Here is a 57,015-nt window from a genome sequence, read left to right on the forward strand (position 1 = left end):
AAGTACCCCACAACGTTCTGGCAATCACGCACGGACCTTGTGGGAAAATTCAAAATGCCGACCCCAATTGCAGTCACCGTATCGGATGCCGTCAAGGCAACCGGGATGTCGCGCACCTCGATCTACGAGGCGTTGAAGCGCGGCGATCTCTCTGCCAGGAAGGCCGGGCGGCGCACATTGATCTCCTTCGCCGATCTCGAAACCTATCTGGCCAGTCTCCCGAACTATCAGGCGGGAGCATAAGCCATGGTAACGCTCAAACGCCCAAACCGAATGCAGGTTGGACCCTCATGTTGCGGCTGGTTCCAGTCGCTCCCCTATAGCGCGGGGTTGATAGGATTGGATGCAGGCAGCCCGCTTATGGCATTCACTATCCACGCGGCGGGGTATGTCATGGCAATGCTTGATGGGGGGCTGTCATGAATCGGCAGCCCTTCCCCACCCATCGGCTTGCCGCATTGGCCCTTCTGAACAGCGACCACCGGTTCAGTCGCAAGGCCGGGCAATTCCTTGGTCAGCTTGCCGTTGATACCGCCCCTATGAGCGAGGCTCAGGCGGATTGGCTGGACAAGCTGCTTGACCGTTCAGGCCTGCCACCCATGGCAGCGGGAGGCGAATGATGGACGCCTACCCCAATGCACCCGGACACCGGGCGGTCGATACCTCAATCGCCGCTGCGGAAGCCCTGGCTCCCGCGCTCGGACGGCTCCAACGCATGGCAGAAGGCGCAATCCGTGAAGCGGGCGCACAAGGTCTCACTGCCGATGAACTAGCGGCCCGGCTCAATATGGACCGCTGGTCAATCCAGCCACGCACCAGCGAATTGAAGCGCAAGGGTGTGATCCGGGACAGCGGCATCCGCAGACCAAACCGCACCGGCAAAATGGCCATCGTCTGGATTGCCTCATAATGGCCGCTGCCATAGCCCGACCGAACGGCAAGGCCGGGCAAGGGCGTGCTTTTGAAACTTCACCGGTTTGCTGTTTCGGTGAAGTTCCAATCGCACCGCTTCAACGGCAAATGCGCGCAAGTCCGCCCATTTCAGCCGATGGCACGATGGTTGCTGTAAAGTACATTACCTCTGGTGTGGCAGCCCTTTCCGCTACCAGCCCCGGCAGAGGGGGTGCGCGCAACCGTGCCGACCGGGAAAGCCATGCCCTGACAGGCGCTCAGGTTGCCAACCTGAAAGCCGCTGAACGCTTCGCGGAAAAGATCGGGCGGCCCCTTACCCGTATGATCACCATTCATTGGGAAGCAGCCGGGGTGCCGCTGGGCGAAATGGCAAAGGCTACCGGTCGGTTCACCGATCTCATGACAAAGGCACTTGCTCGACATGGAAGCCCTACGGCATGGCTTTGGACACATGAAAATGTGCCCGGCAATGGCCATGCTAAAGGTGGTCACTGTCATTTGCTTGCCCACGTTCCCGCCCCCCTGGTGCCCGCTCTAACGGCGTTGCAGCGCGGCTGGCTTCGTCGGATCACCGGACGGCCCTATCAGGCGAGGGTAATCCACAGCAAACCCATTGGCGGGCGGCTTGGCCTGGAAACCGGTAATCCAGACCTCCACGCCATCAATCTGGAAACAGCGCTTTCCTATGTCCTGAAAGGGGCAAGCCGCATGGCCGCGTCACAATCCAGCCTGGAGCGGTTGCAGCCGGGCGGGCGCGTCATCGGCAAGCGGTGCGGCACGTCTCAGAACATCGGCGCTACAGCGCGTAAGACAAGGAATTGACCATGAAACAGGAAACCACTCCCACAACCACGGCTAAACGGAACGATGCGCTTAAGGTGTACGCCAAGGACGGCGATAACCTGCCGCGCGCTACCGCAACAGCGATCCTGGCCACATCATTTCGCCACGCCATCACAACTTCACACCTCCACAAGGCGCAATTTGGCAGCATGGAAGATGCGCCCGGTTATGGCGATTACGCAGACGGCATTCGGCAACTCGGCGCGCATGCTGTTACAGGGGATTTGGCGTTTGCCAGTGAATTGCTCGCTGTTCAGGCCTTGTCCTTGGACAATATGTTCACGGAAATGGCCCGGCGCATGGCACTCAACATGGGCACACATATGGCGGCAACCGAAGCCTACGCCCGCATTGCGCTGAAGGCTCAGGCACAATGCCGGGCTACCCTGGAAGCGCTGGCAAAACTTCACCAGTCACCCGAACAAACCGTGCGCCATGTGCATGTGAACGAAGGCGGCCAAGCCGTCATTGCCGACCAATTCCACCACCATGCGGGGGGATGCCAAAATGCAGAAGCCACCGAACAACCCCATGCAGCCGGAACCGGCGCGACTCAGGGCAGCCCCACGATGCTTAGCCATGACGCGCAATGGAACGGCTTGCCAAGCCCCTGCGATCAAGGGAGCGAAGCGGTGCCGGATGCACGGCGGCAGAGGTAGTGGTGCGCCTGAAGGCAACCGTAACGCCTGGAAGCATGGTACCCGATCTGCCGAAACATTGGCAGCCGCTCAATACCTAAACAGGATTGCGCGAACGGTAGGCCATTGAACCGGCCTGCACCGCTGCACTTGGGGAACCCGATAGCCCAGCGCGCCACCTATCGGGGAGCGTTTATGGGAATTTCAGCGCCCCACCGCCAATTGTTCAATAGATTCAAGGGTGAATGGCGGAGAGGGTGGGATTCGAACCCACGGTACCCTTGCAGGTACTTCGGTTTTCGAGACCGACGCGTTCGACCACTCCGCCACCTCTCCGCAGCCTTCGCCAGATCAGAAGCCAGGATGGTCGTCCCCGGCACCGGCGAAGTGGCGGGGAACCTACACAAAGCCTTTGCGGAGCGCAACACTCCTTTTTTAAGCCACCCGACATTATATAAGAGCGGCATGCGGTGAATCGGCGGCACCCTTGCAGGCCGGGCGGGGCCGGAACCCAAGGGAAAGAGTCGGTTCCCGGTTGACAGCCCGTCTCGGACAGGTATATTCCGCCGCCTCTGGGAACGGAGCCGGTTCGGCTGCCGTATTCCTTTTTGCGGCAGAATGGAAGGGGCCGTCCCATTGGCGGGGGTTCCCGGATCTTTAAGAAGTGGTGGTTAGAATGTTCGCAGTCATCCGCACCGGCGGTAAGCAGTACAAGGTCGCGGCCGGCGACGTCATTCGGGTCGAGAAGCTGGCCGGTGAGGCTGGCGCCTCCCTGAAGCTGGACGAAGTCCTGCTGGTCAGCAACGAGGGCACCACCACCGTCGGGTCCCCGCTGGTTGCCAATGCCTCTGTCACGGCCGATGTCGTGGCCCAGGACCGCAACGACAAGATCATCATCTTCAAGAAGAAGCGCCGCCAGAACTACCGCCGGAAGAACGGCCATCGTCAGGAAGTGACGGTGCTGCGCATCACCGGTATCCAGGCCTGAGCGCCTTTTTGAAGCTATCTGGTAAGGAGTAGGTTCCATGGCACATAAAAAGGCAGGCGGCTCGTCCCGCAACGGTCGTGATACCGCCGGTCGCCGTCTGGGCGTGAAGCGCTTCGGTGGCGAATCGGTTCTGGCCGGCAACATCCTGGTCCGTCAGCGCGGCACCAAGTTCCATGCCGGCCCGAATGTCGGCATCGGCAAGGACCACACGCTGTTCGCCCTGGTCGACGGCAATGTCGAGTTCAAGACCGGCCTGAAGGGCCGCACCTACGTGGCCGTCAACGGAAACGTTGCAGAGGCCCCGGCGGTCGCCGCCGAGTAAGGTCTGCCGCCGGTTTCGGCCGGTGTCCGGAATGTGACGGGTCGGGGGAGCGGGCAACCGTTCCCCCGATTTGTTTTGTTTGGGCTTTGATCCCCGCTGGGCGTGAAGGGCTGCGCGTCGCGTGGCCTGTCACCTTACCCGATCCACCCCGACAGCATGCCGCCCCCACGACAGCGGGGGCCCGGGGGCGATGGAACCGGCGGCAGGGCCTATGCCCCGCCTTTGTCCCCGCCTTCGCGGGGACAAAGGCTAGATGCCCCGGGCAGGATTGCCTGTACGGGGCCCTGTTCTCTCTTTGGCTTTCGCGGTGCCGCCATGAAGTTCCTCGACCAGTGCAAGATCTTCCTGAAAAGCGGTGACGGCGGGCCCGGGGCCGTGTCCTTCCGGCGGGAGAAGTTCATCGAATATGGCGGGCCCGACGGTGGCAATGGCGGGCGTGGCGGCGATGTCGTGATCGAGGCGGTGGACGGCCTGAACACACTGATCGACTATCGCTATCAGCAGCATTTCAAGGCCAAGCGCGGCGATCACGGCATGGGCCGGTCCCGGTCGGGCGGGCGCGGCGACGATGCCGTGCTGCGCGTGCCCGTCGGCACCCAGGTGCTGGACGAGGACCAGGAAACGGTGATCGCCGACATGACCGAGGTCGGCCAGCGCGTGGTGCTGCTGCGCGGCGGGGATGGCGGCTATGGCAACGAGCATTTCAAGACCTCCACCAACCGCGCCCCCCGCAATTTCGGCCCCGGCTGGCCGGGGGAGGAGCGCTGGGTCTGGCTGCGGCTGAAACTGATCGCCGATGCCGGGCTGCTGGGCCTGCCCAATGCCGGCAAGAGCACCTTCCTGGCCGCCGTGTCGCGCGCCCGGCCCAAGATCGCCGATTACCCGTTCACGACGCTGGTCCCCAACCTGGGCGTGGTGAAGGCGGGCGAGGAAGAGTTCGTCATCGCCGACATCCCCGGCCTGATCGAGGGCGCGCATGAAGGCCATGGCCTGGGCACCCGCTTCCTGGGCCATGTGGAGCGCACGCGCGTGCTGCTGCATCTGGTGGACGGGACGCAGGAGGATGTGCAACTGGCCTACCGCACCATCCGGCGTGAATTGCGCATGTATGGTGGCGGGCTGGCCGACAAGAAGGAGATCGTCGTCCTCAACAAGGTCGACGCCCTGACCGAGGAAGAGATCGAGTTCAAGCGCACCAAGCTGCGCCGGTCGGCGAAGAAGCCGGTGCTGGTCATGTCGGGTGCGGCCGGCCAGGGCGTGCAGGAGGTGCTGTATGCCCTGCTGAACATCATCAAGGAAGGCCGCGCGGCGGAGGATATCGCCGCCGAGGAGGCGGCCTACCGCGCGCGATATCGGCCGATCGAGGAGTGACCGGGACCTGTGGTGCCGTGCTCCGCCGTTGACACCCGCCCCAACATCCCTATCTTTGCCCGGTTGAGCGCAGGGCCCAGCCCTCCGCCACCCTCATCTTGCGGAAAGGCCCCGGCATCGGGGTGACGGCGTTGAAGAAGAAGCTGTTCATCAAGACCTATGGCTGCCAGATGAATGTCTATGACAGCGACCGCATGGTCGATGTCCTGGCGCCGCTGGGCTATGAGCCGACGGACAGGCCCGACGGCGCCGACATGGTGATCCTGAACACCTGTCACATCCGCGAGAAGGCGTCGGAGAAGGTCTATTCCGAACTGGGCCGCATCCGGCTGATGCAGAATGACAAGGCGGCCGAGGGTGGTCGCATGGTGGTGGCCGTCGCCGGCTGTGTGGCGCAGGCCGAGGGCGCCGAGATCATGATGCGCGCGCCCCATGTCGACATGGTTTTCGGGCCGCAGACCTATCACCAGTTGCCGGAGATGGTGGTGCGCGCGGTACGCGGGGCCGGCGGCGTGGTCAATACCGACTTTCCCGTGGAGAGCAAGTTCGACCTGCTGCCGGAGGAAGGCTTCCGACCCCAGGGCCCGGCCGCCTTCCTGTCGGTGCAGGAGGGTTGCGACAAGTTCTGCACCTTCTGCGTCGTGCCCTATACGCGCGGATCGGAATATAGCCGCGCCGTTTCGCAGGTGCTGGCCGAGGCCCGCCGCCTGGTTGGCCATGGCGTGCGCGAGATCACGCTGCTGGGCCAGAATGTCAACGCCTTCCACGGCGAGGGGCCGGATGGCAAGGTCTGGGGCCTGGGCCGCCTGATCCGCGCGCTGGCGGAAATCGACGGGCTGGCCCGCATCCGCTACACCACCAGCCACCCGCGCGACATGGATGACGACCTGATCGACGCGCATGGCACGGTGCCGCAACTGATGCCCTTCCTGCATCTGCCGGTGCAATCGGGGTCCGACCGCATCCTGGCCGCCATGAACCGCAAACATACGGGCGACGATTACCGCCGCCTGGTGGACCGGTTGCGCCAGCGCCAGCCCGATCTGGCGCTGTCGTCGGACTTCATCACGGGCTTTCCCGGTGAAACGGACCAGGATTTCGCCGACACGCTGCGGCTGATCACCGATGTCGGCTTCGCCCAGGCCTACAGCTTCAAATATTCCGCCCGCCCCGGCACCCCGGCCGCATCCCTGGAAGGCCGCCAGGTGGACGAGGCGGTGAAGGATCAGCGCCTGCAGGCCGTTCAGCAGTTGCTGAACGCGCAGCAGGTGGCCTTCAATCAGACCCTGGTCGGCCGGACCCTGACCGTGCTGTTCGACCGGGTGGGTAAGCACGAAGGTCAGTTGCTGGGCCGCAGCCCCTTCATGCAATCTGTCCATGCCGATGCACCCGCCCGCCTGATGGGTCAGATCGTCGAGGTGGCGATCGACGGTGCCTTCGCCAACAGCCTGTCCGGCCATGTCGTGACGGGCGAGACCCTTACCCCGGCCGGCCGCCCGGTCATGGAGGCACACGCTTGACCACCCTGGAACTGTCGTTCGACGACAACCGCCTGCTGCCCCTGCTGTTCGGTGAACATGGACGTTTCCTGACACGGCTGGAGCAGCAGACGGGCGTGCGGCTGGTATCGCGTGGCAATGTCCTGTCCATCTCTGGCGATGCCGCGTCGACCGACGCGGCCCGCGCCGCCGTTCTGGCCCTGTGGGACCGGGTGAAGGCCGGGATGCCCGTGGGACCGGGCGAGGTGGACGCCGCCGCCCGGCTGGCGATCAGCACCGACGTACAGACCGGGGGTGTCGCGCTGGCCCAGATGGCCGACCCGCGCGCCGGTCTTCGCACCAAGCGCCGCACCATCACCCCGCGCAGCGCCACCCAGGCCCGGTATCTGGAGGCCCTGGCGGAACATGAGCTTGTCTTCGGGCTGGGGCCGGCGGGCACGGGCAAGACCTATCTGGCCGTGGCCCAGGCCGTCAGCCTGCTGATGCAGGGCTCGATCGAGCGCATCATCCTGTCGCGCCCCGCCGTGGAGGCGGGGGAACGGCTGGGCTTCCTGCCCGGCGACATGAAGGAAAAGGTCGATCCCTACCTGCGCCCGCTCTATGACGCGCTGCATGACATGCTGCCGGGCGACCAGGTGACGAAGCGGATGGAAACCGGCGTGATCGAGGTGGCACCGCTGGCCTTCATGCGCGGCCGCACCCTGAGCCATGCCTTCGTCATCCTGGACGAGGCGCAGAATACCACGCCCATGCAGATGAAGATGTTCCTGACCCGCCTGGGCGAAGGCAGCCGCATGGTGGTGACAGGGGACATCACCCAGATCGACCTGCCCTCGGGCCAGAAATCCGGGCTGCGCGAGGCCCTGTCGATTCTGCGCGGGGTTGATGGCGTCGCCTTCGTGGAATTCACCGACCAGGATGTCGTGCGCCACCCGCTGGTCGGCCGCATCGTGCGCGCCTATGACGCGGCGGAACGTACCGGTGCGCCGGCGGCGGGGGCCTGATCCGCGATGACCGACCGCGTCGATCTTGCCATCAGTATCGAGGATGAGCGCTGGGAAGCCCTGGCGACCGGTGTGGAGGCGCTGTGCGCCCGCGCCGCGCGTGCCGCCCTGGACGCCGCGCACGCGCAGGACCCGGATTGGCTGCCCGCGGGGCCGCTGGAGATGTCGCTGGTCCTGGCCGATGACGCGACAGTCCAGGATCTGAACAGAAATTACCGTGGCAAGGACAAGCCCACCAACGTCCTGTCCTTCGCGCTGTATGCCGATGGCGGCGAAGATGGCACGGAAGGCGAATGGGACGAAACCATCGACGAAATCGATCATTCCGATGAAGCCGATAGCGAAGATGACACGGAATTCCTGTCGCCAGACGCCCCGGTTCCTGTAATATTGGGCGATGTGATCCTGGCGTTTGAAACGGTGGACCGCGAGGCGCGCGAACAGGGCAAGGCCTTGGCGGACCATCTGACCCACCTGGTGACCCATGGGGTGCTGCACCTGCTGGGTTACGACCATATCGAGGATTCCGAGGCCGCGTTGATGGAACGGCTGGAAACCCAGATCCTGTCGGGGCTCGGCATTGCCGACCCCTATGCCGGGCGTGATCCGTCGGACGGATACCACGCGCCCGACGACCCCGGCGATACCGCCGGGCATCCGGGGCGACCGCCCCCGGACCCGTCCCCATAACCCCTGAAAGATGATGGCCGACCTTAGCGACAGTCGATCGCCCCGCGAGGACGGGGCCGAAGAAAATGGAACCTTCACCCAGCAGCTTCGTGGCTGGCTGCGGTCAATCCTGGGGGTACGCGGGGGCGAGACGCTGCGCGACACCATCGAGGAACTGATCGAGGAGACGGGTTCCGCAGAAGCTTCCATGGCGGAGGGCGAGCGGACATTGCTCGCCAATATCCTGAAGCTCCGTCATCGCACCGTGGTGGATGCCATGGTGCCGCGGGCCGACATTATCGGCGTGCCGCTGGATATCCCGCTGACCGACCTGATCCTGCGCTTCGCGACCGAGGCGCACAGCCGCATGCCCGTCTACCGGGAAGAGCTGGATGACGTGATCGGCATGGTCCACATCAAGGACGCGCTGGCCTGCGTGGCCGGGACCCGTCCCTTCGACCTGGCCGCCATCACGCGCGAGGTCATGATCGTCACCCCCAACATGCCCGTTCTGGACCTGTTGCTGAAGATGCGGCAGAAGCGCCAGCATCTGGCCCTTGTCGTGGATGAGTTCGGCGGCATCGACGGGCTGGTCAGCATCGAGGACCTGGTGGAGGAGATCGTCGGCGACATCGAGGATGAGCATGACGACGCCAAGACCAACGCGCTGGTGCCCCGCCCGGACGGCACGCTGCTGGTCGATGCGCGCATCCCGGTGGAGGAGTTCGAGGCCCAGCTTGGACGCTATTTCCAGCCGGAGGAGCTGGAGGATGTCGACACGCTGGGCGGGCTTGTTTCCTCCATGGCCGGCCGGGTGCCGTCACAGGGCGAGACATTCCAGCATCCGAGCGGTCTGGCCTTCGAGATCGTCGATGCCGACCCCCGGCGCGTCAAGATGCTGCGTGTCCGCAATCTCGCCACGAACGGCACCGATGATGCCGATGAACCGCAGCGGGCGGTGGGCTGACCTTCCCACCCTTCCGGCCGGGCGCCGGTGCAGGGGACGTGGTCATCCACACCCCTGATCAGCCATCCGGCCGGGAAGCACGGGTTCCCCGGCCATATAACCGCCCAACCGCACAGCGTGGCCGTTCGCACCCCAAGCCAGGGCAATCCCTTCATGACCGACCATGCCGTTTCATCCCGCATCGACCGGCTGGCGGCGCGGTTCGTCATGGCACGCGGGCGGGCGCGGCTGGGCCTGGCCGCCCTGGCCGGGGCGCTGGCCACCCTGGCACTGCCACCGGCCCATCTGCTCCCCCTGCTCTGGCTGGCGGTGCCGGCCCTGATCTGGCTGCTGCGCGGATCGTCGCGCAAGCGGGACGATTTTGCCATCGGCTTCGCCTTCGCCGTCGGTCATCATGTGCCGGGTCTCTATTGGATCAGCGCCGCGCTGTTCACCGATATCGGGCGCTTCTGGTTCATGCTGCCCTTCGCCCTGCTGGGGCTGCCGGCCCTGCTGGGCCTGTTCCTGGGGGCGGGCATGGTGGCCCATGGGTGGGTCCGCCGCCGGCTGGGCCTGATCGGCTGGGCCGAGGCCGCTTGTCTGGCACTGGCCTGGACGGCCGTGGAATATCTGCGCGGACACCTGTTCACGGGCTTTCCCTGGAATCTGATCGGCTATGGCTGGGTGCCCGTGCTGCCGGTGCTGCAGACGGTGTCGGTGACCGGCATCTATGGGCTGTCGCTGGTCACCATGCTGGCCGCCGCCCTGCCCGCCGCCCTGTCGGGGCCGAAGCCGTCCTGGCGGCCGGCGCTGGCCGGTCTGCTGGCGCTGGCGCTGCTGGCCGGCTGGGGCGGCTGGCGCATGACCGGCCAGGGGCTGGGCACGGTGGAGAACGTCACGCTGCGCCTGGTCCAGCCGAACATCCCCCAGACCCTGAAATGGCGGGAGGAACAGAAGCTGGCCAACCTGCGCCACCTGATGGATCTTTCCCGCGCGCCGGGCCATGACCGGGTCACGCATGTGATCTGGCCGGAAACAGCCGTGCCCTATTGGATGTCATCAGACAATGATGATGCCGGTCAGCGCCCCTTGCTCGATTATCTTGCCGACGCGGCCCCGCCGGGCGGTGCACTGATCACGGGCGGCAACCGGCTGGACAGCGACGGTGACGGCAACCAGTCCTATTTCAACAGCCTGTTCGTCGTGACCGGCGATGGCCGCGTGACCGCCAGCTTCGACAAGTTCCATCTGGTGCCCTTCGGGGAGTACCTGCCCCTGCGCGGCCTGCTGCCCAAGGGCATGACGGCTGTTGCCGCGGGGGCCGATTTTTCCCCCGGCGATGGTCCGCGGTCGCTGACCCTGCCGGGGGCCCCGCCGGCCAGCCCGCTGATCTGCTACGAGGTGATCTTTCCCGGCGCGGTGATGCCGGGGGCGGGCGATGCTGCCCGGCCGCAATGGCTGCTGAACCTGACCAACGATGCCTGGTACGGCCACACGGCCGGACCGTACCAGCATTTCGCCATCACGTCCGTGCGGGCGGTGGAGGAAGGCATTCCCCTGGTCCGGGTGGCCAATACCGGCATTTCCGGGGTGGTTGACGCCTTTGGTCGTATACGCGGATCTATTCCCCTCGGCCAGGGGAGTATCCTCGATATCGCACTACCCGAAGGCGCGGATTCCGTGCCATTGTATGCTCATTACGGTGATGCGATCCTCGCTATTGTCTGGCTCGGAGTTTTGCTGACAACCATCCTGAGCCGGCGCCGGACGCTGTGAAACGTGGGTGAAATGCGGGTGAAACGCGGCATTTCCCTGGGGATAAACGGCCCGTTTACTATATTTTCCGGCCTTTAGGGCGCGATCGGAACACCGCAATTGCTACCGAAGAATAGGGCATGCCTCTTGACGACATGCAAACGTATGTCGCAGGATCGGCACAACACCATTCTGGAGGTTGTTTCCATGCAAACTGAAACCCGTGGCCGTCGTGGTGGCGGCCGGCCCAAGTTGGGCAAGCCGAATCCCATCGACGTTCATGTCGGTACACGTGTTCGCCTGCGGCGCACGCTACTGGGCATGAGCCAGGAGAAGCTGGGCGAGGCCATCGGTCTGACCTTCCAGCAGGTGCAGAAATACGAGCGCGGTGCCAACCGGATCGGTGCGTCGCGCCTGTTCGATCTTTCGCGTGTCCTGGACGTGCCCGTCTCCTTCTTCTTCGACGATATGCCGCATCCTGACGGCTCGCCGAACCCCGCGCCCACCCCCATGCCGGAAGCGGGCGAACCCGACCCCATGGCCAAGCGCGAAACGCTGGAACTGGTGCGCGCCTATTACCGGATCACCGATCCGGCCGTGCGCAAGCGTATCTTCGAACTGGCCAAGGCCGTGGCCGGCGCCTCCGACGCGGCGTGACGGCGGCCGCCCGCCGCCCTTTGGCACGGAGGGGGGCCGCCCTGCGGCAAAGCGGGAATGAGCGCACCGCGCTTGACCCTTGTGGAAAAGATTGCGACAAACGCGCGTGCTCGGGGAAACCGGGCAGCGCGTTTTTCACTTCACGGTTCCAACCCTGTTCAGCCGAGGCGTCGCAAGTGGCCAAATCGAACTTCGTCTTCACCAGCGAATCCGTGTCCGAAGGCCATCCGGACAAGGTGTGCGACCGCATTTCCGATGCCGTTGTCGACCTGTATCTGGCCCAGGACCCCTATGCCCGCGTCGCTTGCGAAACGCTGGCCACCACCAACCGCATCGTCATTGCCGGTGAAGTGCGCGGCCCCGAAGGCCTGCTGGGCCAGGTGGAAGAGGTTGCCCGCGCCGCAGTGAAGGATATCGGTTACGAACAGGATGGCTTCCACTGGAAGAATGCCGAGGTTTCGGTCTTCCTGCATGCCCAGTCGGCCGACATCGCCGTCGGCGTGGACGCCGCTGGCAACAAGGACGAGGGTGCGGGCGACCAGGGCATCATGTTCGGGTATGCCTGCAACGAGACGCCGGCCCTGATGCCGGCGCCGATCTATTACAGCCACAAGCTGCTGAAGGGTCTGGCGGATGAGCGTCACAGCGGCGCCACCCCCTGGCTGGGCCCCGACGCCAAGAGCCAGTTCTCCCTGCAATACCGCGATGGCAAGCCCGTGGGCGCCACCTCCGTCGTGCTGTCGACCCAGCATTCGGAAAGCGTCAGCCAGGAAGAGATCCGGGAGACCGTGCGCCGCCATGTCCTGTCCGTCCTGCCCGATGGCTGGATGTGCCCGGAAGAGGCGTTCTATGTGAACCCGACGGGCCGCTTCGTCATCGGCGGTCCCGATGGCGATGCCGGACTGACCGGCCGCAAGATCATCGTGGACACCTATGGCGGTGCAGCCCCCCATGGCGGCGGCGCCTTCTCCGGCAAGGACCCGACGAAGGTCGACCGGTCGGCCGCCTATGCCGCCCGGTATCTGGCCAAGAACGTCGTCGCCGCCGGCCTGGCCGACAAGTGTACGATCCAGCTTTCCTACGCAATCGGCGTGTCGCACCCGCTGTCGGTCTATATCGACACGGCCGGCACCGGCCGCGTGGATGAGGACAGGCTGTCCGACGTGCTGCGCGATCTGATGAACCTGTCCCCGCGTGGCATCCGCGAGCATCTGAAGCTGAACCGCGCCATCTATGCCCGCACGGCCGCCTATGGTCATTTCGGGCGCGAGCCGGATGCCGACGGCGGCTTCTCGTGGGAAAAGACCGATCTGGTCGATGCCCTGAAGTCGGCTTTCGGTGCCTGATCCGGGCAGGGCGGGGGCCTGCCCCGCCCTGCCCCACCCGTGCCTGCCGCAACGGCCCGCCTGCCCGGCGGGCCGTTTGCCATTCAGCCCCTCGCCGCGTTCTTTTCCTTCCCCCCCATCACGCCCTGGTCGAGCCGCCCCATGTCCGAGGACAGCATTCCCCATCGCAAGGTTCTTTATGGCCGCCGCCATGGCCGCCCCCTGCGCCGGCACCGGCAGGAGGTCATGGACACGCTGCTGCCACGCATGAAGCTGGTTGCTCCGGAAAAGGGCGCGCGGCTGGACACCGCAAGCCTGTTTGCCGAACCCAAGCGGGACCTGTGGTTCGAGGTCGGATTCGGCGGGGGCGAGCATCTGGCCTGGCAGGCGGCCCGGAACCCGGAGATCGGCTTCATCGGCTGCGAGCCGTTCGTGAACGGCGTGTCCAGCCTGCTGAAGCATGTCGAGGAAGGCGGGCAGAACAATATCCGCGTGGTTCCCGACGATGCGCGGCCCATCCTGGACGCGCTGCCCGACGCATCGGTGGGGCGGGCCTTCGTGCTGTTCCCCGATCCATGGCCCAAACTGCGCCACGCTTTCCGCCGCTTCATCGGCCCCGACAATCTGCCGCGCCTGTCGCGCGTGCTGAAGGATGGGGCCGAACTGCGGATCGCATCCGACGATCCGAAATTGCAGCGCTGGATGCTGGAACATATGCTGCGCCATCCGGATTTCGAATGGCTGGCCAGAACGGCGCAGGATTGGCGCGTCCGGCCCGAAGATTGGCCCCAGACGCGCTACGAGAAAAAGGCGCTGGAGGCAGGACGAAGCCCAGTGTTCATGCGTTTCATTCGCAAAATACGCGAAACCTGACCTTAAGAATCGGTCAGACCCGGCGTTTTCAGTGGAAACTGACCTTTCGCACTCTCCAAAATCGCGCAACTGGGGCGCATCATTCCGACCCTATGATTTCCGTTCCAGGTGGAACGACCAGGCCTCGCTACCCTGTCCCCAAGGGGGAGAACAGGAAGCGCGGAAAGGGGGAGGAAGGAATGATGCGACTCCGCGATTTGCAGATCGGGATGAAAGTGAACCTCGCCATGGGCCTGCTGGCCCTGATCGCCGTGATCATGGCGGGCATGGGTCTTTATGCAATGTCCGTGTATCAGACCGAGGTCGAGCGGATGGGCCGTGAAACGCAGCGGGCCGTGCTATCCGAACAGATCAACGGCCTGATCAACGCCGTCGTGATGGACAGCCGCGGCATCTACATGGCGCGCGACGCGGAGGAACTGGAGCGGTTCGCCCGGACCCTGACGGCCAGCCTGGATATCCTGGACCGGCGGCTGGGGGAGTATGAGGCCGTGATCGACCCCGCCGCCGCCGTGCAGATGCGCGATGCCATCACGCGGGGCCGCGAATTCATCCGTTTCCGCAGCGACATGACCCGCGCGGGCCGCACCGACGGGGCCGCCGCCGCCCGCGCCATCGGCGACAACGAAGCCAACCGCGCCAATCGCAAGGCCTTCAACGAGGTGATGGTCAAGCTGTCCGCGCAGCAGGTGTCACAGGTCCTGGCCGGCATCGACGGGCTGGCCGCCTTCGGCCGCCATGAGAGGCTGGTCATGCTGCTGGTGGCCGGCTTTGGCATCGCCCTGTCCGTAGCCTTTGCCATCTGGCTGGTGTCGCGGCAGGTGACGGGCCCGCTGGCCGCGGTGACGGGCACTGTCCGCAACATGGCCGGCGGCGACCTGTCGGCCACCGTGCCGGAGACGGGCCGCGCCGATGAGGTGGGACAGATCGCGCAGGCGCTGGACGTGTTCAAGCGTGGCTTGCTGGAAGCGCGCCGGCTGGAAGCCGAGCAGAAGGCCGAACAGGCCGCGAAGGAGGAACGGCGGCAGCGGCTGGAACGGCTGACCGGTGATTTCGCCGGCAAGCTGGGCCAGGTTTCCACGGCGCTGGCCCGTTCCGCCCAGGAGATGCGCGTGAGCGCGGAGGGCCTGTCCGGCGCGGCCCGCGCCGCCGCCAGCCAGGCGGCCGAGGTCGCCACCGCATCCGACGAAAGCGCCGCCGGCGTGCAGAGCGTGGCGGCCGCGACGGAGGAGATCAACGCCTCCATCGCCGAGATCGCGCGCCAGGTGGTGGAAGCCAACAATGTCGCCCGCACCGCGGTGGAGGATGCCAGCGAGACAAGCCGGACCATGGACGGGCTGCAAGGGGCCGCCACGCGCATCGAGGAGGTGGTGGGCCTGATCCAGGGGATCGCCGCCCAGACCAACCTGCTGGCCCTGAACGCCACCATCGAGGCAGCGCGCGCCGGGGAGGCGGGCAAGGGTTTCGCCGTCGTGGCATCGGAGGTGAAGCAGCTTGCCATGCAGACGGGCAAGGCAACGGAGGATATCACGACCCAGGTCGCCAGCATCCAGCGCGAGACGGGTGCCGCCGTCACCGCCATCGCCCGCATCGCCAACACCATCGACAAGATCGGGGAAATCACCACCGCCCTGGCCGCCGCCATCGAGGAACAGCAGGCCAGCACGAACGAGATCGCCCGCACGGTGCAGGAGGTGGCGAACGGCACCCAGGCCGTCTGCAATGCCGTCCAGGGCGTCAGCAAGGCCGCCGCCAATACCGGCGGGGCCGCCGGAACGGTGCATGGCACGGCATCGGACCTGACGCATCAGTCCGAGGTGCTGAACACCGAGGTCGACCAGTTCGTGAAGACGCTGATGGCCGCCTGACGGCCGGTGCGACAAAGACGGGGGCCGGGCCATCGCTGGCCCGGCCCCCATGCCTATGCTTACAAGGTCAGGGCCGCAGGGCCCAGCCGATCAGGGCCTTTGCTTCGGCCCCGTCCCAATGCGCGGCCCCGGCCAGGCGCCCGATCTCCCGCCCGTCGGCATCGACCAGGATGGAAAGCGGCAGCCCTTCCTTCAAGGGAAAGGCCTTCATGGAGGCCATCTTCTGATCCAGATAGATGGGCAGCGCGGTCAGGCCCGTCTTCTCGAAGAAGGGCCCGACCTCGTTCATCCCGCCGCGATCGACGGAAATGGCGACGACCTGGAACCGGTCGCCGCCCATGTCGGCCTGCAGCCGGTCCAGCGCCGGCATTTCCCGGATGCAGGGGGCGCACCAGGTCGCCCACAGATTGATCAGCAGCACCTTGCCCTTGAAGGACGCCAGATCCACGGGCTGCCCCGTGGCGTCCATCACGGTCAGGGCGGGCAGCGCCGGGCGTTCCGCATTGGCCACGAAGGGGCGCGACTCGCCCTGGAAAATCGGCATGGCGGCGGGTACGGCGGCGGCCGGCGTGGAATTTTCCGTCTTCTCGCCACAGCCCCCCGTCAGAAGAATTGCTGTACCCACGGCCACGATTGTTGCGATGCGTCGGAAAATCGCCATTCTGCCCTCTGTCGAACTTTGCCGGACCTTCGGGTCCCTTTGCTGCCAGCAACAGAGTTCGTGCCCGGCGGCCCCGCCGTCAACCCTGGAAACTGACGCAAGACGACGATGACCGACAGCCAGAACCCCAGCGACCAGACCGGAACCGATGCCAATGCGCTGTGGGGCGGGCGATTCGCCAGCGGTCCCGCCGCCATCATGCAGCAGATCAACGCCTCCATCGGGTTCGACCAGAAACTCTGGGCCCAGGACATTGCCGGGTCGAAGGCGCATGCCACGATGCTGGCGGCCCAGGGCATCATCACCGCCGAAGACCGCGATGCCATCCTGAAGGGGCTGGACCAGGTCGCCACGGAGATCCGAGAGGGCCGCTTCTCCTTCACGGTGGAGAACGAGGATATCCACATGAATGTGGAATCCCGCCTGAAGGAGATCATCGGGGAACCCGCCGGCCGCCTGCACACCGCCCGGTCGCGCAACGATCAGGTGGCGACCGATTTCAAGCTGTGGGTCCGCGACGCGCTGGACCGGCTGGACACCGACCTGCAGGCTTTGCAGGCGGCCCTGATCGACCGGGCCGGACAGTTTCCCGACCTGATCATGCCGGGCTTCACCCATTTGCAGACAGCCCAGCCCGTCACCTTCGGCCATCACCTGCTGGCCTATGTGGAAATGCTGGGCCGTGACCGCGCCCGGGTGCGCGATGCCCGCGCGCGCCTGAACGAAAGCCCCCTGGGCTCCGCAGCACTGGCCGGCACGCCCTATCCCATCGACCGCGACGCGACGGCGCGCATGCTGGGCTTTGACCGGCCGACGGCCAATTCGCTGGACGCCGTGTCCGACCGTGATTTCGCGCTGGACTACCTGTCGGCGGCCAGCATCTGCGGCACCCACCTGTCACGCCTGGCGGAAGAGATCGTGATCTGGTGTACCAGCCAGTTCCGGTTCATCCGCCTGACCGACGCCTTCACGACCGGCAGTTCCATCATGCCGCAGAAGCGCAATCCCGACGCCGCCGAACTGGTGCGCGCCAAGGTGGGGCGCGTCATCGGCGCGCTCAACGGGCTGCTGATCGTCATGAAGGGGCTGCCGCTGGCCTATTCCAAGGACATGCAGGAAGACAAGGAGCCCGTGTTCCAGGCCGACGAGACGCTGGCCCTGTGCCTGGCCGCCACCACGGGGATGATCCGCGACCTGACGCCGGACCCGGCCGCCATGCGCCGGGCCGTGGAGGCGGGGTTCCCCACGGCCACCGACCTGGCGGACTGGCTGGTGCGCAGCCTGGGCGTGCCGTTCCGCGACGCCCACCACATCACGGGCCGCATCGTGAAGCTGGCCGAGGAGGCCGGCACGGGCCTGGCCGAGGTGCCGCTGGACCGGATGCAGCAGGTGCATCCCGGCATCACGGAGGCGGTCTATGCCGTGCTGACGCTGGAAGCGTCGGTGGAAAGCCGCACCAGCTTCGGCGGCACGGCGCCGTCGCGCGTGCGCGAAGCGGTCGAGGCCGCCCGGAAGCGCTTCCTCTGATCTGCCGCCCCGGCCCGCAAGGGACCGGGGCCTTGCTTCCCCCGACAAGGACGCCGCCCATGCGCAAAGCCCTCCTTCTCGCTGCCCTGCTGGCCCTGTCCGCCTGCGGTGTGAAACCGCATTTCCCCAAGGCCCCGCCCGGCAGCCCGCCGCCGCACACCTATCCCGACCCCGCCGGCGACCCCAAGCCGGCCCCCAGCACCGACGCCGAGAAGCCCGCATCATGACCTGCTTTCCCGTTCCCGGTTTCCATTATGTCCAGGGCCGGCTGCATGCCGAAGGCGTGGCCCTGGAGGCCATCGCGGCGGCCGTGGGCACGCCGACCTATGTCTATACGACCGAGGGGCTGACGGCCGCCTGGCGTGCCTATGCCGATGCCTTCGCGGGCCAGGATGTCGATATCTGCTATGCGCTGAAGGCCAATTCGAATCTGGCCGTCATCCGCACGCTGGCCACCCTTGGCGCCGGCGGCGATGTCGTATCGGTGGGGGAGATGCGCCGCGCGCTGGCCGCCGGCATCCCGGCGGGCAAGATCGTCTTTTCCGGCGTGGGCAAGACGAAGGCGGAGCTGGCCGCCGCACTGACCGCCGGCATCCACCAGATCAATGTCGAAAGCCTGCCGGAACTGGATGCCCTGTCGGCCGTGGCCGTGGAACTGGGGATCGACGCCCCCATCGCCATCCGCATCAACCCCGATGTGGATGCCGAAACCCACGGCAAGATCAATACGGGCCGCAAGGAGGACAAGTTCGGCATCGATTTCGCCCATGCCGGCGAGGCCTATGCCCGCGCCCTGTCGCTGCCGGGCCTGAAGCCCTTAGGCATCGCCGTCCATATCGGGTCCCAGCTTTTGAAGACCACGCCCTTCCGCCGGGCCTTCGGCAAGCTGGCCGGCCTGGTGCGGGAGTTGAAGGCCAGCGGCGTGCCCCTGTCGCGCATCGACCTGGGCGGCGGCCTGGGCGTGCCGTACAAGTCCGAGGACGCGGCCCCCGACTACCACGCCTATGCCAGGGCCATTGCGGAGACGGTGGGCGATCTGGGCTGCCGCGTGACGCTGGAGCCCGGCCGTTCGCTGGTGGCCGCCGCCGGCCTGCTGCTGACCCGCACCATCTTCGTGAAGGACGGGCTGCACCGCCGGTTCCTGATCGTGGACGCGGCCATGAACGATCTCGTGCGCCCGGCCATGTACGAGGCCTGGCACAGCGTGGTGCCCGTGGCCGAGCCCGCGGCCGGCGCCCCCCTGACGGAGGCCGACATCGTCGGCCCCGTGTGCGAGACGGGCGACACCTTCGCCCGGCTGCGGCCCATGCCGCCCGTGGCACCCGGCGACCTTCTGGCTTTCCTGACGGCGGGGGCCTATGGGGCCGCCATGTCTTCGACATATAATTCGCGTCCATTGGTGGCCGAGGTGCTGGTGTCCGGCGACCGGTTCGAGACCGTGCGCCGCCGCCCCAGCTTCGAGGATTCACTGACGCTGGAAGCGATGCCCGATTGGCTCTCCCCCTGACCCCGCCGTCAGGGTAGTCTGGGGCAGACGTTCAAGGTTGAAGACAGGCATGCCCCGACCCGAGCAGCATCCACAGCCCCCTGGCCGGTCGGCTTCTGACCGGCAGGCACCCGACCGGCAGGCCGGGTCGCTGCTGCCCCGCTTGCGGAACCTGCTGCGCGGGCGACGCCGCACCGGGCCGGGCCAGGGCGGGCCGGGCCAGGGCGGGACCACACCGGCCCGGCCCGGCGATGCCGGCAGCCGTCCGATGCGCGTGGCCGGCGCCGTCCTGTGGTGGGAGGCGCTGTGGCCCGCGCTGTGGCGCCCGCTGTCGCTGGCCGGGCTTTTCCTGGCCGCCGCCTGGGGCGGGTTGTTCATCCACCTGCCGGTCTGGCTGCATGTGCCCGTCCTGCTGGTGCTGCTGGCCGGGCTGGCATGGCTGGGCCGGCAGGGATGGCGGGATTTCCGCGCGCCGACCGAAGCGGATGCCCGCCGCCGGCTGGAGCGCGACAGCCACCTGCCCCACCGCCCGCTGACCCAGTTGCGCGACGGCATCGCCGGCGGTGCCGGCGATCCGCTGTCCCACGCCATGTGGCGCCTGGCCCAGGAACGGGCGCGCCAGCAGGCGGACCGCCTGCGGCTGGATGCCCCCGACAGCCGGCTGCCGGCGCGCGACCCCTGGGCCCTGCGTGTGGCCGCCGCCCTGTGCATGGTGGTGGGGGCCGTCATCGGCTGGGGCGATCTGGGCAGCCGGACCATGGGCGCGCTGCTGCCATCCCTGGGCATCGGGGAGTTCCTGGCCCCCACGCGGCTGGATGCCTGGGCCACGCCACCCGACTATACCGGCCAGCCCCCCGTCTTCCTGACGGCCACCCCCACGGCCGGCCAGCCGGAAGGGCGGCCCCTGTTCCTGCCCGCGGGCACGAAGCTGGTGGTGCGGCTGGATGGCGGCTATGGCACGCCGGTCCTGGTGGCCAACGGCACCGACACGGATTTCCAGCCGGTGGCGGGCGGCGGCTATCAGACGGAAATGGTTCTGACCAGCGGCGAGGGCGTATCGGTGCGGCAATTGGGCCGCGAGGTGGCGTCCTGGCCGATCCGGCTGGTGCCCGACCAGCCGCCGGGCATCGCGTTCCGCACCCCGCCCGCCGCGACGGAGCGCCAGTCGCTGCGGCTTGATTACACGGCTGCGGACGATTACGGCATCCATGCCGTCACAGCCACGGTCACGCTGGCCGTCGACGCGCCCCCCGCACTGGACCGCACCCCCATCGAACTGACGCTGCCCGTGGCCTCCAGGACCCGGCGGGAGATCACGGGCACGGGCTTCCACGACCTGACCGGCCACCCCTGGGCAGGGCTTCCCGTGAAGGTGCGGCTGCACGCGCAGGACGGGGCGGGCCAGTCCTCGCAAAGCGCCGAGCAGGAGGTGGTGCTGCCCGAACGGCAGTTCCACCATCCCGTGGCGCGCGCCGTGATCGACCAGCGCAAGGCCCTGATCCTGATGGGGGACGAGGTACGCCCCCTGGTGGCCCGCCACCTTTACGAACTGTCGGCCGCCCTGGACACCTATGGCGGCGATCCCGTGGCCTTCCTGGCCATGCGCAGCGCCGTCGGCCGGTTGATGCGCAACCGCGCCGACGACACCGTGGCGCAGACGATCGCCATGCTGTGGGACGTGGCGCTGCGGATCGAGGATGGCAACCTGTCGCTGGCCGAACGCGAGTTGCGCGACGCTCAGAAGGCGCTGATGGAGGCGCTGGACCGCGACGCCCCGGCCGAGGAGGTCGATCGCGCCATGCAGCGGCTGGAACAGGCCATGCAGGAGTTCATGGACGCCCTGGAACAGCAGGCCGGCCAGCCGCCGCCGGGCCCGTCACAACCGATGGAAGGGGCCGAGACCCCCGACATGCAGGCCATGACGCGCGACGACGTGGAGGACATGGTCCGCCAGATGCGCGAACTGGCCCAGTCCGGCAACCAGGAAGCCGCCCGCCAGATGCTGTCCCAGCTTCAGCAGATGATGGAAAGCCTGCAGAACGGCCGCCAGCCGCCGGGAGAACAGCAGGACAGCCAGCAGGGCCAGGCGCTGGCCGAACTGACCGAGCGCCTGCGCGACCTGCAGCGCCGCCAGCAGCAGGTGATGGACGAGACGTTCCAGCACCAGCAGGAAATGTTCGACCGGGCGGAGGAACTGCCCACCAACCAGTTGCCCGGCCTGGGCATGCCCAACCGGCAGGGACGCCAGCCGGGCCGGCAGCAGGGCGAAGGGCGACAGGGCGAAGGGCGACAGGGCGAGGGCCGGCACGGCGCCGCCGGCGACCCGCTGGCAACCACCCAGGAGGAGTTGCGTTCCGAACTGGGCGACATCATGCGCCGCCTGGGCGAAGTCGGCGGGCAGATCCCCCGGCCGCTGGGCCGGGCCGAACGCGCCATGAAGGACGCCGCCGACGCCCTGCGCGACGGGTCGCCCGATCAGGCCGTGGCATCACAGGGTGAGGTGCTGGAGCAATTGCAGCAGACCATGCAATCCATGCAGGAGCAGATGGCCCGCAGCAATCCGGGACAGTCAGGCGGACAGCAGACCAGCACCGGGCGGCGGCAGGGCCGTGACCCGCTGGGCCGCCCCCTGCCCGGCACCGGCTCGCTGAACGGGGAGGAAGTGAAGATCCCCACCGGGGCCGACATGCAGCGGGCGAGGGAGATTCTGGAGGAACTGCGTCGCCGGGCCGGCGAGCAGAACCGCCCCAAGGCCGAACGCGATTACATCGACCGGCTGCTGGACAGGTTCCGGCAATATTGAAATCCGAAAAAGGGGGAAGCGCGGTGCCCCCCTCGCCTCACCCCTGGCGCAGGCGGCGCAGCAGGGCTTGGCTGGCCTTGCCGTCCACCTTCAACCCCTCGGCCCGCTGATAGGCGCGGATGGCGGCGTCCGTGCGCTTGCCCAGAATGCCATCGGCCTTGCCCTTGTGATAGCCCAGCCGGGCAAGGCGGGTCTGAATTTCACGCACGCCGGCCTGGTCCACGGGCACGGGGCGCGCACCGGCGGCAGCACCGCTGGCCGAAGCCGCCCGGCCCGATGCCGTGGCACCCGCCCGTGCCCCCGCATCCCCGGGCGGCCCACCCAGCATGCCCGGCGGCGGTCCCTCTGCCAGTTGCACATTGCGCCCGCCCGCTTCCAGCCGCCGCAGGGCCTGCCCCGCCCGTTCATCCCCGGCATCCAGCCCGCGGCGATACCAGGCGCGGGCTGCCTCCAGGTCCGCGGCACCATCCACCCCCTGCTCATAGAGCGTGCCCAGCAGATAGAGCGCGCGCGCGATGCCCGCATCGGCCGCCTGCTCGAACCAGCGGGCAGCCAGGCCGGGATCACGGTCCACCCCGTACCCTTCGGTATAGAGAAGGCCCAGGTCGAACGCCGCTTCCGCATGGCCAAGGTCGGCGGCCTTCATGTACCAGACCGACGCCTCTTCCACATCGGCGGGGATGCCCTGGCCACCACGGAACAGTTCGGCCAGCGTCCAGCAGGCGTCGGCATCCCCGCGGGCCGCCGCCTGGCCATACCAATAGACGGCTCGCCCGATGTTCTGCGGGCTGGTCGGGGTTTCCATGGTCAGCGCCTCGGCCAGGGCCATCTGCGCCTCTGCATCCCCGTCCCGGGCCCGGCCCTCCAGTTCGCGCAAGGCCGCATCGGCCGTGGCCGGCAGGACGGGTGCCGTCGCAGTGCCTGCGGCCAGGGCCGCGGCGCCGGCCGATGCCGCCGGGCGCTTTCGGGGGGCCGCCGCCTCGGCCTTCGGTTTCTGCGCGACCAGACGGGGGGCCGGGTCGGCAGCCAGCGACGACGCGCCCGGCAGCAGCAGCAAACCGGACAGCAGCGGGGCGAATCGGACGCGGCGCAGGGAAGACAAGGATATGGACATGTCACGGTTCCGGCTACGCATGCCGGCTTCTCCACCACTGGATTCGAGGGGTCGGCGGCAGACTAGCACGAAAGGTCGCCACCGCCAGAGCCGGCTCCCGCGCCGTCGCCGATTTTCCCTTCATCGAGCCTGTTGCACAGGCGGTGGATTTTGACTATGGTGCGCGCCGCCCGAAAACGGGCCTCGTGTTGGGGCGTCGCCAAGCGGTAAGGCAGCGGTTTTTGGTACCGCCATTCCCAGGTTCGAATCCTGGCGCCCCAGCCATCCTTCCTCATTTCCTCTCCGCGGATCGTGCTGTCGCATGGGCCCGTCTACCCTTTCGGCATAAGGGCCGGAAGGCCCGCCTATGCGCCCGGTCAGCTTGTCAGCGGGTCATTTTGACGGAAAAATGATCTGTAGGAGAGATAGATAAAATTTTGTACACTTGTCCCGGCAGTCCGCTAGCCCCATTATGTCTTTTGGATGTATCGCCTTATGGAAGGGCGAGGACCCCATCCGACAGCATCATGGTAACCTATGGTCTTGCAGGGACCGCCGATGGAAGGGCGCTAGGGCAGTTTCATGAATCGCCAACCGAATGCACCGAAACGCGACTGGGTCCGGGTGAAACCCGGAGAGCGTTCTGCTGCCAATGCGATGAATGAAAAGCCCGAATATGATGACCAGAAGCTGCTGACGCTGCTGCAGAGCGCGAAGCGCGAGGTCCAGGGGCTGCGCCTCATCCATCTCCATATGTCCCTGCTGAAGGACAAGAGCCAGCTTGACCTGATCTCCATCAAGCGGGCCATGCAGGAAACGGCGGATCAGTCCGCCTATCTCCAGCTTTTCTCCCTGTCCAACGATGACGTGATCGTCCTTTACAAGGGCATCAAGTTCTCCTTGATCTCCGACGTCTGTTCCAAGATCGAAAAGCTGATGCTGGCGCGCACCGTGATGGTGAAGCGCAATCCCTATGGGGAAGACAGCCTCTATTCCATCATGGAATTGTCGCTGAACTTCGTGAACGTCATCCGCTTCATCGAGGGATTGGCACGCGAGTCGAACGCCGATGCGGCGAAGGTGGAGACCAAGCCGCCCATTACGCTGGAGGAACTGGGCAAGATCGAACGTGCCGTGCAGATGTTCGACCTGTCGCCCTTCATGCTGAACCAGCCCGTGGTCGACATCCAGAACGGCGACCAGAACCAGTTCGAGTATTTCGAACTCTATATCGCCATCAAGGCGCTGGAAGAGCGGCTGTCCCCCAATTACGACATCACCGCCAACAAGTGGCTGTTCAGCTATTTCACGGCCAACCTGGATAATTCGGTGCTGAAGGCACTGAATTACGGGGTGGATTTCTTGCGCGGCCGGCGCATCGGGTTGAACCTGAACCTGTCCACCATCATGTCATCGACCTTCGTGAAATTCGATGAACGCCTGACGGCCGACCTGCGCGGCAATGTCGTGCTGGAAATCAACAAGGCCGACCTGGTGGAGAATATCGACACCTACAAGGAGGTTGTCGATTTCGCCTCCTCCAAGGGCTACCAGATCTGTATCGATGGGCTGAACGATTTCTGGGTCACTCACATGGACCTGGAATATATGGCCTGCGACTATGCCAAGATCTTCTGGACCGACGAAATGGAGATGATGTCGGACCACGAGTACGAGGTCTTTGCCGAGAAGATCAAGGCGCAGAGCAATTGCCGCTTCATCCTGGCCCGCTGCGGGTCCGTCTCTGGCCTGATGTTCGCCGAGAAGGCCGGCATCAGCCTGGTCCAGGGCCGTATCGTCGACAATATCCTGCGCAAGGGCGTGCTGCTGCGCGACGCCATCAAGAGCGCCAAGATGATGAGCGACTAAAGATTGCATAGCCGCCCATCCATGCGGCCATGAATATATTCCACCAAAATCAGATGAAGACGGCGTCAATCTGCGCTTTAGGTGATGCGGTATCAGTCGCCAACGTCATGACTTGTCTGTATGATAGGTTTTAGTTGGAACATGGGGGGACGGGCCTGCTCGGATGCAATCGGTGTCAGATAATCAAACAGCCGAAGCGGAAGGCCAGAATTCGGATCAACAGGGAACGAGTGCCAGCACCCATTTCCTGTTCACCAGCAAAGTCTTCGCTCTGCCCGGCGGATATTTCTGCCTGTCCAGGGATAACAATGACCCGGTGTTCAACGTCCATCTGGGCGATGTCTGGGGCAAGATTCCATTCCGCACCCTGCGGGAGAGCTTCCAGATCGAAGAGAAGAGCGACGATGCACGGCTGCTCTCCATCGTCGAGAAGGGCCTGAAATATGTGAAGGAAATCAGGCCCGGCGACAGCATTCCCCGTGAATTGCTGGACGGGTCCGCGTCATGGCGCGTCGATGAACGGCATCTGACGATTGCCCGGGGCCGTCTGACCCTGCAGCTCGTCTCCTGGATCACCGGCCGGGAAGAAATGGTCACCGACCGTTTCAAGCTGGAGCAGATCGTCGAGGACCCCCAGACCAAGACCAAGGCGCAGGAGGCCTTTTCCAAGCTGGCCAAGCAGTTCGGCCTGCCGGAGGAGCGCAAGCAGGAGATGGTCGACAAGGTCGATTATCTGGCCCGCGAACTCTCCTATATCGAAGCGCTGCGCGACCGTTACGGGCAGGTCCAGAAGGTCATGGCCAAACTGGGCCAGGCCAAGCGCAGTTTCAAGGGCGACGGGCAGATCACGTCCGATCTGGCCCGCATGCAGGCCCTGGCCAAGACGCCCATCAGCAATTTCGACGATATTTTCGAGCAGGTCGATGCCCAGACGTCGGAGGTGATGGCCATGCTCCGCACCTTCGATGCCCAGGTCGCCTTCATCCGCCGCATGCGTGACGAGCTTCACACCCTGCTGATGGTGTGGGACGAGATGGTCGACCTGTGGGACGGGAACGAGATCGACAAGGAGCCGGAGACCGAGGGGCGCCTGAAAAAGACTTATCAGTTCCTGGCCAAGAATTTCCTGATCAGCAAGGTCTGGCAGCGCGGCGGCTGATCCACAAATGCCGTGCTGTGGATTTTCGCTTCCTTGATGGGTCGATTCAGCCATATTCTATGGTTAACGCGCCCGCCGGATCGGGTGCCGCCTTCATGCGGCAATTCACAAGATCATCCGACACAAGATGATCGGGCGACCTGACAGACCTGCGGCGTCCGGCCCCGGGGGAGTTGCGGGCGACGTTCGCCGTTTCCGGGTTCGCCGTTTCCGGTGCGAGGCCCCGGTCGCCGGCATTGTCGGGCCGGGCATTCAGGCGGTGACGATGAAGGCCGACAGGCCGCAGGGACCGATCGCCTGTATCTTTTTAAAAAAAAGATGAGTTTCATCCGACAGTGCAGATTTTTCCCTTTCTTTTCACATTAATCACAAATTTTTTGTGTTAAAAATTTTTATTGACAGTTAAATCTGGACAAACGAAAGTCCATATCGCCGATAGGGATAGTTCCCCGGCCGCGGCAATTTGATCGCGCAGCTTGCGCCGCGTCACCAAACGCTAAAGCGCCACGAACCGGATTCGTGGCTGCACCGCCAACAGATGAGGGGAGTTCACCACGATGAAATGGTTCAAGCGCATCGCCCTGACCACCGCCGCCCTGCTGACCATGGCCGTGACGCCCGTGTGGGGCAGCGGCCAGATCCTGAACGTCTCCTATGACCCGACCCGGGAGCTTTACCGGGAGTTCAACGAGGCGTTCGCCAAGCACTGGAAGACCCAGACGGGCGAGGCGCTGGAGATCCGGGTCTCCCATGGCGGCTCGGGCAAGCAGGCGCGCTCCGTCATCGACGGGCTGGACGCCGACGTCGTGACGCTGGCCCTGGCCAGCGACATCGACGCCATTGCCGAACATACCGATCTTCTGTCCAAGGAATGGCAAGCCAAGCTGCCGTACAATTCCACGCCCTATACCAGCACGATCGTCTTCCTGGTGCGCAAGGGCAATCCCAAGGGCATCAAGGACTGGGACGACCTGGTGAAGCCCGGCATCCAGGTGATCACCCCCAATCCGAAGACCTCCGGCGGCGCGCGCTGGAACTATCTGGCCGCCTGGGGCTATGCCCAGGACAAGGCGGGCGGCAGCGAGGAAGCGGCCAAGGACTTCGTGACGAGGCTGTTCCGCAACGTGCCGGTGCTGGATACCGGTGCCCGCGGCTCCACCACCACCTTCGTGCAGCGCGGTATCGGCGACGTCCTGCTGGCCTGGGAGAACGAGGCCTTCCTGGCCATCAACGAACTGGGGCCCGACAAGCTGGAGATCGTGGTGCCGTCCGTGTCGATCCTGGCCGAACCGCCCGTGGCCGTCGTCGACAAGAATGTCGACCGCAAGGGCACGCGCAAGGTGGCCGAGGCCTATCTGACCTATCTCTACACGCCGGAAGGGCAGGAACTGGCGGCAAAGCATTATTACCGCCCGCGCCTGCCGCAGCTTGCCCAGAAATATGCCGACCGGTTCCCTGAACTGGCCCTGTTCGATATTTCCAAGTTCGGCGGCTGGAGCGTGGCCCAGAAGGCGCATTTCGCCGATGGCGGCGTGTTCGACCAGATCTACAAGCCGGGACGCTGACGGTTCGGGCCCTTCACGCCGCTTGGTGGTGACGGGCAAGTGCATTACCCTGGCCCCTTCCCACCCGCTGGCCCCCTCCAGGGCCGGCGGGCACCCTTTGATGCGAGGGGGCCGGCCTTGGGCAGGAACATCGCTTTGCGTTCGAAGCCACCTTTCCATCCTTTTCCGGTGGAACCCCATGGGGGAAGCCGGCCATGACCGCGCGTTCCCTTATCCCTTTCAGCCGGCGTGAGCGGACCATCATCCCCGGCTTCGGCCTGACGCTCGGCATCACGCTGACCCACCTGACCCTGATCGTGCTGATCCCGCTGGCCGCACTGGTGCTGCGCCCCTGGGAACTGGGCCTTGCCGGCTTCATCGAGGAGGTGACGCAGCCCCGCGTGCTGGCGGCCCTGCGCCTGTCCTTCGGCACGGCGCTGGGGGCCGCCCTGGTCAATGCCGTGTTCGGTCTGGCCGTCGCCTGGATGCTGGTGCGCTACGATTTTCCCGGCAAGCGGGTGATCGACGCCATCGTCGATCTGCCCTTCGCCCTGCCCACGGCCGTGGCCGGCATCGCGCTGACCTCGCTCTACGCGCCGAACGGCTGGGTGGGACAGTATCTGGAGCCGCTGGGCATCAAGGTCGCCTATACGCCGCTGGGGATCATCGTGGCACTGACCTTCATCGGCCTGCCCTTTGTCGTGCGTACCGTGCAGCCCGTGCTGGAGGAACTGGACGCCGAGCTGGAAGAGGCAGCGGCCTGCCTGGGCGCCACGCGGCTGGAAACCTTCATCCGCGTCATCCTGCCCGTGATCTTCCCCGCCCTGCTGACGGGCTTCGCCCTGGCGCTGGCGCGGGCCGTCGGGGAATATGGATCGGTGATCTTCATCGCGGGCAACATGCCCATGGTGTCGGAGATCGCACCGCTGCTGATCGTCATCAAGCTGGAACAGTTCAGCTATGCCGGTGCCGCCGCGATCGGTGTCGCCATGCTGGTCATCTCCTTCCTGATGCTGCTGGTCATCAATCTTTTGCAGCGCTGGTCCCGGCGCTGGGCGGGGGTTTGACATGGCCGGATCGTCATTCTCCCCCAAATCCCGCGTCGCTCTGGCCGAACCGCGCTGGGTGAAGGCCCTGATCCTGCTGGCCGGGCTGGGCTTTCTCGGCTTCTTCATCCTGCTGCCGCTGGCGGCCGTGTTCACCGAGGCACTGCGCCGCGGCTTCGGCCCCTATCTGGAAGCGCTGGTGGAGCCGGATGCGCTGGCCGCCATCCGGCTGACACTGCTGGTCGCCGCCATCGCCGTGCCCGTCAATGTCGTTTTCGGCATCAGCGCCGCCTGGGCCATCGCCAAGCACAAATTCCCCGGCAAATCGCTGCTGCTGACCCTGATCGACCTGCCCTTCTCGGTCAGTCCCGTCATTTCGGGCCTTGTCTATGTGCTGCTGTTCGGGGCGCATGGGCTGATGGGTCCCTTCCTGCGCGAACATGGCATCCAGATCGTGTTCGCGGTGCCGGGGCTGGTGCTGGCGACCCTGTTCGTCACCTTCCCCTTCGTGGCCCGCGAACTGATCCCGCTGATGCAGGCCCAGGGCGTGGAGGAGGAAGAGGCCGCCATCACGCTGGGCGCGTCGGGCTGGCAGACCTTCTGGCGTGTCACCCTGCCCAACATCCGCTGGGGCCTGCTGTATGGCGTGCTGCTGTGCAATGCCCGGGCGATGGGGGAATTCGGCGCCGTCAGCGTGGTGTCGGGCCATATCAGGGGCCTGACCAACACGATGCCGCTGCATGTCGAGATTCTCTACAACGAATATAATTTCGTCGCCGCCTTCGCCGTGGCGTCGCTGCTGGCCATCCTGGCCCTGGTGACGCTGGTTGCCAAGTCGCTGCTGGAATGGCGCCACGGCGCCGAACTGGCCGCCGCCGCCCGCCGTCATTGATCGGGAACAGACCCATGAGCATCAATATCCAGAAACTGACCAAGCGGTTTGGCGGCTTCGCGGCTGTGGACGGCATCGACCTCGACATAAGGCCGGGGGAGCTGATGGCCCTGCTGGGCCCCAGCGGCTCGGGCAAGACCACGCTGCTGCGCATGATCGGCGGCCTGGACTATGCCGACGAGGGGACGCTGCTGATCGAGGGCGTGGACGCCACCGTGTCGGAGCCCCATGCCCGCCGCGTCGGCTTCGTCTTCCAGCATTACGCCCTGTTCCGCCACATGACCGTGTTCGAGAACGTGGCCTTCGGCCTGCGGGTATCACGCCGCAAGCCGAAACTGTCGGAAGACGATATCCGCAACCGCGTCCATGACCTGCTGGAACTGGTGCAGTTGCGTCCCCTGTCGGGGCGCTACCCCAACCAGCTTTCCGGCGGCCAGCGCCAGCGCGTGGCCCTGGCCCGCGCATTGGCCACCGAACCGCGCGTGCTGCTGCTGGATGAGCCGTTCGGCGCCCTGGACGCCAAGGTGCGCAAGGAACTGCGTCGCTGGCTGCGCGATATCCACAAGGGCATGGGCGTGACGACCGTGTTCGTCACCCATGACCAGGAAGAAGCGCTGGAACTGGCCGACCGCGTGGCCATCCTCAATAAGGGCCGCATCGAGCAGGTGGGCACCCCGGCAGAGGTCTATGACAGCCCCGCCTCCGCCTTCGTCTGCGATTTCCTGGGGTCCGGCACGCGGCTGGACTGCACCGTGGCGGACGGGGCCGCCCTGATCGGCGGCGTGCGTGTCCCCGTGGTCAACGACCTGCCGCCGCCCGGTCCGGCCACCGCCTATATCCGGGCCCATGACATCGATCTGGCCGACGTGCCGGAGCCCGGCACCCTGCCCGCCACCATCCGGCTGGTGCAGCCGGTGGGCCCGCAGCTTCGCCTGGATCTGACCCTGGACGGGCAGGTGGTGGAAGCCGTGCTGGACCGCCACGCCACCACCACGCCCCTGACGCCGGGCCAGACCGTGGCGCTGCGCCTGCGCCGGGCCAACGTCTATCCCGGATAGGCGCATCGCGCGCCACGCCCCCATCCGTGGGCTCGGGCGCGCGCCACGTGGCGCGCGGCGGCAGTCACCGCCGATACCAACGGTCAAATATTTCGGCACCTCAAGCGCCGGGCCGGCAGTCGCCGGCCTATACCAGGGGCATGATACTATTTTGCGGTGATCAGAACCTGTTGGTTCTGGTCACCGCCTTCAATCGCCGGTGCCAACATGCCAACGGCTTGTCTGCGCCGCACCCGCGGTGCTGAGGCCGTCGTGGCCGTGTCCTGCGCCTGCATGGCGGCACGGGGATTCCACTGAACCCCGCACCCAGCCTTCGCCCGGCCGGAAGCGCAAAAAGCCGAAAACGCAAAAAGCCGGCCCAAAGGCCGGCTTTTTCGCATCGAGAAGGGATGGTGGGCGCGGGTGGAATCGAACCACCGACCTCTCGCTTATCAGGCGAGTGCTCTAACCCCTGAGCTACGCGCCCCCTCTCGTGGAGGGGGGTGATAGAGGGGGCGGGCCCCGGTGTCAAGCGCTTTTCGTCAGAAAAAAGCGCGCTGCGGAAAAAGGAACGCCCTCCCCCCGTCGGGAAGCCAGGGATTCCCCCGCTTTCACCGGGCTGCGCGTTGCCCGCCCCGGCGCTTGGTGTTACCAATGGGTCAAGGGGCCGGCTGGGGGCGGCCAAGGCCCCTTTTCGGCCAAGGCTTTGGCCGATGTCCGCCAGACAGGGCGACAGGGGACGGGCGCGTGTCAAGATCAGGATGGGGAGCGGCGTTGTTCGGCGGGGCGCGGATCGACCGCGCCTTGATCCTGGCCCTTCTGGCCGGCGGCATCCTGGGGGGCGCCCTGCTCTGGTCGCATGTCAGCGACCGGATCGAACGGTTCGAGACTGTGCTGGGCGTGCAGGTCCGCACCCGCGCCGGGGCCCTGGACATGCAGATGCACACCGCCATCGGCCATCTGGAAGCGCTGCGCCAGCGCGCCGAATTCTTCTATGCCGAATACCCGGCCCCCGACGAGGTGCCCGACACCAGCCTTCTGTCGACCCTGCTGGCATCCAATCCGGATGACACGGCGGGCCGGCTGTACAGCATGGACCGGCTGCCTCCGCCCTATCTGGTGGACCAGATCGGCAACATCATCGCCCTGTCATCGGCTGCCGTGGCAGCCGATCCGACCTTGTCTCGGCCCGATCATGCAGGATGGCGGCAGGAAGCGGCCATGGCCGTGCAGATGCTGCCCCTGATGGCCGTCACGCAGCGGGTCGTGCCACAGGCCCGCCGTCTCGTATATGCCTCGCTGTCGGGCATGGTGGCGGTCCAGCCCTGGGTGGAAAGCAGCCGGGACAATATGCTGTCCCGGGTCACCACCTACGCCCCCTTCCAGCGGGCGGCACCCGCCGCCAACCCGTCGGGCCGCCCCGTCTGGACCCTGCCCGACCCGGATGCTGGCGATGCGGCCAGCGCCTTCGTCGCCCTGCCGGTCAGCCTCCAGGGCCGCTATGCCGGGGCCCTGGCGCTGGAAATGCCCATCGCCGGGCTGAAGGAGACCCTGGGCGCCGTCAGCCGGAACGATGCCATGCTGCTGCTGGTCGATGCCGATGGCGGTGTGATCACGGGCAATGGCGCGGCCGGCGGGGCATCCCTGCCCCGGCATGTGCGCGATGTCTACCCGGCCGGGCTGCCGGCAGAGGCATCGGGCGAGATTGTCATCGGCCGTGGCCTGATCCAGCCGCAGATCGTGGTCGTGCCCTTGCGCAATTCACCCTGGCAGGTCGTCTATATCGCGCCGGCCCTGTCGGCCCTGCTGTCCATCCTGATGGACATCCTGATTTCCGTGGCCGGGTTCATCGCGTCGGTGCTGGTGGTGATCTTCGTGTCGCGCCGGTTGATGCAGCGGGCCCTGGCCGTGCGTGACGCGGCCGCGGCGGCCGAGCGCCAGGCACGCGCCGACGCCGAGCGCGCGCTGGCCGACCTGCGGGCCGCCCATGACGAGCTGGATTTCCTCAACCGGGAAAAGACGCGCTTCTTCTCCCTGATCTCCCATGATCTGCGCGGGCCGTTCAACGCCATGCTGGGCATGACGCAGGAACTGGCCGATCACGCGCCGAAGATGCGGGCGGAGGATACGGCCGATTTCGCCCGGTCGGTGCATGAGATGGCCCGGCGCGTTTTCGACCTGCTGGAGAACCTGCTGCAATGGTCGCGGGTGCAAATGTCGGGCACGCCGTTCGCCCCCGGCGTCTTCCCCATGCGGGAGGTGGTGGGCGACGCCATCCGCGATGTGGCGTCAGCCGCCCAGGCCAAGGATATCCAGATCCTGGACGCATCGGGCGACCGCTGGGTCCTGGCCGACCGCACCATGATCCTGGCCGTGCTGCGCAACCTGCTGATGAATGCCGTCAAGTTCAGCCATCAGGGCGGCGTCGTGCATGTGACCAGCCGGGCGTTGGGCGACCGGCTGGAACTGGCCGTCACCGACAAGGGGGTTGGCATGGAGCCGGCCCAGCTTGAGCAGGCCCTGCGCGCCGGCCCCAAGCCCAGCCGGCCCGGCACCCAGGGAGAGACGGGAACCGGCCTGGGCCTGACCCTGGTGCGCGACCTTGTGCTGCGCCATGGCGGCGAACTGAAGCTGGAGAGCATGCCCGGGCGCGGCACCATCGCCAGCTTCACCGTGCCGCTTTCCACCGATCTGGCCGAAACCCGCCGCCTGATGGTGCGCGCTGCGGATTGAGCCGGTGGACCGGCAGGCCGGAAGGGTGAATTGCATTCATCGCCGGGTGAGCGGATGGGGATTGCCGCCGGCCAGACCTACCGCATAGGCTTTGCCCCCCATCCGGCCGGAGGATGCCCATGGCCTATCGATTGCCGCCGCTGAACACCTTGCGCCAGTTCGAGGCGGCGGGCCGCCACCTGAGCTTCAAGCAGGCCGCGGACGAGCTTGGCCTGACCCCCAGCGCCGTCAGCCACGCCATCCACACGCTGGAGGACTGGCTGGGCGTGGCGCTGTTCGCGCGGGGTCACCGCAGCCTGTCGCTGACCCCCGCCGGTGCGGCCTACCTGACCCAGGTGCGCACGGCGCTGGAGGTGCTGGCCCGCGCGACGGAGGCGGTGCCGGGCCGGCGCGCCACGGGCCGGCTGTCGGTCAGCGTGGCCCCCACCTTCGGCCTGTGCTGGCTGATCCCCAACCTGCCCCGGTTCCAGGCCCGGCACCCGGAAATCGAGGTGACGGTGGATACCGCACAGCGGCAGGTGGAATTCCCGCGCGACGGCATCGATGTCGCCCTGCGGCGCGGCGATGGCGACTGGCCGGACCTCTATGCCACGAGACTGGTGACGGAGGATCTGGTGCCTGTCTGCGCACCCGCCATGGCCGCCGGCATCCACAGCCCCGCCGATCTGGCCGGCCGCCCCCTGCTGCATGTGGTCAGCACGTCGGAGGATTGGGCGGCCTGGGCCGATCTGGCCGGGGTGGAGGGGCTGGACCTGCAACGCGGATCGCGCTTCGACACGATCCACATGGCGCAGGCCGCCGCCGCGCAGGGGCTGGGCGTGGCCATCGGCCGGCTGCCGCTGGTCGCCGGGGACCTGTCGGCGGGCCGGCTGGTGGCCGTGCTGGGCCCGCCCGTACAAAGCCGGGTCAGCTACTGGCTGGTCGCAGGCCGGGAATCGCTGGCCCGGCCCGAGGTCGCCGCCTTCCGTGCCTGGATCAAGGCGGAATTGAAGGAAGGGCTTCACGGGCCGGCATAGGCCGGCCGGGCCACGGGCCGGTCATCGATCGGGAAATGCAGGGCCGCCGCCGCCAGCCCCATGACCACCGTGGCGATCCAGACCGGCGTGTAGGACCCTGTCAGGTCGAAGACCAGCCCGCCAGCCCAGGACCCCAGGAAGGCGCCGATCTGGTGGCTGAGGAAGCAGACCCCGAACAGGGCGCCCAGATGCCGCGCGCCGAACAGTCTGGCGACCAGCCCGCTGGTCAGCGGCACGGTTCCCAGCCACAACACCCCCATGACGGCCGCGAACAGCAGCACCGACACCTCGCTCTTGGGCAGGAACACGAAGGCGGCGATGGCCCCACCCCGCACCAGATAGAGCCAGCCCAGCACCTGAGGCTGCCGGTAGCGCCCGCCAAGCCAGCCGCATAGCCAGCTTCCCCCCATGTTGAACAGGCCGATGGCCGCCAGCGCCGTCGCCGCCAGACCCGCGGGCATCTGGCACAGCACCAGATAGCCCGGCAGGTGGGTCAGGATGAAGGCAAGCTGGAAGCCGCAGGTGAAGAAGCCCAGCGTCAGCATGCGATAGCCCGCATGCCCGCCCGCTTCGGCCAGGGCCGTGCGCAGCGTGGTGGGCGGCGGCGCCATGGCGGCCTTGACCACCACCGGCCCGGCAGGCCGCCGCCGGTCCAGCAGCAGGCCCAGCGGCGCCGTCACCAGGATGATGGCGGCCAGGACCAGCAGCGAGGCGGCCATGCCCCAGCCGGCATCGACGGCCTGGGCCAGCGGCACCAGCAGCGCCTGCCCGGCCGATCCGCCGGCGCTGGCCAGCCCCATGGCCATGCTGCGCCGTTCCGGCGTCACGGCCTTGCCCACAGCCGTCATCACCACCCCGAAGCTGGTGCAACTGACCCCCAGCCCCACCAGCAGGCCGAGACCCAGGATCAGCATGGACCCTTCCGGCCGCAGGGCCGACAGGGCCAGACCCGCGGCGTAGAACAGCGCACCCACCCCCACCACGGGGGCGCCCCCCCAGCGATCGGCCGCCGCCCCCGCCAGCGGCTGGGACAGACCCCAGACCAGGTTATGCAGGGCGATGGCAAAGGCGATCAGCGTCACCGGCACGCCGTGATCGAAGGAGAACGGGGCGATGTACAGGCCAAAGCTCTGCCGTGTCCCCAGCGCCGCCCCCATGATCAGGGTCGCCGCGACCATGGCCGGCAGCAGCCACAGCCAGCCCGCGCGATTATCCGCCATGCCATCCTCCCGCCGTTCCGGTCCCGGCAGTATGGAAACCGCCGGGACCCCGCGACAAAGGAGAAGGACCGGTTCCAGGATGAAGGGTTTTCACCCGGCCCGCCGGTGGCCGGGTGGCAGCCCTGCCCCCTGGCACGGGCAGGCGTGCCTTGCGCCGGGCCGTTCTGGACAGGGCTTTCCCGGATCGTTACATGAAAGGTTCCCAAGGGTGCGGACCGGCTCCGCGCCCCGTTCGGGCATTGCCAACGAGATGGTGTCCCATGACCGCGTCCACTGAAACCTTCCAGCCCTATCCCGCCGCCGAACCCAATCCGGACTTCCCCCGGATCGAGGAAGAGGTGCAGCGGATTTGGAAGGAGAACGCGGTTTTCCAACAATCGGTCGATTTCCGCCCGCTGGAAAAGGACGGCAAGCATAACGAATTCGTCTTCTATGACGGCCCGCCGTTCGCCAACGGCCTGCCCCATTATGGCCATCTGGTCACGGGCTTCGTGAAGGATCTGGTGCCGCGTTACCAGACCATGAAGGGCCGCAAGGTCGAACGCCGGTTCGGCTGGGACTGCCATGGCCTGCCGGCGGAGCTTCAGTCCGAAAAGGAACTGGGTGTTTCCGGGCGGCACGACATCCTGAAATATGGCATCGACAAGTTCAACGCCCACTGCCAGGTGTCGGTGCTGCGCTTTACCCAGGAATGGGAATATTACGTCACGCGCCAGGGCCGCTGGGTCGATTTCCAGAACGATTACAAGACCATGGACATCAGCTTCATGGAAAGCGTGATGTGGGCCTTCAAGCAGCTCTGGGACAAGGGGCTGGTCTATGAGGGTTACCGCGTCGTGCCCTATAGCTGGGCCGTGGAATCGCCGCTGTCCAACTTCGAGACGCGCCTGGACAATTCCTACCGCGAGCGCCAGGATCCGGCCCTGACCGTGCGTTTCCGCCTGCACCCGCGTGCGGGCGATGCCGGCGCGTTGGATATCCTGGCCTGGACGACCACGCCCTGGACCCTGCCGTCCAACCTGGCCTTGGCCATCGGTCCGGAGATCGAATATGCCGTCTTGCGCAAGGGCGATGACCGGCTGATCCTGGCCACGTCGGCTGTCGCGAAGTACGCCAAGGAACTGGAAGGCTACGAGCAGGAATCGACGCTGACGGCGGACGACCTGCGTGGCCGCACCTACGAGCCGATCTTCCCCTATTTCAAGGGGCTGGAGAAGGCGCACCAGATCCTGGTGGCCGATTTCGTCACCACCGGCGACGGCGTGGGCATCGTCCATATGGCGCCCGGCTTCGGTGAGGACGATTTGGCCGTCTGCAAGGCCCATGGGCTGCCGGTAAAGGTGCCGGTGGATGTGGCCGGCAATTTCACGGCGGAAGTGTCCGACTATGTCGGCCTGAACGTGATCGAGGCCAACAAGCCGATCATCCAGGACCTGAAGGCGCGCGGCGTCGTGCTGCGGCACGAGACCTATCTGCACAATTACCCGCATTGCTGGCGCACCGATCAGCCGCTGATCTACAAGGCGGTGAATAGCTGGTATGTCGAGGTTTCCAAGTTCAAGGACCGGATGGTCGAGCTGAACCAGCAGCAGATCAACTGGATCCCCGGCCATGTGAAGGATGGGTCCTTCGGCAACTGGCTGGCCAATGCGCGCGACTGGAACATCTCCCGCAACCGCTTCTGGGGCTCGCCCATCCCGGTCTGGCGCAGCGATGATCCCCGCTATCCGCGCATCGACGTCTATGGCTCGATCGAAGAACTGGAGCGGGATTTCGGGGTGAAGGTCACCGACCTGCACCGCCCCGCCATCGACCATCTGACCCGCCCCAACCCCGACGATCCGACCGGCCAGTCGATGATGCGCCGCGTGGAAGACGTGCTGGATTGCTGGTTCGAGAGCGGTTCCATGCCGTTCGCGCAGCAGCATTACCCGTTCGAGAACAAGGAACGGTTCGAGGCCGCCTTCCCCGCCGATTTCATCGTCGAATATGTGGCCCAGACCCGTGGCTGGTTCTACACGCTGATGGTGCTGTCCACGGCCCTGTTCGACTGCGCACCCTTCCGCAACGTCATCTGCCATGGCGTGGTGCTGGACGAGGATAAGCAGAAGCTGTCCAAGCGTCTGCGCAACTATCCCGACCCGGTGGAAGTGCTGAACAACCAGGGTGCCGACGCGCTGCGCTGGTATCTGGTGTCCAGCCCCCTGATGGTGGGCGGCGATCTGGCCATGCCCAAGGATGCGCGCGGCATCGCTCAAGCATTGCGGCAAGGCGTGCTGCCGCTGTGGAACGCCTACAGCTTCTTCACGCTCTACGCCAATATCGATCAGGTGAAGGGGACGATCCGCGCCGACCAGAAGGGTCTGCTGGACCGTTACATCCTGGCCAAGACGCGGGAGCTGGTGGAGGGCATCGAAGGCCGCATGGACGCCTACGACCTGCCCGGCGCCTATGCGATCATCACCGGCTATTACGACGCGCTGAACAACTGGTTCATCCGCCGTTCCCGGTCGCGTTTCTGGCGCGAGGCGGGGGAGGGCGATGGCCAGGACAAGCGCGACGCCTATGACACGCTCTATACCTGTCTGGTGACGGCGACCAAGGCGCTGGCCCCGCTGCTGCCGCATGTGACGGAGCGGATCTATACGGCCCTGACGGGTGAGGCGTCGGTGCATCTGGCCGATTGGCCGGATGTGTCCTACCTGCCGGCTGACCATGAGTTGACCAGCCAGATCGACCTTGTCCGGGAAATCTGTGCCTCGACCATGTCGCTGCGCGAGGCCAAGAAGCTGCGCATCCGTCTGCCACTGCGCACCCTGACCATCGTCCATCCCGATGCCGACCGGCTGAAGGGCCAGTTCGACGCGGTGCTGGGTGCGCTGGTCGCCGACGAGGTGAATGTGAAGCAGGTGGTGGTGTCGTCCGACATCAGCCTAGTCGGCACCCGTCAGTTGGCCGTGAACGCCGCCGTGGTCGGTCCCAAGGTCGGTCCGAAGATGAAGGAGGTCATGGCCGCCAGCAAGCAGGGCAAATGGACCGACAAGGGCGACGGCACGGTCGAACTGGCCGGTGTGGTTCTGGAAGCCGGCGATTTCGACATCCGTGTCCAGGCCAAGGAAGGCACCCACGCGGCCCGCTTCGCCGGCGGCAAGGGCGTGGTCGTGCTGGACGTAACCGTGGATGCGGAACTGGAAGCCGAAGGCTGGGCCCGCGACTTTGTGCGTGCCGTGCAGTCGACGCGGAAGGATAGCGGCTTCCAGGTCACCGACCGGATCACCATCGCGGCCCAGGTGCCGGACAATATCGCCGGCGCCCTGACCACGCATGCCGAAACGATCAAGCGGGAGACCCTGGCCCTGTCGCTGGCCGTCAATCCGGACAGCCTGCCGGGCACGCCCGTCACGGTCGACCTGTCGGGCACCAGCATCGCGCTGGTCCTGGCCAAGGCCTGAGGATCGGCACCAGCCGCCGGGCCCCCACCATGGGCCCGGCGGCGTCAGCCAGGGAGGTGACCCGCATGCAGGACCGGACGCCGCGACCGGCGGCCTTTCTGGACCGGGACGGCGTACTGAACGTCGATAGCGGCTATCCCCACCGGCCGGACCAGATCATCTGGATCGACGGGGCGGCAGACGCGGTGCGGCTGCTGAACCGGCGCGGCTATCACGTCTTTGTCGTCACCAACCAATCCGGGGTGGCCCGTGGCTTCTACGACGAAGATGCCGTGACCAGCCTGCACCGCTGGATGGCGGCGCGGCTGGCCGAACAGGGGGCACTTATCGATGACTGGCGCTATTGCCCCTATCACGCGGATGCGCCACTGCCGCGATACCGGCGGCAGAGCGACTGGCGCAAGCCGGCCCCTGGCATGATCCTGGACCTGATGCGCCACTGGCCCGTGCGGCTGCAGGGCAGCTTCCTGATCGGGGACCAGGACAGCGACCTGGTGGCCGCCAAGGCGGCGGGGCTGCCCGGCCATCTGATCGACCCGGCCGGCCTCCTCGCCCAGGTGGACCGCCTGACGGGCGGCGCCGCGATGTCTGCCACCGATACCGAACAGCCATAATCTGTGCGGATCGCCCTTTGTTACCCCTGCAATTCGCTGTCCCAGTAAAGGAAGTCCAGCCAGGTCTGGTGCAGTTCGTCCTTGGCCCAGGGCATGCGTCTGGCCGCGGCGTCAAGCTGCATGGGGGAGGGTTCCACCGGCTGGCGCATCAGCCGCATCCCCGCCTGTGCCGGCGTGCGGCTGCCCTTGCGCAGATTGTCGGCGGAACAGGAGGCGACGATATTGGACCATTCCGTCAGGCCACCCTTGCTGCGCGGAATGACATGATCGAAGGTCAGGTCCTTCGCATCATGCCGCTGACCGCAATATTGGCAGCGGAACTCGTCCCGCAGGAACAGATGGTAGCGCGTGAAGGCCACCCGTTTGCGCTTGCGGTAGCTTTTCAGGGCAACAACGGCCGGCACCTCGAAGGCGCGGGTGGCCGAATGGATGCGGACATCGTCATAGGATCGCAACTGCGTCACCCGGCCCTGGAGGACGGCGACGAACGCCTCCTGCCAGTTCCAGACGGAAAGCGGCGCCCAACTGAGCGGTTGCATGTCGGCATTAAGGACCAAAGTCCTGAGATTGCTGACGGTCGCACTCATGCCCCACCCCCATGAAATGGAGGTTGGATCAGCAACCGCACCATGTGCGAACCGGATTTCAGCGACAGCGGGTGCCTGCCGGTCGGACGGGGGGACCCGGCCAGCACCAATTCGGGACAACAATCATAAGGTGGTGACAAGATTCACCCCCAGCGCCGTTCCGTCGGTGTTCCCGACCCCCGAGCCCCGCCTTCTTCCACCCGAGGAGACACCTTGGCATCGGGCGGCGGACAGGTTGGCGGCAGGCCGGAACGTCGGAAATTAGATATAACGGCGCAGGCCGTCTGGCAACCCGCCGAAGGGCGGATTTCCGGATTTATCATGCGTCTGCAACGAAAATGACACTCAAGTCCTTGTGGGTGTTGACCTTGTGACCCGCCATCCATTGAGGGTATAGTGCGTTTGCATAGGGACCGCCCCGGTCCATCCGGCTTTCAGGACATGGCAGAACAGCCCGACGCCACCATCACCCGCTTCGCCCCGAGCCCGACGGGGTATCTGCATCTGGGCCATGCCCATTCCGCCCTGTTCGCGTTCAATGCGGCACAGCGGGCGGGCGGGCGCTTTTTATTGCGGATCGAGGATATCGATCCCAATCGCTGCCGCCCGGCATTTGAGGTGGCGCTGAAAGCGGATCTGGCCTGGCTGGGGCTGGCCTGGGCAGAACCGGTGCGCCGCCAGTCCGAGCATATGGCCGACTATGCCACCGCGCTGGAAAGGCTGGACGGGCTGGGCGTCACCTATCCCTGCTTCTGTTCGCGCAAGGAGATCGCGGATGAAATCGCGCGGGCCGGCAATGCCCCGCATCTGGTCGCCATGGGGCCCGAGGGTCCGCTTTATCCCGGCCTGTGCCGGCATCGCCCCCGGGCCGAGGCGGCCGCCCGCGTGGCAGCGGGGGAGCCGCATGCCATCCGCCTGGATGTGGCGAAGGCGGCGGCACTGACCGGCCCGCTTTCCTGGCATGACCGGGGGCGGGGGCGGACCGATGCGCTGGTCGGCCTGCTGGGCGATGTCGTGCTGGCCCGGCGCGATGTCCGCACCTCCTACCACCTGTCAGTGACGGTGGATGATGCGTTACAGGGTGTGACCCTGGTGACACGCGGGGAGGACCTGTTTCACGCCACACACGTCCACCGGCTGCTTCAGGCCCTGTTGGGCCTGCCGGTTCCGGATTATCATCATCATGGGCTGCTGCTGAACGACAGGGGCGAGCGACTGTCCAAACGCGACGGCGCCACCGCCCTGCGGGAGCTGCGGGACCAAGGGTTGGACCCGGCCACGGTGCGGGCCCGCGCACGGGGTAAAATGATGCCCATCCATGAGGGGTGCGCGATGAAGGAAAGGTAAAAGGGAACGGCGAGCGGAAACAGGCTTGATGCAATTTTAAGGATATTGTGGCCAAATATTGTGGTATGGAGACCATGCCATGCAAGATACGTCCATGTTCGATCTTTACCGCCAGCGCGTCCGCGACACCACCATCGATGACAGGACCCTTCTGTCGACGGACTATTTCAATCATTTCAACGAAGTGATCATGCTGCTGTCGATGGTTGGCGACATGCCCGACATGCTGGACGAGATCGTCGCCTGGACACCCAAGACCTATCGCCAGCATTTCGAGGAATCCGGCCTGGCCTTCGCCCCGCTGGCCATCGAAGCCTATGACCATGTGCCCATGGAATTCCGGGCGCCGTTCGATGACACCATCAACGACATGAACAGCCTGATCGTGGAGGCGGTGGCCACCCTGTCGCCCATGCGCGACGATCCGGAAATGCTGGGCTTCACGGCCGGCGACTATTGGCGGCGCCTGCAGGATCTGGTGGATCGGGGCAGCGCGATCGTCCATGGCTCCGTCCAGGACAGCAACCCCGCCGTCACCATGGACCAGAGCGAGATCGACGACCTGTTCTGACCCGCCGCGACCCGCTTGACACCCAACACGGTATCTCAGTCGCCGGCGCCAACATTCGTTGGCTTGGCGACCCCGCATGGGCGGCGCGGCGGCGACTGCCGGCCCGGCGCTTGAGGTGCCGAAAACCTTGACCATCGGTCAAGATTTTCGGCCGCTCGTATCAGATGGCACGGGGGCACGGCTGCCATGCCCCCGCCCGGCCTTGCCCCGGGTACGGCCAGCGGCCACCTTGACCCCATCCCGTCTTTCTGTTCCGGACCTCTTCCGCCATGTCGCATCCCGTCCCGCTGCTTCCCGGCCTGGCCGGCATCGCCGATCGCTATGACGGCTTCATCCTGGACCTGTGGGGCGTGGTGCATGACGGGATACGCCCCTATGACGGGGTCGTGGAATGCCTGCGCGCGCTGCGCGCGGCCGGCAAGCGCGTCTGCCTCCTGTCCAACGCCCCGCGGCGCATCCAGGCCGCAGCGGCCAAGCTGACGGCCATGGGGGTGACCCCGGACCTGTATGATGCGCTCTACACCTCGGGGGAAGCCAGTTTCGAGGCGTTGCGCGACCGCAACGACGCCTGGCACGCGGCACTGGGGCCGCGTTTGTTCCATATCGGCCCGCCGCGGGACAATGATGTCTATGACAGCCTGGGCGACCGTGCGCGCGTGGACAGCCCGGAAGAAGCGGATTTCGTCCTGAATACCGGCATCGACGACTATGACGAGACCCTGGTCGATTATGCGCCGCTGCTGCAGCGTTGCCGGAACCTGGGGCTGCCCATGCTGTGCGCCAACCCCGATCTGGTGGTGGTGATCGATGACCGGCTGGTGCTGTGTGCCGGCGAACTGGCCCGCCACTATGGCGAACTGGGCGGCGATGTCCGTTATCACGGCAAGCCGCACGCCCCCGTCTATCGCCGCTGTTTCGACCTGCTGGGCGGGCTGCCCCCCGGCCGCATCCTGGCCGTGGGCGACAGCCTGCGCACCGACATCGCCGGTGCCAATGCCGCCGGCATCGACAGCCTGCTGATCACCGGCGGCATCCATCGCGAGGAACTGGGCACCGTGCTGGGGCAGTTGCCGGGGCCGGCGGAACTGGGCCGGCTGCTGGAAGCCAGCCCGCACCGCCCGACCTGTGCCGCCGCCGGCCTGCGCTGGGACTGATGCCGCTCTTGCGATGAGCAGAACTCATCGCAAGGTGGTCCGGCGGCGACCACCGCCGCACGGCCCCGGCCGCGTCGCCAAAACCCACACCCAAAGCCAACGCCCAAAAGCTACCGCATGAGGGGCACTGGCGATTGCAGGGCATGATGCAGCCGGGGCCGGTGCCGGATCACCCGGGGTCGAAGACGCCCAGCGCCCGCCGGAAGACGGCGGAATAGTCGGCCGCCGTGCCGAACGCCGCCTGTTCCTCCTGCAGGCCTGCCAGGCGCGGCGACGCATCGGAGGCCGTGCGGAAATAGCTGAGGATGAAGATACGCAGCGCCGCGGTCAGGGCGCTGTCCCCCCGGCGGGCATCGATCATCGTGACGATATCGTTCATCAGATGCGATTCGCGCCGGCATATCTCGGTCAGACAGTCCCATAACAGCGGTTCCATCCGAACGCTGGTCCGCTTGCCACCGACAATGACATTTCGGCACACAGCCCGCATGGACTCCGGCGCCGTATCTTCGGGATTCGTCGGGGGACGACGTTTTGCGGCCATCTGGAACCGTCCGTCCTATTGTCAATCGTTGTTCGCAGTTGTGCGGAACATATTGAATCTACTTGTATGTGACAATGGGTTGTCGCGGGTGCTATGATAGCCATTCCGATTACCCGTTTTCCGGCAAGGGTTTGTAACAGGCCAGCGACATTGTTTCGGCAAGGAAACCCTGCGCGACAGCCCGGTGATGTGCGCTATGATGCCAGCCGATTCCCCGCCCTGCCCCACCCATCCGGACGCCCCCCGATGCCCCCTTCCAGCAACCGCCCCCGTGTCACCCCCGGCATTCCGCTGGGTGGAGTCGTCGCCGTCCTGGTCACCGCCGGCACCATCGGCTGGGCGTTGGCCACAGGGGACAGGGATGGCGGCGGCTGGTTGACAGGGGCGGAGCAGCATTTCGCCAGGATCTCCGACCATCGGAGCCTGAAGACGGAGGTTGAGGTCAGGACGACCAGGTCGGCCGACAGGACGGAAGTCCGCGCCACGACAGGCCATCGGCCCCATCAGGCCGTCGACATGGCCGCCATCGGACGCAGTGTCGATGCGGCCCTGGAAACGGCCGCGAAGGCCGCCACGGCCAAGGCCGACGCCACACGCGGCAGGGACCCGGACATCCGCTACCTGGACCGGTCCAGCGACCAGGACGGCACCAACCGGCTGACCGCCACGGCCCTGGCACCGGCCGGCCTGCGGCTGGCCAACGTGAAGGGAAGTGTGAAGATCAAGGTGGCGGATGCGGGCGACCAGATCCTGTTCACGCTGGAGAACAGCCGCAAACGGTTCAACCTGTCCATCCGCAACGGGGTCCTGTGGATCACGGGACCCGGCCCCGACAGCGACCCCGCCGTGACGCTGGAAGTGTCGGTCCCGCGCGGCACGCCCCTGCTGGTGAACAATTTTGCTGGCGATCTGACCGTCGATGGTGACCTGCAGGCGCCGGCGCGCCTGGAACTGGCCGAAGGAGAGATGGCCATCGGTGGCCTGGAATCGGCCAGTGTGCGCATCACCCGGTCGGGCACCGTGTCGCTGGGCACTGTCCAGGGTCTGGCCGCCGTGCGGGTCACGGGCCAGGGCGACGTGAATATCGGCAAGGCCGGTACGGCCGCCCTGGACCTGACCGGTCCCGCGAGCGTGCGGCTGGGCGTGGTGGACAACGGGCTGAGCGTCAATGTGCCGGGGCCGGGCACGATCAAGGTGGGGTCGGTGTCCGGTGCCGTGGCGGCGGCCATTCCCGGCCCCGGCACCCTGGACATCGGCGCCGGCACGGCCAGCAGCCTGACAGCCGGGCTGACGGGACCGGGAGAACTGCATTTTGGCGGCACGGCGCGCGACCCGCAAATCCTGCTGACGGGACCGGGCCGCGTCATCCTGGCCGGGCATGAGGGCACGCCCAACGTCTATCATCTGGGCAAGGGCGAGGTGCGGCTGGCGCGCTGATGCCGCGGGGCCGGTCTCACGCCTCCCGCTCACCCGCCGCAGCGTCGCCCTCACCGGAATGGACAGGCACCAGCCCATGGCCCAGGGCGACGCGATCGTCAAAGACGAAGCAGCCGCCCTGCCACAGGCTGTCCTGCGGCTCGATCCGTTCCAGATAGTTCAGGATGCCGCCCTTCAGGTGGTAGACCTCCCCGAATCCCTGCTGGAGCATATAGGCTGTCGCCTTCTCGCAGCGGATGCCACCCGTGCAGAACATCGCCACCCTGCGCTGCCGGGCCGGGTCCAGGTTGCGGCGGACATAGTCGGGGAACTGCCCGAAGCTGGCCGTGCCGGGATCGACCGCCCCCCGGAAGGTGCCATGCGCCACTTCAAAACTGTTGCGCGTATCGATCACCAGCGTGTCCGGGTCGCTGATCAGGGCGTTCCAGTCCTCCGGCTCGACATAGGTGCCGACGGCGCGCAGCGGATCGGCTGCCGGCACGCCCATCGTCACGATCTCCTTCTTCAACCGCACCTTCAGGCGGCCGAAGGGCAGGCTGCCGGCCTGCGACCAGCGTGGTTCCAGCGGCGCGATACCGGCAATCGCCGCAATCCGGCCGACCACGCCCTCCATCAACGCGGCCGGCCCGGCGATGGTGCCGTTCAACCCTTCCGCCGCCAGCAGCAGGGACCCGCGCACGCCGGCCGCCGCCATCATGTCGTAAAGCGGCTGGCGCAGGTCGCGGAAATGCGGCAGCGGGTGGAAACGGTAAAGCGCGGCGACGGCGATATCGGTCATGGCAGGCGGGTCCGGTCTGGCTGACGACGCTTATAGCAGCCGGGCGCCCGCCCGCCCACTATGGCAACGCATGCCCGCGCAGCCATTCCAGCGACTGTTCCAGATGCCGGGCCGCATCGGCCGATTCGTCCTCCAGCACATACCATTCGACCCCGGCCCGCCTTGCCGCGGCCAGCAGGGCCGGCCAGTCCACCCGGCCCTGCCCCACCGGGGCGAAGTCGCCCGGCGGCGCCTGACCGGTGAAATCCCCCACCGCCGCCTGCGGCACCATGTCCTTCAGGTGCAGCATTTTCACCCGCGATCCCAGCCGATCCAGCAGGGCCACGGGATCGGCCCCGGCCTTCACCACCCAGAACACGTCCAGTTCGATATCGACGCAATCGGGGTCCAGCCCGGCCAGCAGACGGTCCAGCAGGATGCCGTCACCATCGGGCACGAATTCGTACCCGTGGATATGGTACATGACACCCAGACCCGCCGCCTTCAGCACGGGGCATGCGGCCTTGTAGGCGGCGATGGCGGCATCCACGTCGGCGCGGCTGATCGCCTGGCCGGGGCTTGCATCCGGCGGCTTGATCCAGGCCACGCCGACATAGCGGTAGCCGACCGCACGCGCCGTCTCCACGATCTTTTCCGGATTGTCGCGCAGGTCGCCCAGCCAGACATGGCTGCCCACGGCCGTCAGGCCGGCCTTGTCCAGGGCTGCCCGGAAATCGGAGGGCGACATGCCGAGCGTGCCATAGGCTTCCACCTGCGTCACGCCCATGGCCCGCAGCCGGTCCAGGGCCGTGGCCGGGTCACGCAGCAGCGCCGCATGCAAGCTGTAAAGCTGGACCGCGATACGATCTGCTGGCACGGCAGCGTCTGCCGTCCAAGCCGCCGGTACGGCGGCCCCGGCCATCCAGGCCCCCAGCCCCGCGCCCAGCAGGCGCTTCAACATCCCCGCCATCGTCCCCCCCCGCTTTTCTGATAACGCTGTCAGACCGGTTATCGGCCGAACAGCGGCCCTTGCCAAGGGGGAACCGCCGACAAGCCCGGCGCGATGCGGTTCAGCGCTGTTCGCGCACGGTCAGCAGCAGGCCCAGCCCCAGCAGGAAAAGCAAGATGACGGTGGCCATGCCGGCCCGCTGGGTCTCCATCAGGCTGACCGCCGCGGCATAGGCCAACGGCCCGATGATACCGACGGCGCGTCCCGTCAGGGCATAGAGCCCGAAGAACTCCGTCTCCAGCCCCTTCGGGGCCAGCCGGGCCATCATCGACCGGGCGGCCGCCTGGGCCGGTCCGAAGAAGATGCCCAGCCCCATGCCCAACAGCAGCAGCCATTGCTGATCGGGCGTGAAATCCAGCGGCAGCGGCAGCGCCAGGACCGGGGCCCAGCCCCACCAGCCCGTGCCCACCAGGATCATGGCCAGCCCCGTGGCGATCAGGCCCAGCAGGCTGATGATCAGGGTCGGCTTGGCGCCCATCCGGTCGTCGGCCCAGGCGAAACCGATGGCCCCCAGCCCGGCCGCCACGTTCAACAGGATGGCGAACAGGATCAGTTGCTGCTCGACCATGCCGAACACGATACCGGCATAGATGCCGCCAAACGCCGTGATGGTATTGATCCCGTCGCGCCACAGGGCGCTGGCGATCAGATAGCGCAGCGTGTTGCCATGGGCCGGCAGTTGCCGCAGCGTGCGGCCCAGGGTGGAAAGCCCTTCCCGCACGGCGTCCATGGCACGCCGACCGGCCACGCGCGGCCGGTCGGGCACCAGCAGGAACAGCGGCAGGGCGAAAACCGCGTACCAGACGGCGACCAGTACGGAAGTGGCCCGCACCGGGGCCGATTCCGCACTGTCGATCCACCCGAACAGCGGCGGATCGGCCTGGAGCAGCAGCACCAGGCACAGGATCAGGCAGACCAGCCCCCCCAGATACCCCACGCCCCAGCCCCAGCCCGATACCCGGCCCAGGTGGCTTTTGGGCGCGATGACGGGAAGCTGGGCATTGTAGAAGACATTGGCCAGTTCGAAGGCCGTGCTGGCGATGCCCACCAGCAGAAGGGCGGGCAACGCATAGGCCGGGTCGGGCCGGATGAACCAGAGCAGGGCCGATCCCAGCACGGCCAGGGCCGTGAAGCCGCCCAGCCATGGCTTGATGGGCCCGCCGCGGTCCGCGATGGCACCCAGCACGGGCGACAGCAGCGCGATGGCCAGGCCCGACAGGCCCAGCATCACGGCCCAGTCGGCCGATCCCGACTGAGCGTCGGCCGCCACGCCCTTGGTGAAATAGACGGAGAAGACGAAGGTGCCGATGACGGTGTTGAAGGCCGACATGGCCCAGTCATAAAGGCACCAGCCGGCGATGGCCGGACGCGGCAGCCGGCCCGTTTCCATGTCAGGCCACGGTATAGCGGGCGCGGGCGCCGCGTTCCAGGGCCGCAGCCGTCAACCGGTCGACATCCAGCCCATGGCGCAGCAGTTCCAGCAGGCGCAGTTCCTCCTGGGTGGCGGTGCGGTCCACGGCCACGACCTCGCAGGCCAGCATATAGGCGGTCTCGCGCAGGCTCTTGGGCAGGGACCGCTTGATCATGCCGATGGCCGTGTCGAGGCCGGACGGATCGCTGAGGATTTCCGTGCATTCCCGTATCAGCGTGGCCAGCTGGTCGATGTGGAAATCTGCGAAGACGGGCAGGCTGCGGATGCTATCCCCGATCATGTGCAACTCGGCATCCGTCATGTCGCCGTCCGATGCCGAGGTCAGCACCATGGTGTAGATCAGGGCGCGGTGATGGTCGATCATCCTGGGGTCCTGCTTCGGCTGGAATATCGCGGGTGCGGGCAGTAGGGCGCAAAGCAGCCCCGACCGTCAAGCCCACGGGCGGCTTAGGCCGTGGGTCGGACCCGGCACCAGGCGGCCTACGGCAACCGGCAGCCTTCCCGCACCCCCCCCTCACCGCATGGACAGGGGCAGGGGCAGCGGCAGGCCGGCCGTCTCCGTCCACACGATGCGCGACGGCGGCAGGGACAGGGTGACGGTCGTGCCCTCGCCGAACACGCTCTCGATGGTCAGGCGCCCGCCATGCAACTCCGTCAGCCCCTTGGACAGGGTCAGGCCCAGGCCCGTGCCCGGCGTGGACCGGGCGTAGACATTGTCGACCTGATGAAAGGGGACGAAGACCTTCGGCAGGTCCTCCGGCTTGATGCCGATACCGGTATCGCTGACGGTGATGGCAACGCCGCGCGCCGGATCGACGCTGGCCACCAGCCTCACCGTGCCGCCGGGGGAGGTGAACTTGATGGCGTTGGACATCAGGTTCAGCACGATCTGCTTGAACTTCACATCATCGACCAGGATGGGGGGCATGCCGTCCGCCACCTCGATCAGCAGATTGAGGCGGCGTTCCATGGCGCGGGCCCGCACGATGCGCTCGCAGCCGCGCACCAGCTCATCCACACCGCAGATGCGCTCGCGCAGTTCCACCCGCCCGGCCTCCATCTTCGACACATCCAGGATGTCGTTGATCAGGGTGAGCAGGTGACGGCCCGAGGCGATGATGTCGCCGGCATAGGCGACGCTGGAACTGTTCTGGGCCTGCTTCTCGCTGGACTTCAGCTCGCTCTCCAGCACCTCGGCGAAACCGATGATGGCGTTCAGCGGCGTGCGAAGCTCATGGCTCATATTGGCCAGGAATTCCGTCTTGGTGCGGCTGCCCAGTTCAGCCTGCGCCTTGGCATGCTCAAGCTGTTCGGCGGCGCGGCGGCTGGTGATGGCCAGGGCAGCAAGCTGCACCGCGCGGCGGGCCCGCTCCATCTCCCAATCCTGTGGCGTGCGCACCGTGTCGCCATAGATGGCGAAGGCGCCCAGCGGCTCCCCGTCACCCGACAGAATGGGCAACGACCAGCATGATCGCAGCCCCGCCGCCAGCGGCAGGTGCTTGAACCGGGTCCAGCGGGGATCGCTTGCGATATCGGCGGTGACGACCGGTGCGCGGCGATAGACGGCCGCCCCGCAGGCACCGACATCCGGACCGATGGCCACCCCTTCATAGGCGCGGCCCATCTCGGCCGGAAGGTTGGGGGCCGCGCCGACCGACATGTGGAGGCCATCCTCTGCCAGCAGCAGGATGGAACAGCGGGCATTGTCCAACTGCTCCTCCATGCCGCGGCACAGGGCCGCCAGCACATCGCCCAGCGACGCGCCCGCCGCCGCCATCTCCAGAATTCCGCGTTCCACCATCAGCAGCCGTTCCATGCGGCCGCGTTCCCGATTCTCCGTCTGCAACTGCCGGGCATTTTCCTTGAACACCCGGACGGCGGCCGCCATGGCGGCGATCTCCGCCCCCACGCCCTTGAAATCGGGCAGTTGCACGGAATGATCACCGCCGGCCAGTGCCCGCATCGCTTCCGTCATCTGCCGGATGGGCCGCAGGACGCGCTCCCGGAACATCCAGGCAGCGAAGGCCAGCGCCACCATGGCGATCAGCAATTCCGCCATGTCGGTCCAAAGCCGGCGCCGGGCGGTGGCGCGGATATCCTCCGTCGCGGCACCTGCGGCGTTGACGGCCTCCACCACCAGGTCACTGGCCGCATTCAACATGCCCGTGCCGCTGCGCAGCAGCTCGGGCATGCGGCCGCGTGCCTCCCCCCGTGCCGCCGCCTCCAGCACCACGGCGCGCAGGGGCAGGTACCGCTGATGAAAGGCCGTTTCCATCTGGCTCAGCGCCGCCTGGGCGGGCTCGGGCAGGTGCGCAGGCTCCGCCGCCTGACGCACCAGCCGCCAGGCCATCTCCATCTCGGCCAGGGAGGTGGCCTCCCTCAGGGCGCTGCCCTCTGGCCGCCGGCCCATGATGGCCATGTAGAGCAGGCCCATATCCTGCCCCACCTCGCTGCGCAGGCGGATGGCGTCGCGGGTCAGCATTTCGGCGGCGCCCGCCGCACCGCCAAAGGACAGGGCGGGACGGTTGATCTCCCGCAGCAGAGTCAGCAGCGCCGCCCCATAGGACTGCGAGGCCTCCTGCCAGTCGGCGATGATGACGGCGGCATCGGCGCGGCTGGTTCCCACCCCGTCCAGCGTGCGGCCATCCTGCAGGCGCGACATCAGCGCATCCAGGGGCTGGCGCAACTCCTGCACACGGGCCAGGGCCACCCGCAGGGAGGCGACATCCTCCTCCAGCGCGCTTTCCACCGGCATACGGGCAAGGTGGGCCAGGGCCGCGCCGGCGCTGCGCTCCCCCTCCTCGCGATGGCGGTTGATCTGGGGCCGCAGGGCGGCTTCCGGGGCGCCGGGCATGCTGGCGGCCTCCAGCACCAGGCTGGTCATCCCGGCCTCGATCCCGTGGTCGCGGGCCGCCACCAGCAGATCGCGGCTGACCTGCTTCAGGTCGGCGATCTCCGTTGCGACCTGGTATTCACGCCACCCGGCCTGGATATCGAGGGACTTGCCAATGACATGCACACTGGCCAGCAGGGCAAGCCCCCCCATCAAGACTTTGCGCATCCGGTCCCCCGCCATCCCGGTGTCGCCACCGGTTAGGCATTGCGTTGGAGCAATAGTCTACGTGCGCCATCTCCCCGCCGCAATCATCGCGATGCATGCCTATCCGGAAGGAACCAGGGCCGGACGGCTGGCGCGGAACATCAATCTCCGCCGGCCCCACCGGTGACGCGGATGATGATATCGACGCGCGACAGGCTGGTGCCCGGCGGCAGGCCCGGCAGACCCGTCAGCCGCAGATGTTCGGCCGCGATGTCCAGCAGCCGGCGGCTGTTCTCATGGAAGATATGGTGGTGGTCGGCGGTATTGGTATCGAACCATGTGCTGCCGGCCTCCACCACAACCTCGCGCAGAAGGCCCGCATCGCGGAACTGGTTCAGCGTGTTGTACACGGTGGCCAGCGACACTTTCATATCGGCCGCCAGCGCCTCGGCATGCAACTGTTCGGCGGTGACATGCCGATGCCCGCCGCCCTGGAACAGCAGCGTGGCCAGATCGACCCGCTGGCGCGTCGGGCGCAGGCAGGCGCGGCTCAACCGGTCCGCGATCGCGCGGCAATCCCGTGCATCCTCGGCACAGCCGGGGGCACAGTCGGGCAGGCAGGGATCGTCGGGGAAGGGATGAACGCTGTCAGGCATCGTGCCGGGAACCGTTGAAAAGGCGGGTCCCGGTCATGTGGGGCAGGCAGAGGCGATTTGACAAGGGGTAAGTGTGACGAAGGTCACACCGGCCGGCCATGCCGACAATTCATGCCGGGGCCGGACAAGGCGTCAGGAATAACCGTAGGGGCCGGGGCCGGAAGGGCCGCTGCCGCCATCCCCCCCGTCATCGTCGTCATCGTCGTCATCGTCGTCATCGTCGTCGCCATCCAGGTCGAAATCATCGTCGGCCAGGGCGATCTCCATGGCGGAAAGGGCTGCCTGGGTATCCAGATCGTCGTCTTCCAGCAGGTCCGACAGGCTGAACCCGTCGGCCAGCGGGTCCTCCTCATCCTCCAGCTCCGTGCAATCGGCGATGCCGACGACGGCGCGGCGCACCTCCTGCTCCAGCATGGCCAGGCTGGCGCGCTCCAGCTCACCGCCACAGGAGGATAACGGCAGACCGAAGCTGAACAATGCCACCGTTGTGCAGCCATCCAGCGCAGCACCGCGCAGCCACATGAAGAAGCGGAGCTTCTCCCCGTCCTCCTCCCCGTCGGTGACGAACCGGGCCATCACTTCCCCGTCCGGCAGCCATTCCAGGGACCCTTCGCCCACGCGGCCCTCGGGGCCTTCCATGAACTGTTCGGCCGTCTGGCGCAGCACGGCATGGGCCCGCAATTCGGCATCCTCGCCCTGATGCTCGAAGCTGTGCATGGCCACGCGCAGGGTGCCGGCACCATCCTGTTCACGATGGAACACGGACAATTCGCCCTCCGTGCGCGTGCGCCAGTCCCAGGGCAGGCGGAAGCGCACATTGTCCCCATGCCAGACATTGCGCATTGTCACACGCTGCACGGGGCCCTGGACGGGGCCGGGATGGAAGCGGATACGGGTCGCCTCCTCCCCCAGCCGGTCGATCAGAACGGCCAGTTCCGGGTCGTCGGCGCGCATGCCGGGGATCAGAAGCTGCAAGGTCGCCACGCGCACCAGATCGGGCGGCTGGAAATCCGCCACCTTCCAGACGAATATCTGGCGATCGGGCGGCTGCGACACGGCATAGGCGATCCATTGCCGGTCCCCCCGCATCTGGGCATCGAACGGGTTCGGCGCGCCGCCGATGCCGTCCACCCCATCCTCGATCGATGGCAGGATGCCACGGGGCAGCACATTCTCGCGGTCCAGATACTGGATCGCCTCCTCGGCGCGCACGCCATAGGGGTTGCGATAGGTCGTGACGGAGATCAAAAGATCGACGGGATCGGCACCGGGCGACTGGAAAGCCAGCCCGCCATCATCGCGGGACAGCCGCTGCCAGCTTGCCGGGACACGCAGGCTGACGACGCCGCCGCGCAGGGCCACGGGGTTCCAGTCGTTCGTCAGCTCGCTATCGAAGGCTTCGTCTCTCATAATCATGAATCTAGGCGCGTTGCCGCGCAGAGTCCATGATTGGCGCGTGACACTGGCATGAAACGACGCTTCCAGGGCCCATATGCAGGGGAAAAAAGGTGAACAGAGTGACGGATGACGGCTTCCGGTTCCTGCCCGGCCATCTCGACCGGGCCGCGCAGGAAGCGCTGGTGGCAGTGGTGGCGCGAATTGCCGAAGAGGCGCCGTTCACCCGCTTCGTGATGCCGCGCACGGGCCGCCCCTTTTCAATCGACATGACCAATGCCGGGAGCCTGGGCTGGATCGCGGACCGGCAGAGCTACCGCTATTCGCCCGTGCAGCCTGCCAACGGCCGGCCATGGCCGGCCATCCCGGAACCGCTGTTGCGCCTGTGGCGGGACCTGTCGGGCTATGCCCATGATGCCGAATGCTGCCTGATCAACCATTATCGGGGCGAAGGAGCGCGGCTTTCCCTGCACCGGGACGAGGATGAGGAGGATTTCGACGCCCCCATCGTCAACATCTCGCTGGGCGATACCGGGATTTTCCGTCTGGGGGGCCCGGCCCGGCGCGACCCCACCCGTTCCTTCGCCGTGGAGAGCGGCACGGCCATGGTCTTCGCCGGGCCGTCACGCATGTTCTATCACGGCGTGGACAGGCTGCGCGTCGGGTCCAGCCGGCTGCTGCCGGAAGGCGGGCGCCTGAACCTGACCCTGCGCCGTGTGACACGGGGATAGCCGGGGCGGGTCGGAAAGGGGCGCACCCGGCAGCCGCTGCGTCAGGCGGGCGCCGTCTTGCGGGCCAGCCGCGGTTCGCCGAACAGGAAGCCCTGCCCGAAATCGATATAGAGATCCAGCAGTTCGATCACCTGGGCCTCGGTCTCCACCTTCTCCACGATCAGGTCGATGTTGCTGCGGTCCAGTTGCTGGCGCAGGTCGCGCACGGCCCGCGGGTCCGCGAAACGGCCATCGGGGTCCAGCAGCCGCGCGGCATCCAGCTTCACGAAACGGATATCGTGGCGGGCCAGTTCGGTCCAGTCCATGTCCAGGCTTTCCACCTGATCCATGGAAAACCGGAAGCCCAGCCGCCGCAACCCGTCCAGGAAACCCGTCGCGAACAGCCCCCCCTGCATCAGGTCCTGCTGCGAAAGCTCGAACACCAGCTTCGCCGCCAGATTGGGCATCTGGCCCATATAGGACACGAATTCATGCATGAAGGCGGCATCGTTCAGCGTCGCGGCGGAAAGGTTGCAGAAGAAGCCGACATTCTGGTGCCGCTTCTCCGTTTCCCGCAGCAACTGCATGCAGCGGAACAGCAGCAGATTGTCGATGGTGGCCATCAGCCCGGCTTCCGCGGCCAGCCCCAGATATTGCTCAGGCAGGAGATAGTGTGGCTGGCCCGCCGCATCCTTCCCGGCCCGGATGCGGGAAAACAGCTCGTAATACCGGTGCCGGCGCTGCGGCAGGCTGACCACGGGCTGCAGGAACACATCCACCTGATCGGTGCGCAGCGCCTCGCGCACCTGGTCCAGGATGGCCTGGGGATCGGGGCCGGGGGGTGACGGGACCGGGCGGGCCGTGAACAGCGGGCCGGCCGGTTCCACCACAGCGGGCGGGGTCGCGCGGGGTGAGGGGGCAGGCAGCCGGTCGGCCAGCCGTTCCAGCACCCGCGCCTCCGACAGCACGGCCGCCACCTCCGTCCGCTCCGGTGCCGGCGGGCGGGCTTCCACATCATGCAGCACAGCCAGTTCGGCACGCAGATCGGCCAGCGCCGTCTCCATGTCCCACAGGCGTTCTTCCAGCCGCGCCCGTTCGTCCCGCCGGGCCCAGAATTCATGCAGCAGCCCGCCGAAGACCAGGATCACCAGACCGAACAGCAGGCCGCCATGCCCGCCGAGCCCCGGCGCCGACAAGGGCAATGACAATGCCACGACAAGGGCCAGCGCCGTATAGACGGCGGCGAACACCAGATGGCGGACCCAATGCATGCGGCACCCCCTCTTATCGGCCACGCACACCGATGCGCCCCACCGATGCGTCATCGCCACGCATCATCGCGGCGCCGGTGATCCCTGTTCCGCGCGGTGTGCCGCCCCCACCGCGTCACCGACATGGGCGAACCCGTCCTCTGCCAGCCGGCGGACCAGATCGGCCTTGATCCGCGCCACCAGCGCCGGCCCCTGATAGACCAGGGCGGAATAAAGCTGCACCAGGCTGGCGCCGGCCCGGATCTTGGCATAGGCATCCGCCCCGGAAGCCACACCACCCACCCCGACCAGCGGCACCTTGCCGCCCAGCAGGCCGAAGAATTCGCCCAGCACGCGGGTCGAGGCCTCCATCAGCGGCCGTCCCGACAGACCGCCGGCCTCCGCAGCCAGCGCCGACGGGATGGCGGCTGGCCGGGCCAGCGTCGTGTTGGACACGACCAGCCCGTCGATGCCGCTGTCCAGCACGACGGCGGCGATGTCGGCCTTGTCCTCGTCCGTCAGGTCTGGCGCCACCTTCAGCAACAGCGGCGGCCGGGAACCCGTGCCGTCCCGCGCCTCCAGGCACTTGCCCAGCAGGTCGGCCAGCGCATCGCGCGATTGCAGCGTGCGCAGCCCCGGCGTGTTGGGAGAGGACACATTGACGACGAGATAGCCGGCCAGCGGGGCCACCCGGCGGATGCAGGCGGTATAATCGCTGGCGGCGTCCACCGTGTCCTTGTTCTTGCCGACATTGGCGCCGACGATGCCGGGCCGGCTGGCCCTGGCCGCCAGCCGCGCAGCATAGGCGTCCAGGCCCTGGTTGTTGAAACCGAACCGGTTGATCACCGCCTCCGCCGTCGGCACACGGAACAGGCGCGGACGGGGATTGCCATCCTGGGGCCGGGGGGTGACGGTGCCGCATTCCACGAAGCCGAAGCCCTGACGCAACATCGCGTCCGGCACCTCCGCATTCTTGTCGAACCCGGCGGCAAGCCCGATGGGATTGGGAAAATCCAGCCCGAACACGCGCGTGGCGAGACTGGGCGCCTCGCTACCGCCGGCACCGGGGACCAGCCCTGTCTTCAGCGCGGCAACCGTCAGATTGTGCGCCTGCTCGGCATCCATCGCCATCAGGAAGGGGCGGGCCAGGGGGTAAAGGTCGATCATGCGTTTCCTCCCGCCATGTCTTCTCCCACCATGTCTTCTCCCACCACATGGGCCGGCAAATGGTGCAACCCGTCGGGCCCCAGGGGCAGCGGATCGACGCGCAGCACGGCAGCCAGCGATAGCGGGCCGTAGAGATG

Annotated in this window: 52 protein-coding genes and 3 tRNA genes (1 of these 55 only partly in view); 38 read left to right on the top strand and 17 right to left on the bottom strand. The window is 66.7% G+C overall.

The window, feature by feature from the left end:
• The 6 genes from ACM9LZ_RS07795 to ACM9LZ_RS07820 form a co-directional block, all read left to right on the top strand.
• The coding region (locus ACM9LZ_RS07795) for a helix-turn-helix domain-containing protein (RefSeq protein WP_416618821.1) at nt 1–243 on the top strand (243 nt) is incomplete at its 5' end.
• A gap of 176 nt (nt 244–419) precedes the next feature.
• Nucleotides 420–620 carry a hypothetical protein gene (locus ACM9LZ_RS07800; RefSeq protein WP_416618822.1) on the top strand — a complete coding sequence of 67 codons (201 nt, stop codon included), beginning with the start codon at nt 420–422 and terminating at the stop codon, nt 618–620.
• Complete coding sequence (locus ACM9LZ_RS07805; RefSeq protein ID WP_416618823.1) at nt 617–910, top strand: hypothetical protein; 294 nt, start codon at nt 617–619, stop codon at nt 908–910. The genes ACM9LZ_RS07800 and ACM9LZ_RS07805 overlap by 4 nt, the downstream gene beginning before the upstream one ends.
• The gene (locus ACM9LZ_RS07810) at nt 910–1,734 is read left to right on the top strand and encodes a hypothetical protein (RefSeq protein ID WP_416618824.1); all 825 of its coding nucleotides are present in this window, start codon (nt 910–912) and stop codon (nt 1,732–1,734) included. Before ACM9LZ_RS07805 ends, ACM9LZ_RS07810 begins: the two co-directional genes overlap by 1 nt.
• Nucleotides 1,735–1,736: 2 nt before the next feature.
• Entirely contained in the window at nt 1,737–2,414 is a 678-nt protein-coding gene (locus tag ACM9LZ_RS07815) for a hypothetical protein (protein ID WP_416618825.1), read from the top strand.
• Nucleotides 2,335–2,523 (top strand): HGGxSTG domain-containing protein, encoded by a 189-nt coding sequence (locus ACM9LZ_RS07820; protein WP_416618826.1) that lies wholly within the window; start codon nt 2,335–2,337, stop codon nt 2,521–2,523. The genes ACM9LZ_RS07815 and ACM9LZ_RS07820 overlap by 80 nt, the downstream gene beginning before the upstream one ends.
• 116 nt (nt 2,524–2,639) lie before the next feature.
• Here ACM9LZ_RS07820 and ACM9LZ_RS07825 read toward each other — a convergent pair.
• Nucleotides 2,640–2,729, bottom strand: a tRNA-Ser gene (locus ACM9LZ_RS07825).
• A gap of 340 nt (nt 2,730–3,069) precedes the next feature.
• Between ACM9LZ_RS07825 and rplU the strand changes: the two genes are divergently transcribed.
• The 12 genes from rplU (at nt 3,070) to ACM9LZ_RS07885 (ending at nt 15,670) form a co-directional block, all read left to right on the top strand.
• Entirely contained in the window at nt 3,070–3,381 is a 312-nt protein-coding gene (gene rplU / locus ACM9LZ_RS07830) for a 50S ribosomal protein L21 (protein ID WP_416618827.1), read from the top strand.
• Nucleotides 3,382–3,418: 37 nt separating this feature from the next.
• Nucleotides 3,419–3,703, top strand: coding sequence for a 50S ribosomal protein L27 (rpmA, locus tag ACM9LZ_RS07835; protein WP_416618828.1), 285 nt, complete (start codon nt 3,419–3,421; stop codon nt 3,701–3,703).
• A 315-nt stretch (nt 3,704–4,018) separates the two neighbouring features.
• Entirely contained in the window at nt 4,019–5,074 is a 1,056-nt protein-coding gene (gene obgE, locus ACM9LZ_RS07840; RefSeq protein WP_416618829.1) for a GTPase ObgE, read from the top strand.
• A gap of 131 nt (nt 5,075–5,205) precedes the next feature.
• A complete protein-coding gene (miaB, locus tag ACM9LZ_RS07845) occupies nt 5,206–6,594 on the top strand; it encodes a tRNA (N6-isopentenyl adenosine(37)-C2)-methylthiotransferase MiaB (RefSeq protein WP_416618830.1) in 1,389 nt (462 codons plus the stop codon).
• The gene (locus ACM9LZ_RS07850) at nt 6,591–7,577 is read left to right on the top strand and encodes a PhoH family protein (protein ID WP_416618831.1); all 987 of its coding nucleotides are present in this window, start codon (nt 6,591–6,593) and stop codon (nt 7,575–7,577) included. Before miaB ends, ACM9LZ_RS07850 begins: the two co-directional genes overlap by 4 nt.
• 6 nt (nt 7,578–7,583) lie before the next feature.
• Nucleotides 7,584–8,267, top strand: coding sequence for an rRNA maturation RNase YbeY (gene ybeY / locus ACM9LZ_RS07855; protein ID WP_416618832.1), 684 nt, complete (start codon nt 7,584–7,586; stop codon nt 8,265–8,267).
• A 10-nt stretch (nt 8,268–8,277) separates the two neighbouring features.
• Nucleotides 8,278–9,213, top strand: coding sequence for a hemolysin family protein (locus ACM9LZ_RS07860; protein WP_416618833.1), 936 nt, complete (start codon nt 8,278–8,280; stop codon nt 9,211–9,213).
• Between the two features lie 153 nt (nt 9,214–9,366).
• Complete coding sequence (gene lnt / locus ACM9LZ_RS07865; RefSeq protein WP_416618834.1) at nt 9,367–10,968, top strand: apolipoprotein N-acyltransferase; 1,602 nt, start codon at nt 9,367–9,369, stop codon at nt 10,966–10,968.
• A gap of 186 nt (nt 10,969–11,154) precedes the next feature.
• On the top strand, nt 11,155–11,604 hold the full coding sequence (locus tag ACM9LZ_RS07870) for a helix-turn-helix domain-containing protein (protein ID WP_416618835.1): 450 nt from the start codon (nt 11,155–11,157) through the stop codon (nt 11,602–11,604).
• Nucleotides 11,605–11,780: 176 nt separating this feature from the next.
• Entirely contained in the window at nt 11,781–12,950 is a 1,170-nt protein-coding gene (metK, locus tag ACM9LZ_RS07875; protein ID WP_416618836.1) for a methionine adenosyltransferase, read from the top strand.
• Between the two features lie 141 nt (nt 12,951–13,091).
• Complete coding sequence (gene trmB, locus ACM9LZ_RS07880) at nt 13,092–13,802, top strand: tRNA (guanine(46)-N(7))-methyltransferase TrmB (protein ID WP_416618837.1); 711 nt, start codon at nt 13,092–13,094, stop codon at nt 13,800–13,802.
• Between the two features lie 179 nt (nt 13,803–13,981).
• A complete protein-coding gene (locus ACM9LZ_RS07885) occupies nt 13,982–15,670 on the top strand; it encodes a methyl-accepting chemotaxis protein (RefSeq protein WP_416618838.1) in 1,689 nt (562 codons plus the stop codon).
• Nucleotides 15,671–15,737: 67 nt separating this feature from the next.
• Here ACM9LZ_RS07885 and ACM9LZ_RS07890 read toward each other — a convergent pair whose 3' ends face one another.
• Nucleotides 15,738–16,331: a TlpA family protein disulfide reductase gene (locus ACM9LZ_RS07890; RefSeq protein ID WP_416618839.1), complete on the bottom strand. Its 594-nt coding sequence runs from the start codon at nt 16,329–16,331 to the stop codon at nt 15,738–15,740.
• Between the two features lie 108 nt (nt 16,332–16,439).
• Here ACM9LZ_RS07890 and argH point away from each other — a divergent pair, with 108 nt between their 5' ends.
• From argH to ACM9LZ_RS07910, 4 genes are read left to right on the top strand one after another with little or no spacing between them, the layout of a single operon-like run.
• Complete coding sequence (argH, locus tag ACM9LZ_RS07895; RefSeq protein ID WP_416618840.1) at nt 16,440–17,858, top strand: argininosuccinate lyase; 1,419 nt, start codon at nt 16,440–16,442, stop codon at nt 17,856–17,858.
• Nucleotides 17,859–17,917: 59 nt separating this feature from the next.
• The gene (locus tag ACM9LZ_RS07900; protein ID WP_416618841.1) at nt 17,918–18,085 is read left to right on the top strand and encodes a hypothetical protein; all 168 of its coding nucleotides are present in this window, start codon (nt 17,918–17,920) and stop codon (nt 18,083–18,085) included.
• On the top strand, nt 18,082–19,365 hold the full coding sequence (lysA, locus tag ACM9LZ_RS07905; RefSeq protein ID WP_416618842.1) for a diaminopimelate decarboxylase: 1,284 nt from the start codon (nt 18,082–18,084) through the stop codon (nt 19,363–19,365). Before ACM9LZ_RS07900 ends, lysA begins: the two co-directional genes overlap by 4 nt.
• A 49-nt stretch (nt 19,366–19,414) precedes the next feature.
• On the top strand, nt 19,415–22,147 hold the full coding sequence (locus ACM9LZ_RS07910; RefSeq protein ID WP_416618843.1) for a TIGR02302 family protein: 2,733 nt from the start codon (nt 19,415–19,417) through the stop codon (nt 22,145–22,147).
• Between the two features lie 37 nt (nt 22,148–22,184).
• Here the strand turns inward: ACM9LZ_RS07910 and ACM9LZ_RS07915 are convergent, their stop codons facing one another.
• On the bottom strand, nt 22,185–23,261 hold the full coding sequence (locus tag ACM9LZ_RS07915; RefSeq protein ID WP_416618844.1) for a peptidoglycan-binding protein: 1,077 nt from the start codon (nt 23,259–23,261) through the stop codon (nt 22,185–22,187).
• Between the two features lie 189 nt (nt 23,262–23,450).
• On the opposite strand from ACM9LZ_RS07915, the gene ACM9LZ_RS07920 reads away from it, so the two are divergent.
• The 7 genes from ACM9LZ_RS07920 (at nt 23,451) to ACM9LZ_RS07950 (ending at nt 30,808) form a co-directional block, all read left to right on the top strand.
• A tRNA-Gln gene (locus ACM9LZ_RS07920) sits at nt 23,451–23,525 on the top strand.
• 297 nt (nt 23,526–23,822) lie between these two features.
• Nucleotides 23,823–25,109, top strand: coding sequence for an EAL domain-containing protein (locus tag ACM9LZ_RS07925; RefSeq protein WP_416618845.1), 1,287 nt, complete (start codon nt 23,823–23,825; stop codon nt 25,107–25,109).
• 172 nt (nt 25,110–25,281) lie between these two features.
• The gene (locus ACM9LZ_RS07930) at nt 25,282–26,268 is read left to right on the top strand and encodes a hypothetical protein (RefSeq protein WP_416618846.1); all 987 of its coding nucleotides are present in this window, start codon (nt 25,282–25,284) and stop codon (nt 26,266–26,268) included.
• Between the two features lie 557 nt (nt 26,269–26,825).
• The gene (locus tag ACM9LZ_RS07935; RefSeq protein WP_416618847.1) at nt 26,826–27,833 is read left to right on the top strand and encodes a sulfate ABC transporter substrate-binding protein; all 1,008 of its coding nucleotides are present in this window, start codon (nt 26,826–26,828) and stop codon (nt 27,831–27,833) included.
• Between the two features lie 194 nt (nt 27,834–28,027).
• Complete coding sequence (gene cysT, locus ACM9LZ_RS07940) at nt 28,028–28,879, top strand: sulfate ABC transporter permease subunit CysT (protein ID WP_416618848.1); 852 nt, start codon at nt 28,028–28,030, stop codon at nt 28,877–28,879.
• A gap of 1 nt (nt 28,880) precedes the next feature.
• Nucleotides 28,881–29,750: a sulfate ABC transporter permease subunit CysW gene (cysW, locus tag ACM9LZ_RS07945; RefSeq protein WP_416618849.1), complete on the top strand. Its 870-nt coding sequence runs from the start codon at nt 28,881–28,883 to the stop codon at nt 29,748–29,750.
• Nucleotides 29,751–29,764: 14 nt separating this feature from the next.
• Nucleotides 29,765–30,808: a sulfate/molybdate ABC transporter ATP-binding protein gene (locus tag ACM9LZ_RS07950; protein WP_416618850.1), complete on the top strand. Its 1,044-nt coding sequence runs from the start codon at nt 29,765–29,767 to the stop codon at nt 30,806–30,808.
• A 390-nt stretch (nt 30,809–31,198) separates the two neighbouring features.
• Here the strand turns inward: ACM9LZ_RS07950 and ACM9LZ_RS07955 are convergent.
• Nucleotides 31,199–31,274, bottom strand: a tRNA-Ile gene (locus tag ACM9LZ_RS07955).
• A 260-nt stretch (nt 31,275–31,534) separates the two neighbouring features.
• Here ACM9LZ_RS07955 and ACM9LZ_RS07960 point away from each other — a divergent pair.
• Both ACM9LZ_RS07960 and gcvA read left to right on the top strand, forming a co-directional pair.
• Nucleotides 31,535–33,520: a sensor histidine kinase gene (locus ACM9LZ_RS07960; RefSeq protein WP_416618851.1), complete on the top strand. Its 1,986-nt coding sequence runs from the start codon at nt 31,535–31,537 to the stop codon at nt 33,518–33,520.
• 119 nt (nt 33,521–33,639) lie between these two features.
• Nucleotides 33,640–34,536, top strand: coding sequence for a transcriptional regulator GcvA (gcvA, locus tag ACM9LZ_RS07965; RefSeq protein ID WP_416618852.1), 897 nt, complete (start codon nt 33,640–33,642; stop codon nt 34,534–34,536).
• On the opposite strand, the gene ACM9LZ_RS07970 is transcribed toward gcvA, so the two are convergent.
• Complete coding sequence (locus ACM9LZ_RS07970; RefSeq protein ID WP_416618853.1) at nt 34,521–35,756, bottom strand: MFS transporter; 1,236 nt, start codon at nt 35,754–35,756, stop codon at nt 34,521–34,523. The genes gcvA and ACM9LZ_RS07970 overlap by 16 nt on opposite strands.
• Before the next feature lie 260 nt (nt 35,757–36,016).
• Between ACM9LZ_RS07970 and ileS the strand changes: the two genes are divergently transcribed.
• Nucleotides 36,017–39,208 (top strand): isoleucine--tRNA ligase, encoded by a 3,192-nt coding sequence (ileS, locus tag ACM9LZ_RS07975; RefSeq protein WP_416618854.1) that lies wholly within the window; start codon nt 36,017–36,019, stop codon nt 39,206–39,208.
• Nucleotides 39,209–39,273: 65 nt separating this feature from the next.
• On the top strand, nt 39,274–39,822 hold the full coding sequence (locus tag ACM9LZ_RS07980; RefSeq protein ID WP_416618855.1) for a D-glycero-alpha-D-manno-heptose-1,7-bisphosphate 7-phosphatase: 549 nt from the start codon (nt 39,274–39,276) through the stop codon (nt 39,820–39,822).
• A gap of 20 nt (nt 39,823–39,842) precedes the next feature.
• Here the strand turns inward: ACM9LZ_RS07980 and ACM9LZ_RS07985 are convergent, their stop codons facing one another.
• Nucleotides 39,843–40,409: an HNH endonuclease gene (locus ACM9LZ_RS07985; protein ID WP_416618856.1), complete on the bottom strand. Its 567-nt coding sequence runs from the start codon at nt 40,407–40,409 to the stop codon at nt 39,843–39,845.
• 441 nt (nt 40,410–40,850) lie between these two features.
• Here ACM9LZ_RS07985 and gluQRS point away from each other — a divergent pair, with 441 nt between their 5' ends.
• The 3 genes from gluQRS to ACM9LZ_RS08000 all read left to right on the top strand — a co-directional run bounded on the left by gluQRS (nt 40,851) and on the right by ACM9LZ_RS08000 (nt 43,481).
• A complete protein-coding gene (gene gluQRS / locus ACM9LZ_RS07990; RefSeq protein ID WP_416618857.1) occupies nt 40,851–41,756 on the top strand; it encodes a tRNA glutamyl-Q(34) synthetase GluQRS in 906 nt (301 codons plus the stop codon).
• Between the two features lie 79 nt (nt 41,757–41,835).
• Nucleotides 41,836–42,327, top strand: coding sequence for a hypothetical protein (locus ACM9LZ_RS07995; RefSeq protein ID WP_416618858.1), 492 nt, complete (start codon nt 41,836–41,838; stop codon nt 42,325–42,327).
• A gap of 269 nt (nt 42,328–42,596) precedes the next feature.
• Complete coding sequence (locus tag ACM9LZ_RS08000) at nt 42,597–43,481, top strand: TIGR01459 family HAD-type hydrolase (protein WP_416618859.1); 885 nt, start codon at nt 42,597–42,599, stop codon at nt 43,479–43,481.
• A 169-nt stretch (nt 43,482–43,650) separates the two neighbouring features.
• On the opposite strand, the gene ACM9LZ_RS08005 is transcribed toward ACM9LZ_RS08000, so the two are convergent.
• A complete protein-coding gene (locus tag ACM9LZ_RS08005) occupies nt 43,651–44,025 on the bottom strand; it encodes a ribbon-helix-helix domain-containing protein (protein ID WP_416618860.1) in 375 nt (124 codons plus the stop codon).
• A 246-nt stretch (nt 44,026–44,271) separates the two neighbouring features.
• On the opposite strand from ACM9LZ_RS08005, the gene ACM9LZ_RS08010 reads away from it, so the two are divergent.
• On the top strand, nt 44,272–45,462 hold the full coding sequence (locus tag ACM9LZ_RS08010) for a head GIN domain-containing protein (RefSeq protein ID WP_416618861.1): 1,191 nt from the start codon (nt 44,272–44,274) through the stop codon (nt 45,460–45,462).
• 16 nt (nt 45,463–45,478) lie between these two features.
• Here ACM9LZ_RS08010 and trhO read toward each other — a convergent pair whose 3' ends face one another.
• The 7 genes from trhO to ACM9LZ_RS08045 form a co-directional block, all read right to left on the bottom strand.
• Nucleotides 45,479–46,240 carry an oxygen-dependent tRNA uridine(34) hydroxylase TrhO gene (gene trhO, locus ACM9LZ_RS08015; RefSeq protein ID WP_416618862.1) on the bottom strand — a complete coding sequence of 254 codons (762 nt, stop codon included), beginning with the start codon at nt 46,238–46,240 and terminating at the stop codon, nt 45,479–45,481.
• 58 nt (nt 46,241–46,298) lie between these two features.
• Complete coding sequence (locus tag ACM9LZ_RS08020) at nt 46,299–47,189, bottom strand: sugar phosphate isomerase/epimerase family protein (protein ID WP_416618863.1); 891 nt, start codon at nt 47,187–47,189, stop codon at nt 46,299–46,301.
• A 100-nt stretch (nt 47,190–47,289) separates the two neighbouring features.
• Complete coding sequence (locus ACM9LZ_RS08025) at nt 47,290–48,618, bottom strand: MFS transporter (RefSeq protein WP_416618864.1); 1,329 nt, start codon at nt 48,616–48,618, stop codon at nt 47,290–47,292.
• A gap of 1 nt (nt 48,619) precedes the next feature.
• The gene (locus tag ACM9LZ_RS08030) at nt 48,620–49,024 is read right to left on the bottom strand and encodes a tellurite resistance TerB family protein (RefSeq protein WP_416618865.1); all 405 of its coding nucleotides are present in this window, start codon (nt 49,022–49,024) and stop codon (nt 48,620–48,622) included.
• A gap of 150 nt (nt 49,025–49,174) precedes the next feature.
• On the bottom strand, nt 49,175–51,721 hold the full coding sequence (locus ACM9LZ_RS08035; RefSeq protein WP_416618866.1) for an ATP-binding protein: 2,547 nt from the start codon (nt 51,719–51,721) through the stop codon (nt 49,175–49,177).
• Nucleotides 51,722–51,861: 140 nt separating this feature from the next.
• The gene (irrA, locus tag ACM9LZ_RS08040) at nt 51,862–52,356 is read right to left on the bottom strand and encodes an iron response transcriptional regulator IrrA (RefSeq protein ID WP_416618867.1); all 495 of its coding nucleotides are present in this window, start codon (nt 52,354–52,356) and stop codon (nt 51,862–51,864) included.
• Nucleotides 52,357–52,488: 132 nt separating this feature from the next.
• Nucleotides 52,489–53,766, bottom strand: coding sequence for a hypothetical protein (locus ACM9LZ_RS08045; protein ID WP_416618868.1), 1,278 nt, complete (start codon nt 53,764–53,766; stop codon nt 52,489–52,491).
• A gap of 98 nt (nt 53,767–53,864) precedes the next feature.
• On the opposite strand from ACM9LZ_RS08045, the gene ACM9LZ_RS08050 reads away from it, so the two are divergent.
• Nucleotides 53,865–54,482: an alpha-ketoglutarate-dependent dioxygenase AlkB family protein gene (locus ACM9LZ_RS08050; protein ID WP_416618869.1), complete on the top strand. Its 618-nt coding sequence runs from the start codon at nt 53,865–53,867 to the stop codon at nt 54,480–54,482.
• A gap of 41 nt (nt 54,483–54,523) precedes the next feature.
• Here ACM9LZ_RS08050 and ACM9LZ_RS08055 read toward each other — a convergent pair whose 3' ends face one another.
• From ACM9LZ_RS08055 to ACM9LZ_RS08065, 3 genes are all read right to left on the bottom strand, one after another.
• The gene (locus ACM9LZ_RS08055; RefSeq protein WP_416618870.1) at nt 54,524–55,732 is read right to left on the bottom strand and encodes an EAL domain-containing protein; all 1,209 of its coding nucleotides are present in this window, start codon (nt 55,730–55,732) and stop codon (nt 54,524–54,526) included.
• Between the two features lie 63 nt (nt 55,733–55,795).
• Complete coding sequence (locus ACM9LZ_RS08060; RefSeq protein WP_416618871.1) at nt 55,796–56,878, bottom strand: quinone-dependent dihydroorotate dehydrogenase; 1,083 nt, start codon at nt 56,876–56,878, stop codon at nt 55,796–55,798.
• Nucleotides 56,875–57,015 carry the end of a DUF952 domain-containing protein gene (locus ACM9LZ_RS08065; RefSeq protein ID WP_416618872.1) on the bottom strand. It continues 249 nt past the right edge of the window, so the window shows 141 of its 390 coding nt (coding positions 250–390); its start codon lies off the right edge, out of view; it ends in the stop codon at nt 56,875–56,877. The genes ACM9LZ_RS08060 and ACM9LZ_RS08065 overlap by 4 nt, the downstream gene beginning before the upstream one ends.

The sequence above is a fragment of the Niveispirillum fermenti genome, assembly GCF_048066175.1.
Taxonomy (GTDB): Bacteria; Pseudomonadota; Alphaproteobacteria; order Azospirillales; family Azospirillaceae; genus Niveispirillum; species Niveispirillum fermenti.

Coding starts and splice junctions, on each gene's coding strand:
- ACM9LZ_RS07800 (WP_416618822.1), top strand. CDS start 420: ATGAATCGGCAGCCCTTCCCCACCCATCGGCTTGCCGCATTGGCCCTT.
- ACM9LZ_RS07805 (WP_416618823.1), top strand. CDS start 617: ATGATGGACGCCTACCCCAATGCACCCGGACACCGGGCGGTCGATACC.
- ACM9LZ_RS07810 (WP_416618824.1), top strand. CDS start 910: ATGGCCGCTGCCATAGCCCGACCGAACGGCAAGGCCGGGCAAGGGCGT.
- ACM9LZ_RS07815 (WP_416618825.1), top strand. CDS start 1,737: ATGAAACAGGAAACCACTCCCACAACCACGGCTAAACGGAACGATGCG.
- ACM9LZ_RS07820 (WP_416618826.1), top strand. CDS start 2,335: ATGACGCGCAATGGAACGGCTTGCCAAGCCCCTGCGATCAAGGGAGCG.
- rplU (WP_416618827.1), top strand. CDS start 3,070: ATGTTCGCAGTCATCCGCACCGGCGGTAAGCAGTACAAGGTCGCGGCC.
- rpmA (WP_416618828.1), top strand. CDS start 3,419: ATGGCACATAAAAAGGCAGGCGGCTCGTCCCGCAACGGTCGTGATACC.
- obgE (WP_416618829.1), top strand. CDS start 4,019: ATGAAGTTCCTCGACCAGTGCAAGATCTTCCTGAAAAGCGGTGACGGC.
- ybeY (WP_416618832.1), top strand. CDS start 7,584: ATGACCGACCGCGTCGATCTTGCCATCAGTATCGAGGATGAGCGCTGG.
- ACM9LZ_RS07860 (WP_416618833.1), top strand. CDS start 8,278: ATGATGGCCGACCTTAGCGACAGTCGATCGCCCCGCGAGGACGGGGCC.
- lnt (WP_416618834.1), top strand. CDS start 9,367: ATGACCGACCATGCCGTTTCATCCCGCATCGACCGGCTGGCGGCGCGG.
- ACM9LZ_RS07870 (WP_416618835.1), top strand. CDS start 11,155: ATGCAAACTGAAACCCGTGGCCGTCGTGGTGGCGGCCGGCCCAAGTTG.
- trmB (WP_416618837.1), top strand. CDS start 13,092: ATGTCCGAGGACAGCATTCCCCATCGCAAGGTTCTTTATGGCCGCCGC.
- ACM9LZ_RS07885 (WP_416618838.1), top strand. CDS start 13,982: ATGATGCGACTCCGCGATTTGCAGATCGGGATGAAAGTGAACCTCGCC.
- ACM9LZ_RS07890 (WP_416618839.1), bottom strand. CDS start 16,331: ATGGCGATTTTCCGACGCATCGCAACAATCGTGGCCGTGGGTACAGCA.
- argH (WP_416618840.1), top strand. CDS start 16,440: ATGACCGACAGCCAGAACCCCAGCGACCAGACCGGAACCGATGCCAAT.
- ACM9LZ_RS07900 (WP_416618841.1), top strand. CDS start 17,918: ATGCGCAAAGCCCTCCTTCTCGCTGCCCTGCTGGCCCTGTCCGCCTGC.
- lysA (WP_416618842.1), top strand. CDS start 18,082: ATGACCTGCTTTCCCGTTCCCGGTTTCCATTATGTCCAGGGCCGGCTG.
- ACM9LZ_RS07910 (WP_416618843.1), top strand. CDS start 19,415: ATGCCCCGACCCGAGCAGCATCCACAGCCCCCTGGCCGGTCGGCTTCT.
- ACM9LZ_RS07915 (WP_416618844.1), bottom strand. CDS start 23,261: ATGTCCATATCCTTGTCTTCCCTGCGCCGCGTCCGATTCGCCCCGCTG.
- ACM9LZ_RS07925 (WP_416618845.1), top strand. CDS start 23,823: ATGAATCGCCAACCGAATGCACCGAAACGCGACTGGGTCCGGGTGAAA.
- ACM9LZ_RS07935 (WP_416618847.1), top strand. CDS start 26,826: ATGAAATGGTTCAAGCGCATCGCCCTGACCACCGCCGCCCTGCTGACC.
- cysT (WP_416618848.1), top strand. CDS start 28,028: ATGACCGCGCGTTCCCTTATCCCTTTCAGCCGGCGTGAGCGGACCATC.
- cysW (WP_416618849.1), top strand. CDS start 28,881: ATGGCCGGATCGTCATTCTCCCCCAAATCCCGCGTCGCTCTGGCCGAA.
- ACM9LZ_RS07950 (WP_416618850.1), top strand. CDS start 29,765: ATGAGCATCAATATCCAGAAACTGACCAAGCGGTTTGGCGGCTTCGCG.
- gcvA (WP_416618852.1), top strand. CDS start 33,640: ATGGCCTATCGATTGCCGCCGCTGAACACCTTGCGCCAGTTCGAGGCG.
- ACM9LZ_RS07970 (WP_416618853.1), bottom strand. CDS start 35,756: ATGGCGGATAATCGCGCGGGCTGGCTGTGGCTGCTGCCGGCCATGGTC.
- ileS (WP_416618854.1), top strand. CDS start 36,017: ATGACCGCGTCCACTGAAACCTTCCAGCCCTATCCCGCCGCCGAACCC.
- ACM9LZ_RS07980 (WP_416618855.1), top strand. CDS start 39,274: ATGCAGGACCGGACGCCGCGACCGGCGGCCTTTCTGGACCGGGACGGC.
- ACM9LZ_RS07985 (WP_416618856.1), bottom strand. CDS start 40,409: ATGAGTGCGACCGTCAGCAATCTCAGGACTTTGGTCCTTAATGCCGAC.
- gluQRS (WP_416618857.1), top strand. CDS start 40,851: ATGGCAGAACAGCCCGACGCCACCATCACCCGCTTCGCCCCGAGCCCG.
- ACM9LZ_RS07995 (WP_416618858.1), top strand. CDS start 41,836: ATGCAAGATACGTCCATGTTCGATCTTTACCGCCAGCGCGTCCGCGAC.
- ACM9LZ_RS08000 (WP_416618859.1), top strand. CDS start 42,597: ATGTCGCATCCCGTCCCGCTGCTTCCCGGCCTGGCCGGCATCGCCGAT.
- ACM9LZ_RS08005 (WP_416618860.1), bottom strand. CDS start 44,025: ATGGCCGCAAAACGTCGTCCCCCGACGAATCCCGAAGATACGGCGCCG.
- ACM9LZ_RS08010 (WP_416618861.1), top strand. CDS start 44,272: ATGCCCCCTTCCAGCAACCGCCCCCGTGTCACCCCCGGCATTCCGCTG.
- trhO (WP_416618862.1), bottom strand. CDS start 46,240: ATGACCGATATCGCCGTCGCCGCGCTTTACCGTTTCCACCCGCTGCCG.
- ACM9LZ_RS08020 (WP_416618863.1), bottom strand. CDS start 47,189: ATGGCGGGGATGTTGAAGCGCCTGCTGGGCGCGGGGCTGGGGGCCTGG.
- ACM9LZ_RS08025 (WP_416618864.1), bottom strand. CDS start 48,618: ATGGAAACGGGCCGGCTGCCGCGTCCGGCCATCGCCGGCTGGTGCCTT.
- ACM9LZ_RS08030 (WP_416618865.1), bottom strand. CDS start 49,024: ATGATCGACCATCACCGCGCCCTGATCTACACCATGGTGCTGACCTCG.
- ACM9LZ_RS08035 (WP_416618866.1), bottom strand. CDS start 51,721: ATGCGCAAAGTCTTGATGGGGGGGCTTGCCCTGCTGGCCAGTGTGCAT.
- irrA (WP_416618867.1), bottom strand. CDS start 52,356: ATGCCTGACAGCGTTCATCCCTTCCCCGACGATCCCTGCCTGCCCGAC.
- ACM9LZ_RS08045 (WP_416618868.1), bottom strand. CDS start 53,766: ATGAGAGACGAAGCCTTCGATAGCGAGCTGACGAACGACTGGAACCCC.
- ACM9LZ_RS08055 (WP_416618870.1), bottom strand. CDS start 55,732: ATGCATTGGGTCCGCCATCTGGTGTTCGCCGCCGTCTATACGGCGCTG.
- ACM9LZ_RS08060 (WP_416618871.1), bottom strand. CDS start 56,878: ATGATCGACCTTTACCCCCTGGCCCGCCCCTTCCTGATGGCGATGGAT.